Source organism: Paenibacillus puerhi, assembly GCF_009846885.1.
Taxonomy (GTDB): Bacteria; Bacillota; Bacilli; order Paenibacillales; family NBRC-103111; genus Paenibacillus_G; species Paenibacillus_G puerhi.
The window spans coordinates 1-57,671 of record NZ_WUWM01000018.1; the positions used below are offsets into that span (position 1 = coordinate 1).

Below are 57,671 nucleotides of genomic sequence, written 5' to 3' on the forward strand. Positions count from 1 at the left end.
CCCGCGGAGCTCAAACGAGTTTAACCGTAATCGCCATCCAATTCTTAGTCATGAATCTGGAGAAGCGACTTCGGAGTCTCTTTTTCGTTTTTTTCACCCTTTTTCGATTTAACACATTGCGCTTTATAAATTGAGTTGTTCAGCAAGCCCTAAATAGCTGGGCGATTGTCATTGGAATTAATAAATACCAACATGTTGGACCTCTGGGTTTTGCTTGCAATGATGCGCAGGCGGTAGCAAGTTTATTGGTCGAAGAATTTGATTTTCCCGCTGACAATGTAGTTCTTTTACTTGATGAAAATGCTACTAAGGCAAACATTCTGAGAGAATTCATGAAGCATGCAAACGGTTATACAGCCGCCGATGATAGAATTTTTGTGTTCTATGCTGGACACGGTCACACAATTCCAGGGAAACGAGGCGAGATTGGTTATTTAATACCTGTGGATGGGAAGATTGACGACATATCAAGTTTCATTAGATGGGATGAACTAACCAGAAATTCCGAATTGTTTCAAGCAAAACATGTTTTATTTATAATGGATGCGTGCTATGGTGGTCTTGCAATAACGAGATCACTGCAACCAGGAAGTACGAGGTTTCTAAAAGATATGTTAAAAAGGTATACGCGGCAGGTACTGACGCCTGGAAAGGCTGATGAGGTTGTCGCAGATGCTGGAGGGCCCATTCCTGGACATTCGATTTTTACAGGACATTTAATTGAAGCCCTTAGAGGTAAGGCGGCCCAGCATGATGAGACAATTACAGCCAACGGTGTCATGTCGTACGTTTACGAGAAAGTATCGAAAGATCAGTATTCTAGTCAAACTCCACACTTTGGTTATTTTGACGGCGACGGTGATTTTATCTTTAAAGCGCCCATTCTTACGGCAGTTGAAGCTGGAGGTGCAGAAGCTGACCAAATGATTATCGTGCAGCCGGTTTATAGTGGCCGACAGCATGATGAAGATAAAATAATTGATGAAGTGAAAGAGTACTTGTCCGAAGACCGATATTATATTAAATTGGATGATCTGATTAACCGAGAATTAAGACATGCTGTTGGGTTATACGGCAACGAATTTGAAATGCAGAGTAAGTTTAATAATGAAGAGTTTGTTGAACGACTGAAAAAATATGAAAATATCACCGAGAATATTATTGAAATGGTAGCAGCGGTGTCCTATTGGGGAACTTCAAGATATGTGCCTTGTTTGAGGAAAACAATTTCTCGACTGGCTGATCTAAATGGGGTTAGCGATGGTCTTGTTGTATGGTTAAAGTTGCGCTGGTATCCAATCTTGATTTCAATGTATGCTGGAGGAATTGGGGCCATTGCTAGTCAAAATTACGAAATGTTAGCTACCTTGTTTTTGACAAAAGTAGCAAATGAACGACGAGGTCGGGATCAGGCAGCTTTATTTGCAACGATTTCTGAATTAAATGAAGTACATGATGCATTCAAAACTATACCTGATTATGAACGGAACTATGTTCCGAGAAGTGAATATCTTTTTAAAATGCTGCAGCCCCAAATGGATGATTTATTTTTTTTGGGTAAAAGCTATGAGGATATTTTCGACAAATATGAAATTTTGCAAGCACTTGTGTATGCCGACCTATACGATACTCAAGGGTACGGTATCTGGGGGCCACCTGGAAGGTTTGCATGGAAACATAGAAGCATTGATGATAGTCCGTTTAAGCTTCTTTTAGCAGAAGCAGAAGCATTAAAAGAGGAATGGCCTCCTTTAAAGTCAGGTTTATTTCGTGGCTCGTACGATAGGTTTAAGCAAATTTCAGATGAGTATCTATCCCTTGTTGCTAAGTTAAGTTGGTATTAAAACGAAGATGAAAAACGTTGAACCATTTAGTCTCATTGGATGACTTTGAAGTCTTATGATGGAATCCTTTTCATAAAGATAATGCAAAGGGTAAAGCGCTTATCGTTTTGAGAAAAGGGAGTTTATGTTATATGAAGAAATTGCAAGTTTATTTGTATATTGGAATATTTCGGGTAAAAAAAGGGGGGCACTGGGTAGGTACTTTACCCCCTTTACCATTGTAAACCTTATGACAGTAATCTTTTTTCGCAGTACTTCAGGGAGCAGCTGTTTTGTTTACCTCCCCTAGATCGAATTGTATAGAAAGGAAAAAATAATGCAGAATTAATTGCAAACAAAAGGGGTGGGCATTATTGGAAAATTTTATTTCTACAATTGTGTTTCTCTTACCGGGGTTAATGATGTATTTTTGGGTCCAATCATTCGGTATTAATCCAGTAGTGAAGCATTCACCTACTGAAATGGGGGCATTAGCGGCGTTACTATGGCTTCCTGTTTCTCTTGCTGTATTAATGGCATATAACGGAATTGGTTTTGTATATGGGGCTAAACAAATTTGGACACTCGTCGCTTTGAAAGAAGCATCTGGAAGTCTTCAATTTCTAACCTGGTTTTCTTTTTTAAGCTTACCTATCAGCTATTGTATGAGTTATGTTTACGCTAAGTTTGTTTACCCCTATCAAAGGAAAAGGGTGAACGGCATAAGAACAAATTTAGGTTTAGCTCCTTTGTCAGAAGCCGCGACCGTTTGGGAAGAGTTTTTTATTAATATAGACAAAGAACGAACTGAGGGAGCTATTCCTGTTAAAATCTATAAAATGGATAAACCTTTAGAGCCTGCAGTAGTTGGTCTAGTAGGCAGAGCGTCCCGTCCTTTTGAGACGGAACGCGCTCTTGTTCTAGTTCGTTGTCATGAGCTTAAAGAATCTCATGATTATTATGAATACCAAGTTGATCGAAAGTATGTAGATATTAAGTCCGGTCTTGTTGTCGAGGAGTTAAATCTCCAAAAGCCAACGAAAAATAATGATGACAATAAAGATAACAATGGGAAAAATTAAGATTTTTTCGGTGGTCTAATTTCAATTGAAGTATTCGGGGTTACCGATCTTCGTTCGATTGGAGGCAGTCCATCGTTCGTAAATCTTCCGGGTCTTTGACCTGGCTTTTGATTAGGCGTACTATTCGGAGCAGGCTTTCTACTATTATCCTTCATTTCGTTACTCCTTTCTGTGATATATTTTGTAAACAGCTTCCAAGATACTCATATTCGACGGGGAGTAGAAAACTCCTACAAAAGATTGCCCATTTGGTAGCGAGAAAGCAAAAGAGCGAGGACTTTTATCTTCGTTGCACAATTGGTCAAGGATTTAATGCAAATAGAGCTGACTAACTACAATGAAAAAGTCTAATCAAACATATAAATTCTGCCAATAATAAGATTGTAAAAATCTGAATTTGCGAAGAAATTTGCAAAGGTAGAGTTGCTTGCTCCAAGAGTTCACGGTACGCAAGTTATGGGTGTTATCTATATATGTCCCCCTCTGTATATAGAGCGAACAATGAGTATGTAAAGGTCCTCAGTGGAGAAGTTGATCGGAGATAGCCATTGTTCGCTTAGCATACAAAGGTTGTGGATTCCTTATTTTTTAGGTCTGTGTTATTATTTTCGGACAAATTATCCATCGGCAATAACGTGGTAAAGAGGTGTTTTTGAACATTGTTGTGATAAAAATAATATAAAATGATTAGAAGTAAACTGGGGGAGTTTTAAGGAATGGAAGACTTTTTGAAGGAAATTATTAACCCTTCAATTGCATTTTCAGGAACAGTAGGAGCAATTCTCGTAGCTCTATTATCAAATATTTCCAAAACGAGACACAATCCGTTAAGGTTGTTTGTTACTCTTGAAGAAACACAGTTTATGAGTAGCTGGACAAAATTACTTCGGTCCATATGTATTTTTATTTTCTTTGTTATTGGCGGGTCCATATACTGGATATTCGCAACATCAATAGACCGAGATTATACTAATTCATATCTACATAAAACAATAAATTTCATCTTTAGTCCCGTTTCTTTGTGGATGACAGGACTTGTACTTGTATTAATAATTGTGTTCATTTGTTTTGAGGGTATTCAAAATAAAATAACTAGTCTGTTGTATGGCAAAACAAGTATAAAACGAAGAAGGTCATTATTCATTCTTTTTACTATGATATTTTTACTCTTTTACTACCTGTTTTTTTCAATAGTTTACGGCGTTATTATTAATGAATTACTATTAAACGAAAATAGTACTAATATTGAATTCATGAATTCTATTGAATTGTTGTTTAAGATTGATTTGTTTGATGGCTTAATTTTCTGGATAATAATTTTTTTAACCATTCTCTACTCAATAATTATATTTCCTATTACAAAAGTATCAAAATTTCTAGGCACTTCAAAAATAATGGTTGATGTTTTTCTTGTATCAGGAAAACGTTTCAGTGGGAAATGTTTGCTTAACTCAGATATGGACAATGGGATATTAATTTGTGATTCTTTTGACAAATCCAACCCCAATAAGCATTTAATACCTAAGAATAATATTGAATATATTAGTTTCAACACCATATATTATAGCTTAGGAAAGCAAGTTATTATCGAAACTACATCAAAATTAGTCACCCCAAAAAACTTCAATTGGGACGAACGAGCATTAGCAAAGTCGATAATGAGAAAAAAATAAGTCATAGATGAAACAAGTCGAGACATATTATGTAAGGATAGAACTGTAATATTGTTTGTGTTTTAATTTTAAGAACCCGAGAGGATTGAGCCACATTACTGTAAGTGCTGGCCGACGCGATCTGGGAAGAAGACATATATTGTAAGCCTATACTATCCAAAAATCGCAACAACACGCGTCGACGAATTGTGGATTTACCAAGCCACGATACAGAAGGGTAGGCGAATCCCCCAGGGGGTTCAGACCGCGCGGAGCGTAATGAAGTGGAGTGAGCACGGCATGGACATGTACCGCTAAAGTGAGTTGGCATCTATGTAAGTGGGATTGGACATGTCCATACTCCCCTCGTCTCCATTTAAGTACGGAAAATGTAAGAGGAAGAATCAGACGGTCACCATATCGATGATATGTAGTTTTTTCAAAGATTACAATCTTCTCACTAATTTCATACACTAGAGAATACTTCTTTTAAGACACCCCCTTAAGGCGGTCAGCCAGCACCCGCAATATACTTTTGAGCACATTCTTATTTTGCTCGTAGAAGGCTGTCACCAGATCGCGATGCAGTTCAAGCACGATCACATCGTGTACCGCTGTGCAGTCTGCAGACCGGGGACCGCTGTCAATCACGGCCATCTCGCCAAAGTATTCGCCTTCCTTCAGCTCGGCGATGGTTTTTTCTCCGCGATGTACACGTACATGCCCGCTAACGATCGCATACATCGTATCTCCGAATTCTCCTGCACGGCATATGCGTTGTCCGGGCGAATACTCCACCTCTTCCATAGATTGAGCCAGCCAAATGAAATCGTCTTGCGTAAGATGGGCGAATAAATCAATCTTCTGCAGGGTCAAAATACGACGTAAGATCACCTCATGCCGCGATAGGTCCATGCCTGGATCAAGCGAAGTCTGACGGTCGATGCCGACGGAAGCGGAAGCGATCTCGGATAAACCTGAGACTTCCGGTTGCCTCTCGACGCCTCCTTGCTCCAACACGGATCTCAGCCTGCGGGATAGCAGCTTCACCATCTCCACAGCGATGCTGGTATGGTTAAACAAAATATCGTAGAAAGTGGACGAGTCGAGACGCCACAAGACGAGATCCGTTTCTGCGCGAATGGTGGCTGCTCGCAAGCCTTGGCTGAATAAAGCCATTTCTCCGAAACAATCTTCGGGGTGCAAGTCGCCAAGCTTCTGCTCGTTGCGATAAACCCCGGCGCGGCCGGTTACCAGCACATACATGCAATCCCCCGGCTCGCCCTCTTGGATGATGAGCTGACCGGAGCTCACAGTGAGTTGCTCCAGCCTGGTTGCTATGCCAGATAATTGTTTGCTGGTCAGCCCTTGAAACACCGGGACATGGTGAAGCAAGTTGACGCGATGCAGTTGCTCCGCTGTACGGCTGTCCGTGGCAGCGAGGTCCCTGCTTGGCAGTGTGGCAAAGCAGGCGACTTCCTTCAGCCATTCATCCCCTTGCTCGCGGAACCAATGGAAATGCGCTTCCGTGTCAGCTTGCCGAGAGGCGCTTGCCGTCATATTCCGAGGAGCGGACATCAATGCGGCGAGTGGCATTCGTAACGAGCCTTGCACCGTTTGATCGATAATTTCGGCAGCGTTGGCCTGCTGTCTGGCGTCGCCCTCCGACCAATTTTTGAAAACGGCCTGCATCGTAAGCGGATCATACAGAAGGGCCAACAACTGAAACACGCGCCGGCTGGCGGCTGAACGTAGTTGTTCAACGACAAGCACCAGTTCCGTGCAATGGGGCATACCTGCGAGCGGCGCTCCGTGCTCGGTGAATTGATGAAATAACTGAATTTCCCCAGCTATGAGGCTTTCGATCTCCTTTTGAGGCACGGCAAACGATTTTTTGTGCATCCGCGTGAGTGATTCCAGAATTTTATCGCGCATGTCGAATGCCGCTTGACGGTAGCCGGACAAAAGCAGGTCAAAGGAATGCTGCGTGCCGATTTTTTCAAACACAGCGGGCACATGCAAGGAGCTGCCGGTTCCGTTCAGAGCGTCCATGAACAGCGGAACCAGGTCGGCTTCCTGGTAGGAAGCGAGTGCATCGATGGCATGGCGCCGGGTCTCAAAGCTCTGTAACGATGGCATAATAGCCGGGATCAGCGCAGGCACGCCAAGTATAGCTGCGGATTGTAGTGCCCGGATTCTGACCTGGGAAGAGCTGTCCTGCAATAAAGCGGCTAAAGGTTTATAGAAGCTTTGAACCCCGATCTGCCCGAACAGAGAGGCGACGGCCATCCGGTGGTTCTCCTGGTCGCTTTCAATGAGCTGCTTGAGCTTGGCTACGGATCGGAACATGCCTTCAATGCCGTAATGTTTAATTAATGCTGCAATCGCGGCCGTTTGGATCTCTGCCTCCTGTTCGTCGAGAAGGACCGATAGCTCGTCGAGATATTCCTCTTTGGCGTAGGCCGCCAGCGCAAGGATCGCTTTTGCTTTCAGCTGAGTATGGTCTGATGCAAGAAAGGCTTGCACCGTCTTTTCTAAGCCGGCAGGAACCGTCTGTTCAACAAATGCGAGCGCCTCCATGCAAACGATCGGATCGCGATGCTGGAGAAGCGGTTTGATGTAAGGGTCGAAATCAAAGGCTTCTAAGCCGCGCAAAATCCGGAAAGCATATAAGGCCTGCTGTTTATCTGAGCTTGCCAAAGCGTCTGTCAATAAACGGAGGCTGGCGGGGTCCATGATGTTCAGTTCGGCTCGCTGCAGGTCGTAGTTGCCCGTTTGCAGCGTGGATACGAGGGTTTGCAGGTAGGCCTTCTTGAGCTTGATCGCGGCTATGATTCCGATGGCAAGCAGCGCGAGTATCAGGTAACTGAGCTGCTCGGGGGCTAGAAGCTGCGAGGAAACAAGCAAGCATACAGCGGCCAGCCCTTTGGCGCCGTTACGTACAATGCCATCCAGAAAGCTTTTTGCTTTACCACGCCATTCCGGAGGGATGGGAAACATGATAAGCTGACTGACCGAGGAGTAGATAGTGTCGCCGATCACCTTGTCGCTGCCTTTAACCATGACGGCCATAGCCAGGACAGGCACCATCAGAATGCCTAGACTTCCCGCGAATAAAACGATCGGAAAGACTAGCAAGGCCACCATGACGCCGAAACGCCTGATCACCCAGCCCGAAACCAGTAATTGAACAAGCAAGGCGATGATGCCGGAAAAACCGTAGAAGCTGCCCATGAATTCGGCTAACGCTTCGTTTTGCAGGCTGCCTCGGATAATGACCTTAAATTGGTAGTCGATCAGCGTTAGCGAGAATACAAGTGCCGCCGCCAGCACCGCGACATATTTCAGATGGGGGACATGCTTGAAGAGACCTGCTTTTTTCTCCAGGCTTTGCTTGGTGTGCGGTTGGGACTTTTGGGGCCTTGCTTCGGCCTGTAATGGAAACTTACTCAGGATCAGAAGCACAACGGCTAGTCCTGCAAGCTGAAAACCGGCATAAACGTAGATCAGATTCGCTGTTCCTAGTAGGGGAACGAGCGCTTTTAACCCAAAGCCGCTTACGATCCCTCCGGCAATTCCTCCGCTCCCGACGATCCCGATCATCCGTTTCGCTTTCCTCTGATCCATGACGGATGTGGCAAACTGCCAGAAGCAAACAATCATCAAGAAGTTGAACACATCGTAGCCGATGTACATGGTCGGAAAGACCCACCGTACGTCTAGCCCTACGCCTATTCTGGAGAGAAGAACGAGCAGAGCGATAACCGGGATCAACGTGGTAATGAGGCGCTCTAACCGGATTTGAGGCGAATAACGCTGAAAAATAACGCCCATCATGATCATCGCGACGGCTTGGGGCAAGTACATGAAAGATAAAGCGGAGTTGTCAAACCTGCTTAAAAATAAGGTGTCGGCTGCGGTTCTCCCTATGGTGGAGGCGGAAACCACGCAAAACAAATAGCTGAACAGCAGCAGCGCCTTCATATATTCATCGCGGTCGGACTGAAATGTCGGGAAAAGCTTATGTATCGTCCTCTCAGCAAGCATACTCAGAATGACAGCTCCTTTAGATCGTATTAGTAGATTATACCTAAAGATGTCACTTGCTGTCACAATAAATTTCATCGCCTGTCGCTTGCGTGCGGCGGCTGGTGGGGAGCGTCTTGTCAACTTGTGGATAAGCAATCGGCATGGACATCAGTTGACGCCCCCATCCTTACCAGTTATCGTATAAATGAATATAGGGTGTAAGATTGTCCTTGGAGGCGCTCATTGTGAAACTGATCAAAAATCCTTGGAAGAAGACCGCGCTCAATCGGTTAATTCTATCCTTCATCTGTATTTTATTGCCGCTATATACGCTTGCCATTGTCATCTATAGCTGGGGAATTCGAACCTTGCAGACCGAAATATCCAACTCTATGGCCTCTCAAGTATCGCAATATTTCGTCGGATTGGAGAATGAGTTTAGCCGCATCCAAGCTCTCCAGCTCGATTATTTGAACGATATGAATTTGAATGCGCTTGCAGCTATGCCTGAGTCCTTGGACTCTATTGAGAAGATGCAAAAAATATTAAGCCTGCAGCAGCGGCTCAACGCCATTCGCAACAGCAGCGCTTACATCAAGGAAGTCTATACCTATATACCGGCCCTTCAGAAAACGATATCCGCATTAAGCGTATCCGATTTTAACCGTGACAGGTTCGCCGAGCTCATACAGCTTCCCGTTTTGGAGGAGGTTCAGGTGGTTAATCTCAATGGGGGCATGTATATGGTTGCAGCTTTTCCTTACCTGCTGCCGACAAGCAATCGTGAGCCGATCTTCATCGTCTCCATCGAGTTGTCCCTGGACAAGCTGCGGCAGGCGCTGCACGGCATGCGCAATTCGCCGGAGGAAGGGCTGATCTTCAGCAGCTCGCAATTTACGCAGGTTACGAATCCGGATTATGAACTGAACGACCAGATTGTACAGCAGTTGCTCCAAGGGCGCGGCACGGGGCAGGATGACGTAGCCCGGATCCTCAGCATCGACAGCCAGCGTTATTTGACAGTTCACACGTCATCCCGATTTTTCGGCGCCTTATTGATCAAGTTTGTCCCCGAAAGCGCCGTATTCCAGCCGCTCGAGAGGTATAGGGACTGGTTTCTGTTGTTTGCGGCCGTCTCTTTAATCATCATGCTTCTCTATTCCTTATATTTATACCAATATATCCACAAACCGCTTAACCGGCTGGTCAAGGCATTCCGCAAGGTAGAATCGGGAGATGTCAGCGTGCAGATCCATCATGAAAGCCGGGATGAATTCCAGTATATTTATACAAGGTTCAATGTGATGCTCGACAACTTGAAATCGTTGATCGATCAAGTGTACAAGCAGCAGATATTGACTCAGAAGGCGGAGCTTAAGCAGCTGCAATCGCAGATTAATCCTCATTTCTTGTACAACAGCTTTTTTATTCTAAATACGATGGCCCGTCTTCGCGATTACGATCAGGTCGAGCGATTCGCGAATCAGCTCGGCGAATATTTTCAGTTCGTGACGCGCAATCAATTGGACGAGGTGCCGCTGGCCAGAGAAGTGCAGCATGCGAAGGTCTATGCGGAGATCCAGGAGATGCGCTTCGGCAACCGCGTGTCCGTCTCGTTCGACGACACGCCGGGAGACTGGGGATATGTGATGGTGCCGAGGCTGATTTTGCAGCCGCTCATTGAGAATGCCTTCGAGCACGGGCTGGAGAGGAAATCCAAGGACGGCCGTCTGGACGTTCGAATCGAGCGGGAGGGACGAATGGTTCGTCTGATTGTAGAAGATAACGGCGAGCAGATTGACAATGAAGGGATTGCTAGAATGAATCAGAGCTTGGAGACGCTGGAAGACGGCGAGAAGACCGCATTGATTAACATTCACCAGCGTATACGCCTGAAATTCGGCACAGGCAGCGGGTTGGCCGTGACGCTCAGCGAGTCGGGCGGCGTGAAGGCGACGATTACAATCGAACTACCTGAAGGAGGATGAAGGATGTATCGGCTGCTGGTTGTCGATGACGAAGCGATTATTGCCGACGGATTGGCGGAAGTGATGCAGAACGTTCAGGAGTTAGAGCTGGACGTGTATAAAACTTATTCGGGGATTGATGCGCTCAAGCTGTTCGATAAGACGAGATTTGACATTGTGCTCACCGATATTCGGATGCCGGACTTGGACGGCTTGCAATTGTTAGAGAAAATCCGGGCGATGTGGCCCAGATGCCGTGTGATCTTCCTAACGGGTTATAACGAGTTCTCTTACGTCTATACCGCGATTCAGCACGAGTACGTCAACTACCTGCTGAAAACCGAAGGCTACGATAAAGTAATCCAGGCTGTCGCACAGGCTGTTGCCGATATCGAGGCGGAATGGCACGCAGAGGCGCTGCTGGAGCAAGCCCGGGAACAGTCCGAGAAAGCGAAAGAGCTGCTGCGAAAGGAGTTTTTGTACGGGGTGCTGAAAGGGCGCATCGATGCCGGGGAGGTCAACCGTGAACAGTTCTTGGCGTTAGACGTCCCGCTTCATGCGGAAGAACCTATACTGCTCCTGATCGGCCGAGTGAATCGGTCAACCGACTATGCGGCCTATTCGGACAAGGTCAGACAGCTCATCCGCGTTCGAACGGTTGTCCGTTCCTACTTGGACGCCCACGCGGAGATCGCAGATTTTGCTCATGAACAAGATGAGTTAGTCTGGCTGCTTCAACCGCTGAAGACCGGTGAAGACCGACCGGAGGCCGAGCAGCAAGCCTGGTCCAGGCTGTTGAAGTTCCTCAAAGGCAGTCTGGAGCTGGTCCAGGCGGCGTGCAAGGAATCGGCGGGCGCAGAGCTGTCGCTGGTGCTTGATGACAGCCCGATGGCATGGCCGGACGTGGCGGAAAGATTCGCCCAGACCCATATGTTGATGAACTATCGGATCGGACGATCGCACGGGCTGCTCTTGGACAAGCAGGCGGCAAGGAGAGAGCAGGATACGGAGAACCCGAAGATGAACCGGCTGCGGGTTCGGCCGGCTGTGCTCGACTTGCTTGCCGAACGGCTGGAGCATGGCCGAAAGGACGAATTTTTCAAGACGTTGAACGAGGCGACGGCTCCGCTCCGGGAGCTGGATTCGATGCATCATGTGCAGGCGCAGGAGCTGTATTATGCCATTGCGCTCATGCTGTTCTCTTATACGAACAGGTGGCAGCTTTCGGAGGAGGCGAACGCCGCCATCGGGCTGCATAAGCTGATGCGCCCGGATGAACATGAATCGTGGCCGGAAGCAGTCGCTTATCTCAGCAAAGTCGGCAACGTGCTGTTTCAACTGCAGGACCAGGAGGAAGAACGGAAAGCGAGCGGGGTCGTCTCGATGATTCAGAAGCACATTCACATCCACTTGCATGATCCCGATGAAATTACGCTGGTCAGGCTAGCGAATCTGGCTTACTTCAATCCTTCTTACTTGTCGAGGCTGTTCAAGCAGGTGGCCGGCATGAACTTGTCCGAGTACATTGCGGAAGCCCGGTTAACTAGAGCAAAGCGATTGCTGGAGGATCCGAATCTGAAAATTCAGGAGGTCGCCGATCATCTCGGGTACGGCACGGCGACGAATTTTACGCGCTCGTTCCGTAAGGCGGTCAATATGACACCGCAGGAGTATCGGCTGTCGCTTGCCAGTCGGCAAAGCCTTGATCGGAACGACTAAGTGAAGGCATTTGCAATCATCGAGTCAACTCGTGATCGGAATGTCAAGCATTGAATATTGAAACTCCCTATGATGAAGCGCTATCATTTTAAGTACAGAACATCTTCATCATATTAGGGGAGGGTCAATAAACATGAAGAGAAAAATAAAGGGGACGGCTTTGCTGACCATAGCAGGCATGCTCGCGTTATCGGCTTGCAGCTCAAACAATGCCGGAAACGGCAGTTTACAAGCACCTGAAGGCCAGCCAAGCGGTGGCGCATCTCAGGCAGATCTGATGGCTAAGTACGAGCAGCCTGTCGACATCACGGCTTGGCGCTACACGGAGTCTTCGTACAAGTACGAGAACGGGGACACCATCGAGGACAATATTTACACCAAGGCTTACTTGAACGATCTGGGCATCAAGCTGAAATATAACTGGACGGTTCCGATCGAGCAGTTCGAGCAGAAGATGAACGTGTCGATCGCTTCCGGCGATTTGCCGGATGTGATGTGGTTGACGAATAAGCAATTAACCGACCTGACCGACAACGACATGCTATATGACTTGACAGACTTGTTCGAGAAACACGCTAGCCCAGTGGCCAAGGAAATTCTGCAGCAGGATAAGAAGGCGTTCGATACGGCGAAAATCGGCGGCCGCCTGATGGCTATTCCGAAGACGGCATCGGCGGTAGACGGTCTCCAGATCTTGCATGTCCGCACAGATTGGCTGAAGAAGCTGAATCTGCCCGAACCAAAGACGATGCAAGACGTGGTGAACATCGCCAAAGCTTTTGTCACCCAAGATCCGGACGGCAATAACAAAGCCGACACGATTGGTATCGGCTTCACGAAATCGTTCCTGACAGACAATCACTTCGGTGCGGCGGGCTTCTTCGCAGGCTTCCACGCTTATCCGCAGAAGTGGGTGAAGGATGCTTCCGGCAAGCTCGTATACGGCAGCGTTCAACCGGAAACCAAGAAAGGGTTGCAGTTGCTGCAAGAGATGTATAAGGAGGGTCTGATAGATCAGGAGTTTGGCGTCAAGGACCGCGCTAAAGTGACCGAATCGGTTGTCGGCGGCAAGCTCGGCATGTTCTATGGCGGCATGTCCTCGCCAGGGGCCGTCATCCAGGACAACGTGACGAACGATCCGAACGCGGAATGGAAGGCATTCTCTATCGTATCCGCCGATGAAGTGAAGGCGGCGCCGATGGGTAAAGTTCCGGTACAGCTGTATTACGCGGTTAGCAAGAAGAGCAAACATCCGGAAGCGATCATTAAAATGCTTAATTTCAGCATGCAAGGCTTTGCTCCGGGCGCCGGTGCGGACACGGGCTTCGGCTTCAGCCCGAGCGGCATTCCGGTCTACCTGTACAATTTCATCGGACCGGAGCCTGCGATGAAAAATCTGAACGCTCACCGTAACTTGTTGAAAGCGCTGAAGGCAAACGATCCAGCCGGCTTGACCTCGGAAGAGAAGTCCTACTACGACAAAATTGTCGATTACCGCTCCGGCAACCGGGCGAACTGGGGACAAGACCGCATCTTCGGCACGCCGAGCAGCTTCGACGTCATCGATCAGTATGTGAAAGACGACAATTACTTGCTCGATAGCTTCTATGGCGGATCGACGCCGACGATGGTCGAGAAGATGGCTTCGCTCAAGCAGATGGAGGAAGTCGCATTCACCAAAATTATTATGGGACAATCGCTCGACACGTTTGATAAGTTCGTCGATGACTGGAAGAAGCTTGGCGGACAACAGATTACGAAAGAAGTCAACGAATGGGCTGCTAAGCAGTAAGAGTGCTGCAAAGAGTACGCATGGAACATACGAGGGGGAAAGCGCTCAGCGGCTTTCCCCATCTTCATTCTGGATAGGAGGTGCCATGATGTCTTGGAACAAGAGACTGCAAGAGATTCCCTTTCACCTTATGCTAATTCCCGGGGTCATCCTCACGCTGATCTTCAGTTATGTGCCGATCGCCGGCATCGTTATTGCTTTTCAGAAATTTCAGCCGGCTAAAGGCATATTCAACTCGAAGTGGGTCGGGCTCGACAACTTCACGTACATGCTGAACATGCCGAATTTCACAAGCGTATTGTGGAATACGGTGTTCATCGCGATTATGAAAATCATAGCCGGTCTGATTGTGCCGATTCTTACGGCGCTTCTGCTGAACGAAGTGGCGAGTGCCTTCTTCAAGCGGACGGTGCAGACGATCGTCTATTTTCCGCACTTCTTGTCCTGGGTCATTCTCGGGGGCATTGTCGTTGATATTTTGTCGCCTTCGACCGGTATCGTGAATCAATTCCTAGGTCTGTTCGGCGCTAAGCCGATCTTCTTCCTTGGTAATGAGAATTGGTTCCCGTATACGCTCGTCATCTCGGATACATGGAAAAACTTCGGTTACGGCACGATCGTCTATCTGGCGGCCCTGACCGGCATTAACCAGCAATTGTACGAAGCAGCCGTCGTCGACGGAGCCAATCGTTGGCAGCAGACGTGGCATGTTACACTGCCTGGGATGATGCCTATCATTACGCTGATGACCGTACTCAGCTTGGGCGATGTACTGAATGCGGGATTCGAGCAAGTGTTCAATTTGTATAGTCCGATGGTCTACAGCACCGGCGATATCATCGATACTCTTGTGTACCGAATCGGTCTTATCGAAGCGCAGTACGGAGTTGCGACAGCGGTCGGCCTGTTTAAATCGGTCATCGCCCTCGTTTTAATCGTATGGTCGAATAAACTCGCGGGCAAATTCGCCGGCTATCGGGTTTTCTAGAGGGGGGGACTATCATGCATAAACTTTCAACGGGACGCAAGGTGTTCCTCATCGTAAACTATGTCATATTGACACTAGCCGCTTTGCTCTGCATCTTGCCGCTGATTAACGTGCTGGCAATCTCGTTCAGTTCGAAAGCGGCGGCGGCGGGCGGTTACGTGAAATTGTGGCCGGTTGATTTTACGTTCTCTTCCTATCGATACGCGCTCTCTAAGCCCGAATTTATAGACGGGTTTCTCGTCTCGCTCAAACGGGTTGCGCTTGGGTATAGCATAAACATTGCGCTGACTATCTTGACGGCTTACCCGCTTGCCAAGGAAAGATCGATGTTCCGACACCGGCATATTTATGCGTGGTTCTTTATTGTGACCATGTTGTTCAGCGGAGGCTTGATTCCGACTTATATGACGATCAAGGAAATTGGGCTGCTCGATTCGATCTGGGCGCTTGTGCTTCCGGGCGCAGTTCCGGTGTTCAGTGTTATTCTTCTGATGAACTTCTTCCGGAACTTGCCGAAGGAGATCGAGGAAGCCGCCTTGATTGACGGAGCGGGACATTGGCGCATCCTCTGGGGAATCTTCTGTCCGCTTTCGCTGCCGGCCATCGCCACGATCTCGTTGTTCTCGGTGGTCGGTCATTGGAACGCCTGGTTCGACGGCTTGATCTATATGAATTCGCCGGCGAATTATCCGCTGCAAAGTTATTTGCAGACCATTATTATTACGCCGGAGCTTAACGCGGTTTCGAGCAATGAATTGCTGGATATGAACGCAGTGTCCGACCGTACGTTCAAGGCCGCGCAAGTTTTCTTGGCTTCGCTGCCGGTTCTGATCATCTATCCTTTCCTGCAGAAGTATTTCATGAAAGGTCTTGTCATGGGCAGCGTCAAAGGCTGATCGTTCACCATCGTAGAAAAAGGGGGCCGGAGGCCATGAATAGGAAGCTCGGTTATGAACAAGTTCCGTCAGCAAGAAGCAACGGAGCGGAAATTCCGTCACTGCACGAAGCTTATGCGAATGATTTTCCGATAGGGGCCGCGGTGAGTCCGGCTGTCTTGGAATCGGCGGGTCCGCTTATCGCCCGTCATTACAACAGCTTGACCGCCGAGAATCATATGAAGCCGATAGAGCTTCAGCCGGAGGAGGGCGTCTACACGTTCGAAATGGCCGATCGTATCGCAAACTTCGCGAAAGAGCATGGGATGCGCCTGCGCGGACATACGCTCGTGTGGCATAATCAAACGCCGGACTGGATGTTTGAAGGGAAAGACGGTCGTCCCGCCGATCGGGAACTGCTGTTGTCCCGAATGAAATCGCATATTGATACCGTCGTCGGACGCTATCGCGGCGACATCTACTGCTGGGACGTCGTGAACGAGGCGATCCAGGACAAAGAAGGGGGACTGCTGCGTCAAAGCCGCTGGCTCGAATTGGCCGGTGAAGACTATATTCAGAAGGCTTTCGAGTACGCGCATGCGGCCGACCCTGATGCTTTGTTGTTCTACAACGACTATCATGAGACGGTTCCGGCCAAGCGGGAGAAAATGTACAAGCTCGTGAAGGAGCTGCTGGATCGAGGAACGCCGATTCACGGGATCGGCCTGCAGGCGCATTGGAATATATACGAGCCGTCAATCGAGGATATCCGAATAACCATTGAAAGGTTTGCTTCCTTGGGTCTCCAGCTGCACATTACAGAGCTTGATCTTCCCATGTTCAGCAATGACGACAAGCGTACCGATCTGAAGAAGCCGTCCGAGGAGATGATCGACCAGCAGAAAGTACGGTATGAAGAAATCTTCAAGCTGTTCCGTTCGTACAAGGACGTCCTTACAAACGTGACGTTCTGGGGAGCCGCGGATGATTATACTTGGCTGGATTATTTTCCGGGGAAGGAACGCAAAACTTGGCCATTCCTGTTCAATGATCAGCATGAGCCGAAGCCGTGCTTCTGGGGTGTAGTTTAATAGGAGCTTTGCCACTAACCAAGTGGTAAAGCTTCTTTTTTTTGCCTTACATTTTAGCGATCATTCGCCATCGCCCTGTTGAAATGGACGAAGGTAAACATATTGCACAAACAGGTAAAAATATTGGTCGGATTTATGAGCGAAATTTTTTTATATTTAAAGCACAAACACATTTCATATTTGAGGTGAGCGATTTGGCTAATGATAGAGGGGGCATCACAGGACCGGGGGGAGCTGTACGCCCCAAGAAGTTTTGGACCAACAAGCGAAAGGACGCTTTAATAGGCTGGTTATTTCTGGCGCCGGAGTTTATGGGCATCCTGGTGCTAAGCTTATTTCCGCTTGTATTTTCGTTGTATTTGAGCTTTACGGATTGGAATCTGGTCGGAGGATTATCCTCCATCAACTTCGTTGGACTGGACAACTTCAAAGATTTGTTTTCCGACGAGAAGTTCTATATGGCGCTTAAGAATAATCTGATCTTCACTATCGTTACAGTGCCGATTGGCATGATTCTGGCGCTGATTCTGGCCGTCCTTATTCACTCTAAAGTGTATGGGAAGGAATACTTTAAAGTGGCGTTCTTTATTCCCTACATCTCATCGATCGTTGCGCTCGGAGCGGTATGGAGTGCCTTGTATCACCCTTCGCAAGGGCCCATTAACCGGTTTCTGATCAGTATGGGTATTGCGGAGCCGCCAAAGTGGCTTGCCGATACCGACTTTTCCTTAATATCGATCATGATCATTACGATTTGGGCCGGAATTGGCTACCAGATCATTATTTATATCGCCGGCTTATCGAATATTCCTGATGATATGTACGAAGCGGCCGATATCGATGGAGCGTCCCGGGTTCAGCAGTTTTTCAAAATCACCATGCCTTTGCTCGGACCGACCATATCGTTTCTATTTATTACCCTGCTGATGTCGTCGTTCAAGGTATTCGACTTGATTGCGTTCTTGACCAATGGCGGACCGAATGATTCTTCTACCGTTCTTGTTTACTTAATATTTGATGAAGGCTTCCGTAATTTCAGAATGGGTTACGCCTCGGCCATCTCCTGGGTGCTCTTCCTTATCGTCGGAGTGATTACGATGATTACATGGAAAATCCAGAATAAATCTCATACCTAGAAACAATATAGAAGAGGGTGATATGATGCTTCCCCAAAAAATAGATGCGCCTAAGCTGCTTATAACGGCGATCCTTGCCGTGGTTTCCGTCGTGTTTCTGGTTCCCTTAATCTGGATGATATCGGCTGCTTCCAAATTCGAGCAGGATGTGATGTCCTATCCGATCCAATGGATTCCGACTTCATGGAATTTTATCGGCAACTTTAAGGAAGTTTGGTTTGGTAAAGTGCCGTTTTCCTTGTTTTATTTTAACTCGTTCAAGCTTGCGATCACTATGACGTTATGTACGCTTGTCTTTTCTTCGATGGCAGCATTCGCTTTCACCAAGATTGAATTCAAGGGCCGACATGTGGCATTCGGTATCCTGTTATCCTTTATGATTATCCCTTCGGAAGCTACCTTGGTGCCGCGGTATATGCTGCTTAAGTGGCTCCGCCTGTACAACACGCATGAGGGACTCATTCTGATGAACGCCTTCTCGATTTACTTTACGTTTTTATTGCGTCAGTTCATGTTGTCTATTCACAGTGAATTTATCGAAGCGGCCAAAATTGACGGCGCAGGATATTTTAAAATTTTTTGGAAAATTGTCCTTCCGTTGTCAAAGCCCATTCTGGCTACGGTAGGGATCATTAAGTTCATCTGGTCGTGGAACGATTATCAGAACCCGCTCATCTTCCTGATCAAACAAGAGCTTTACCCGATTCCGCTCGGATTGCAGCTGTTCCGGAATGATTATGCAGATAACTATTCCGTGATTATGATGGCTTCTCTCGCTGCAATTATTCCGTTAGTCCTTATCTTTATTATTTTGCAAAAGCAAGTCATCAAGGGCATCTCGCTCGGCGGAGTCAAAGGCTAGGTCGTTATATGGCACAAAATACTCAAGAAAATGCACATCTTTTGAAAATCGAACCATGTACAATTTACTTATTATCTTTTGGAAAAGGGGAGTTCCTATGAAAAAGAAAAGCATGCTACTGTTAAGCGGCGTTATTGCGACAACGGCGGTATTGAGCGGTTGCGGGGCGCAAGATTCCGGAAGCGCGGATCAAGGAAATGCAACCGTCACTCTAAAATATTATAACTATGATACCGATGTGCTCGCTGAGTCTACAAAGAAGCAGATCGCGAAGTACGAAAGCATGAACCCTAACGTAAAAATTGAACCTATCACCCTTGTGCCGGGAAATGCGATAGATACGCTGAGAAAACTGGATATCACCATGTCGTCCGGCGAGCAGGTCGATATCGTGAAGATGCCGAGCATTGAGGAAGTCATGGCAAGATCGGCTTTAGGCGTGCTTGCTCCACTTGATGAGCACTATGCGAAGGATAATGTGAAGCCTGAAGAGGAATATTACGTAAACCCTCAATACAAAGGCCATTATTATGCAACGATGATTACCTCGAATAACTGGTTTGTGCTGCTGAACGAAGATGCATTGAAAGAAGCGAATCTGCCGGTTCCGAGCTTTGATTGGACATGGGAGGATTATCGCGAATATGCGAAGAAGCTGACCAAAGGCGATCGTTACGGCACGTATTTCCACAGCTGGGGCGAGTATACGAATCCGATTGCCTATACCGACAAGCCCAATCCTTATGTGAAAGAAGATCTGAGCCCGGGCTTTGACGATGCCTCCTTCAAGTACTTTTTCGAGCTTCGCAGAGCCATGGAAAAGGAAGATAAGTCGGCCAAGCCTCTGGCAGACGTGATCGGCGCGAAGCTGAACTACCGCAATGAGTTCTTCACCGGAAAAGCGGCGATGGTCATGAGTGCAAACTTTATGTTGAGCGATGTAAGCAACGTGGAAAAATATCCGCATACGTTCAAAACCGTGTTTGCTCCACTTCCGCGTTCTTCTGAACAAGCTGAAGCCGGCTTCACGAACATTGGCGGCGACTATCTTGCGATCGCTAACGGCTCTAAGCATAAGGATGAAGCTTATAAATTTATCCGCTTTATGACGACGAATCAAAGTGAAAGAATTGATATGTCAGGATGGAAAAAAGGCGACGCCAAAGCATTGATCGAAACTTTGTACGGCAGCAATAAAGAGTTAGTGGACCTCGAAAGCTTGACTACGGTCCTAAGCGACGAACGGATCAAAACAGCAATCTCCGGCGACATCGCTATCCCTTATGGGTCTCAATTGAAAAAAGTGATGGAAGACGGCTTCAGTAAATATATGCTCGACAATACCACGGCTGAAGAAGCCCAAACCTGGATGGTCCAGCAAGCGGAAAAAATCATTCAACAAAATAAGAAATAAGGGAATACTTCGTATAGGACGCTGCAAAGGGTCCTATATGCTTGTTGTCGGAAAAGCATTCAGAATTACGATAGAGGCAGTGCATGGGATGGGGAGTGAGCAGCGGGTATGAGCAATATCATTCGCTTTACTTATTATCGGAGAATTCAAATCTCGTTTCTTCTATTGATCCTGCTGCCTACTATCGTGGTTTCTTACATTAACTTTACGGTAACTCAGAGCAATGTTAAGGAAAAAATCAGGCTGAGCAACGAAGCGCTGGTTGGGCTTGTGGCCAAGGATATCACCAAGATGATCGATGGTTTAACGTATGCTTCCAACCATTTTGTACAAGATATAACGGTCCAGGATGAACTGCGCCGGTTCATGAATATGAAACGGATCGAAACTTCAGCTGATTATTTTACTTATCAGAAGATTAAATCCATTCTTAGCGTCTCTGTTGCGAACAGCATGAATACCGATATGTTGATGTATGTAGTTAATAATGAGGGGTTCATCGTCATATCGACGGAGAGCGTTGCTCTCAACTATGCGGATATTCTGCGGCAATGGGAGGACATTAAGCCTAGAATTCACCCGGAGAAGCCGAATATGATCCAATGGCTCGGAACGGTTAAGACGGGGTCCGATCAACAACAGGAATACATGGTGTCCAGGGTGCTTACAGCCGACCATGAGACATTGGGGACGCTCGTTATGGTCATTCCGGATAAATATTTCAACAAATTATTCCAACAAATTCAGTCTGGCATGCTGGCGCTTTACGATATACAGGGAGACAAGATTGCCGGACATGCAGGAGTCTCCTTGGATGCCGAAGACAATCTGAATGGCAATATCCGCAACGAAATCAGGATTGAGAAGTCGGGGTGGAAGCTTGTCTATGAGACGCCTAAGCAGGAGGTTGTCGGGGAGATTTCCCGAAGCTTTTATATTTCGCTCCTGCTCATCATTCCATGCTTCATCATCTTTATTCTCATCTCGATCTTCGTTGCAGGCAGGCTCTATCGACCTATTCGCGAGCTGAAGAAGGGTGTCAAGGAATTCGGCAACGGCAACCGGAGCATTCGATTCCAAACCAAAGGGCAGGATGAAATCAGTCATTTGGCGGAAACGCTCAACACGATGCTCGATCAAATCAATCAATTAATAGCCGATATTGAGCAGGAACAAGAGCAGAACAAAGTGATGGAGCTGCAGGCTTTATTCTCGCAAATACGACCGCATTTTCTATTGAATACATTAAACTCCATCAAGTGCAACCTAGTCTTGGATAACGATATCGTTCATAGCCAAAAGATTGATTCCCTGATGAGCTTATTAAGGGCCTATATGAAATTCAACGAGCCTTCCACCTTGAAGAGCGAATGCAAGCTGCTCGCCCATTATGCGGATATTATGAAAATGAGAAATGATATTCCGTTGGAATTTAGTGTGGATATACCCAAAGAAACAGAAGATTTCCAGATACCGAAGCTGTTGCTTCAGCCGTTGGTGGAGAATGCATTTGTTCATGGCTTCGAAGAGGACATCGAGCAGCCATGGATCAAGGTCTCTGCGGAAAGGAAGGATCAAGAGCTGCTCATAAGCATCTCGGATAATGGAGTGGGGCTTGAGGATGAACGTATGCAAGACATGAACGAGTGGCTGCAGCAGCCGAAGCAAGAACCGTCCAGCTCTTACAAAAGTATCGGCCTGAACAATGTTCTTCAGCGGCTTCGAATGACTTATGGACCCTACGCCTCCATGAGTTTGAACGCCAACGCATACGGAGGGCTTACCGTTTGGTTGAGAATTCCTATACAGACCGAGTCCGGTTCGGAAGCTCCGAAAAATCCGCTAGTCGATGAGGGAAAGCTATGTTAAAAGTGATGCTTGTCGATGATGATGTCCCCATGATGAAGTACCTCAAGAAGCTCGTTTCGTGGGGCGACTTGGATATGGAGATTGTCGCTATGGCCCACTCGGGCAAAAAAGCGCTTCAGCTATTCCGCAAGACGAATCCTGATCTCGTGGTAACGGATATCGGGATGCCGCAAATGGATGGATTGGAGCTTGCCGCCGAGTTGAAACGGATCAAGCCGGAGATCAGGCTCTTATTTCTGACCTGTCACGAGGAATTTCATTATGCACGAAAAGCGGTTCAGCTGGACGCCGATGACTACTTGATTAAGGACGAGCTGACTCGGGAGCAATTAGAGGCGTCTTTAAGTAAAGCCGCATTGGAAATGAAAGAAGTGCTGGGGCATCTCGGGGAGCAGTTCTATAAGCAGGACTTGATCAAAAATCAAGACATACTGAAGGAGCGATTTTTTCAGCAGGTGATGTCGGTATCGTCTGCAGAGGAAACCCTCCAATTCGGCAAGAGGATCGGCCTTGATTGGACGGGATCCCACTTTATGGTGTCTCTGGGACATCTGAATTATGCGTCTTTTCCAGAGAATTACCGGTATACCGATGTGCCTATACTGCTGTACGCCATAAGCAACATCGCACAGGAGCTATCCGTGGACTGGATCGAAGCCACTACGTTTACAGACGCGGAATCGTACTTCGTATGCATCGCCAACTATCAACCGAATCTAAGCTTGAATACCGAAGAGAAGTTTCTTCAGTACCTGGCTTTATTAAACGATAAAATTAAGCAGTTTCTGAATATTGATGCCTGGTTGGGCTATGATCAGCCGGTTAAAGGTGTGGAAAGCATCAAAGGGCAAGTTAAAAAATTAAAGCAGATGGACCATAACGCTTATTATGAAGATCTAAACTTAGGGAGGCTGCCCGCTTCAGGCGATAACATGTGGTCGGTAGATGTAACGAACGCCATCGGAAATGAGTGGAATCAGATCGTTCAGGCTTTCAAGGACAAAGATAAGTCCGTTATCCATCCAAGCTTGAATGCGATCGAGGAGAGGGCGCGTAAGCTGCAATTGGAGCCTGGAGAATTGGCGGCCAAATGCTCTCAGTGGGTCAGGGTGTTGGAGCTTGAGGGCAACCATAAAAGCGACGATAGCTTTCATCACTTTCTCCTGAATGGCAAGCGATTTGATGAGGCTGTGCTTTTATTAAAGCGAAAAATCATTCAGCTATATGAAGCTAGCGAGAACGCAACCCTAGATCGAAAGCCTAAGCTGCAGCAAATCGATCAGTATATAGCCGAGCACATCGCGGATAACATATCGTTGGTTGATATCGCCGATTACCTGTTTTTGAACCCAAGCTATTTATCGCGCTACTTCAAGAACGAAACCGGAATGAATCTAACGGATTATGTACACCGCTACAAAATGAAAATTGCCTGCCACATGCTTAAAAATAATCATGAAAATATCGAAATGGTTGCGTTCAAGCTGGGATATTTGGAGCGAACGTACTTTTCCAAAATATTCAAAAAATATGTAGGCGTAAGTCCCAAGGACTATAGGTAAGAACACCAAGCAGGCTTGGGAAGAAGCCATTCAAGCAGGGGGAATTCAGATGCTTTATCCACAAATAACGCCAACGAGGACGCTTATTTCTTTAGACGGGTTCTGGCAATTTGCCGCCGATCCTGACAATAATGGGGAACAGCAAGGATGGCATTCCGGCTTGCCGAGCGACCGGGAAATAGCGGTCCCAGCGAGCTGGAATGAGCAGTACCAAGACCTGATGTACTTCTTTGGAACGGGCTGGTACGAGAAGGAGATTGAACTTCCCAGAAGTGTCCGCTCCGATAAAATATGGCTGAGGGTTGGCGCCGCTAACTATTTGTCTACGTTATGGGTGAATGGGATTGAGGTAGGTCAGCATGAAGGGGGACATCTTCCCTTTGTGTTTGAAATCACGGATTTTATTACATGGGGCGGTCCCAACCGGATTACGATTCGTGTCGATGCCAGAATTATGCCGGATCGTCTTCCTCCCGGCGCTGTTGCAGAGGATGAGATGATCATAGGCTTTAAAGGACAGTATCCGAGCAATTATTATGATTTTTTCCCCTATGGCGGCATTAATCGGCCGGTTGTTTTGTTTACGACTCCAGATTCCTATATCGAGAATATTCACACGTCTACGAAGGTATCCAGCCGTGATGGAGAGGTCAACGTTCGTATTGCGATGAAGAATAGGATCGGCGGAGCATGCCGGATTAGCATCAAAGGGACGGACTCCAGTTGGAGCCGAAAGCTTGAAGCAAGTGAAGCCGAAGTAGAGATCGAGGGCAGCCTCACCGTCGCAGAAGCTCGATTGTGGTGCCCGGAGGATCCTTTCTTATATGAATTGGAGGTTCAATTGCTGGATGAACAAAGCGTAGTCGTAGACCAGTATGTGCAAGGGTTTGGTATCCGAACTGTTGTGATTGAAGGGACCAAGCTGCTGCTGAACGGGAAGCCTATATTTCTCACCGGGTTCGGAATGCATGAGGATTTTGCGGTACTTGGCAAGGGGATGCATCCTGCCGTTCTCGCTAAGGACTTTAATCTGCTAGATTGGATCGGAGCGAATTCGATCCGTACCTCGCATTATCCTTACAGCGATGAGTTTCTGCATTATGCAGATCGAAAAGGATTGCTTGTCATCGGAGAAACCCCATTCGTAGGCTTCGTACGCAGTCATTATCAAGGGAATACGATACGGGACAAAGCCCAAAGGGTGATTACGGAAATGGTGGACCGTGATATCAACCACCCGTGCATTATCGCTTGGAGCTTGGCCAATGAAGGGGATACGTTCGTTCCGGAGGCGGATGCTTTCTATAAGTCGCTTTATGATCATGCGAAGTCCCTGGATGATTCGCGTCCGATTACGATTGTGAATTGCCTGGATGTGGAGGGCGATGTGGCGCTCAAGCATTACGACTTCGTGAGCCTCAACCGCTATCACGGCTGGTACGAGCAGGCTGGCCGCTTGGACGAGGGCTGCCGCGTATTGGATGAGAAGCTCGATCGCTGCTTTGAAGTGTTGGGCAAGCCCGTCATGATTACGGAATTCGGCGCGGATGCGGTAGCTGGCGTGCATGTGGACCCCCCGGAGCTGTTCTCTGAGGAGTATCAGGCGGAGATGACGACTCGCCAATATGAGATTATTAAAAGCAAGCCTTATACCATCGGAGCTCATGTATGGTCATTCGCCGATTTCAAGACGAGTCAGACGCCATCAAGGGTCGTTGTGAATCGGAAGGGAGTCTTTACCCGTGACCGCCAGCCGAAGCTTGCAGCGCATAAGCTGAAAGAACTATGGAAGCGATGAAAAGGCCGAACATCTTGTTTTTGATGAGCGATGAGCATCGAGCCGATGTAACCGGATATGGAGGCAACGAAGTGATTCGGACCCCCAATCTGGATAGACTAGCGGAGACAGGAACGGTATTTCGTAATGCGTACACCCCTGCCCCCATCTGCATTCCAGCGAGACAAAGCATGATGGCCGGACAATTTCCAAGAACCACAGGCTGTGAGGTATATGGACAAGACTTGGCTCCCGGGCATATGACGTTCTCCCGCCGACTTGCGCAATATGGATACAAGACCGTCGTCAGCGGGAAGCTGCATCATATGGGAACCGATCAAATGCAAGGCTGGACGAATCGGCTTTATGGGGATATGGATATTTCACCGACGTTTATAGAAGACAAAGTATCGTCCGAATATGACCGATATGTGCTGCCGGGCTTCAAGTGGTCGGATGCTAAAGAAATATACCGCTCTGGCATAGGGCGCGGCCCTTGCGTCACTCATGATGAAATGACCGTGCAGTGTGCGGTACAATTCATCGAAAACTACTTCTGCAGCTCCTACTACGACCGTGAGCAAATCATGCCGCTTCTGCTGAAGGTTAGCCTGCTGCAGCCTCATTACCCGTACTTTACGAGCGAGGAGAAGTTTACCTATTATTTAAATAGAGTGAGGCCCTATGCCGATGAAGAGGTATTCCCGCATCCTTTCTTAAGTCAGCGTGCGGTTAAACCTGGGAAGGACGTGTCTGAGCGCGAACTGCGAAGGGCGACGGCTGCGTATTACGGGATGATCGAAACGATCGATGACCAGTATGGTCGGGTACTGCGAGCGCTTGAGCATGCCGGCCAGCAGCTGGATGACTGGATTATCATCTATACCTCAGATCACGGGGAAATGCTCGGCCAACATGGTATATGGGAAAAGCAAAAGTTCTTCGAAGCGAGCGTAAAAGTGCCGCTCATCATTCGCTACCCGAAATCGTTCGGCGGCGGCCGGATTGTAGAGGAAAACGTCAACTTGTGCGATTTATTCGCGACGCTATGCGAGCTTGCCGGTGTTCCTGAGCCCGAAGGGCTGGATAGCCGCAGTCTAGTTCCGCTGATGTCAGGGGACGCGCAGAATTGGGATAATGAAACGATCTCGCAATTTAACGGCACTAACCTGATGATTAAACGCGATCATTTGAAATATCAGTTCTATGGGCCGGATATGCCGGAAGTGTTGTTCGATATGCAGCGTAATCCGGAGGAAACCGTCAATTATTTGGAGGATGCCGAGTACACCGCACAAGTTGAGCAGTTTCGTTTGCGGGCGCAAGAATTGAAGTTCGGTTCGTTTGGTGGAAGGTAGTTACATCTTCGCGCCCACTTGTGGATTTGCCAAGCCAGCTCTTTTTTACAGGGGCTGGCTTGTTTTTGTTATGTTCTACCATTACGATCGCCAGCCTTCTGCTTCAGCATGCAGGTGTAACCCGAAAAATCTTATTTCGTATTATGAAGCATAGCGTTCATACTGCGGAAATTGAGGGATACATCTATGATCGAGCCATACATCGTTAATGAAGACACCTGTTATCGGCAAGCTGAGCAGAAGGCCGCTCGCTACTTTGCATCGTTATATGAGCAGGTCAAGGGAAAAACGTATGTACCTATCCTGACCGAAGACATCGGACTGTGGAAACGAAGCCATGTGCCTCGACGGTCATGGTTATCCTTTTTATCGCGAGGAAAGAGAAAGCCTGACAGTGGGGACTATTATCGATATATCCAATGGCTGAACCGTACAGACAAGCTGGGTGACTACCTGGATCGAAGCGTTACTTATATGTACCTGAGAGATCTGGGCCAAGCTATGGATTCGCCGGATACGCAGGCCAGGATTCAGCGCGCGGCTGCCGACTTCAAGCATCGCCTGGTTCATTCCACAGCAACTGACCGGGAGGAGCAGCCGGAATTTATCAGTGTGGTGGAGCTGTATCGATGGGCACAGAAGGAAGGCGTGGAGTCCGCCGTGATCTGGGTGATCGACAAGCTGAGGGCTGTATCGGCCCACCTTCCCGAGGAAATGAACCGCGAGCATGCTCAGCGCAAGCTTATCAAAATCATAGTAGGCGTGGTCCTGCATGCGATGGAAGAGATGAACGATCAATCGTCTGTAGAACGTGTCCGGACACTGGATAAAGCCATAAGGCTCGGTTATTCCTACGGTCTGACCTACCCGTTCATTGACGATCTTCTGGATGCTCAGATCTTAACGGATCCAGAGAAAGCGCAATACTCCCGTATGATACGGACGGCACTTCTCACGCGAGCCGTGCCGGAGCCGGGTGAGTGGGCAGGAGACAAGCGGGCCATGCTTCAGTACGTACATGCCGAGCTGAAGGAGGCTTTTGAGTACATCGAGCGTCATCAGCAACCGGAGACGCGACATCTGTTTTTTGAGCAGGCTTATGTTTTTTTTCAGTCTCAGGAATTGGATCGTGCTAAGGTTCTGTCCCATGCGGCGTACACGAACGAAGAGCTTTATATCCCGGTCATTCTAAAGTCGGCATCCTCCCGGCTGATCGCCCGTTCCGTCCTTGATGCTGCCTTGGACGAGGATTTTGAGGAGCGAACCTTCTATTTTGGCATCTACAATCAACTGGCTGACGACTTTGCGGATGTGTTCGATGATAGGCAAGCCGGCGCCGTAACCCCGTATACCTATTATTTAACTTACCGAGATCAGCGCTCCGATCTAATGAATCCCTTTGAGTTGTACTGGTCGGTCATTTGTCATCTGATCCATAACGTGTATCATTCCGATGACAAGGCCCGCGAGGTGATTCTGAATCGTGCCATCAATGGTCTGAAACGCTGCAAAGCTCGTATCGGCACGGAAGAATATCACCGTCTGATGGAGATTTTTGCTTTCGGAAGCCCGGAGTTCCAGCGACTTGTCCAGCAAATGGTTCAAAAAGCGGACGACGTGGATTTTTTCGATAAGCTGCTTCGGGACCAACTGGTCACCATGCTGAAAAACGAGCGGATGGTCAAGGGGCAATTTCTCGAGACTATCCAAGCGGCGCGCGAGCAGATCGACAGCAGCTTGCAGATAGCGAAGCCCGAGGGAGCTCCGGCAATGAAGGAGACGCTGATCGATGCGGCCAATTACAGCCTCACAGGAGATGGGAAGCGTCTGCGGCCGATACTGACCAGAGTTATGGGCGTCCAAGCATATGGGCTGCAGCCGTCATCCATTACTCCTCTATTGAGGTCCTTGGAGTATATGCATACCGCCTCTCTGATCTTCGACGATTTACCTTCCCAGGATAATGCGTCTACCCGGAGAGGCCGTTCCACGCTTCACCAGATGCATAATAGCGCGACTGCGGAATTAACCGGTCTTCTGCTGATTCAAAGGGCGACCCAGGAACAAGCGCCCCTGGATCAGTTCGACCCCCAAACCGTGCTTGCTTTAATGAGATATTCGGCCCAAACGGCAGAAGATCTGTGTGTGGGGCAGGCGATGGATTTGAGCTGCAAAGGGGAGACGTTAACCCTGGAGCAGTTGAATACGATCTGCTTTTACAAAACAGGACTGGCGTTTGAGGCCGCTTTGGTTATGCCTGCCATCCTCGCTCGGGTTAGCGAGCAGGAAATCTCGACTTTGAAAGCATTCGCTTATCATGCGGGTATAGCTTTTCAGATCAAGGATGACTTGCTTGATGTGGAGGGGGATGATCGCCTGCTCGGGAAGCCCGCTGGCCAAGATGCCGCCAACGGTACTTCGACATTCGTGACCGTCCTGGGGCCGGAAGGGGCCAAGAAAGAAATGTGGGAGCACTACTGCCGCGCCATGGAAGTATTGAAAGAAATGCCGCGCCGCGCTACTTTTCTGAAGCTTGTCTTGAATTACATGATTACGAGGGAGCGTTAGGGGCAGATTCGTACACGGCACCAACATGGAAACCGGCCAATGTGTCGGTTTTTTTGTGTATTTTAGAAGACATCGTTGCCTATGTCCGGTTAGGCAGAAAACGACGTGGCTGTAGGGTATAAAGTACGCCTGTCATCCGTAAGGATGCTTTCCTTATTTTCTAAATATTTATCTAATTAGGAAGGAGAAGGAAACATCATGGCGAAGTAAGTAACGGAGTTAGTTCTAAAGTCTTAGGAGGAACCAGGAATGGTACAAAATGAACGATCAAATATAGTCCCATTATCAGATGCGTATAAGGACTTGCTCCAAATCGTAAAAGGGGCAGCCAGCAAAGAGATGAAAGAAAAAGTTTTCCATATACAAGCCGAGGTAAGCTACATTCATAATAAGATTTACGGAGGCAACCAGTATATTAAAGCATACGGTGACAATGAAAACCCTCTACAGCTTATTGTACCAGTAGATATTGCGAAGACGTTGCAAACTAAGAACTATTATAAATTCAGCGGATCATTCGAAACGTCCAATTCGCCTGATTATGGACTTTTTCAGTTCAGGGTATCTTCGGCTATATGGCTTGGCAAGGATATGCGCCTGGAGGCTAAAAAGCAAGCGGCTAATGAAATCATTGAATTAGGTTACCTAGATAAGTATAAAGATGATTTCGCTGCTCTCCGTGGTAAAAGTCATTGTCATGTAGCCCTGGTCACTTCTCCACAATCACAAGTTATTAGAGACGTGATTGAGGTTTTCAAAGCGCGCAAGGGCATTAAGCATGAGATTGTGCCTGTCAAACTAAGTGATGCCAATGGTATTGCTCAAGGGATTACGGATGCTTCTGTCGGAAAGTACGATGTAATTATGATCATCCGCGGCGGTGGTAATGAGAGTGACTTTGTTGTGTTTAATGATCCCAGTGTGGTGAAGGCTATCCATGACTCGAGGATTCCAGTAATTGTTGGCATTGGACATACGGATAATAACACATTTGCTGATAAGGCAGCTGATCGTTCGGAAACGACGCCATCTAAAGCAGCACGATTCTTAGTTGACATGTTAGGCCAGTCGGTTCAGAGCACCCAACAAACTGCTTCATTTAATAAGCAGACTTATCGAAGGCCGTACGAGGCGGTAAACAAGCGGACGAGAGAGTTTCGAAAATCTAACTCTGGCTCTATTGCTGTGAAGCTTGGCTTAACCATTCTCTTTATAGCGGTTGCCGGTGCAATTTTCTTTACTGTTCTACCAAAAGTATTTGAAAATATATTGAAGGGCATGTAGGTGTGCGGATGGCTAGAACATATTATGCGGAAGGCAGGCAGCTCGCTTACTTCCTTAGAGGCATTTTCATTATAGGCGGTCTTGCTCTGTACTTTTATATTCCAGGCTTACACTGGGGATTTTTCTTCGGGATATTATTCGGCTCGATTATCGTGGCCGATATCATTGGTGCAATCTGGACGAGAAAAAAGCGTAGCAAGAAGAAGCTGACCAAGCGACAGTCCTCTCAAAATAAACCAGTGCAGACTGGCTCGAGACGTTCTTCGAAAGGCTGCAGAGCAGACGAACTTATTCTAACCAGCAGACTGGATGACTTGTCTGGAGCTGAGTTTGAGCGGTTGCTTGCTCTATACTTCCGAGATCAGGGATACACAGTGAAAGAAGTAGGTGTTGGAGGTAACGATGGAGGGGTTGACCTTGTTATCGTAGATGGCCGAGGTGAGAAGACTGCTGTTCAGGCTAAATGTTACGCGGATCACAACTTGGTTCCAGTTATGACGGTAAGAGAGCTTGTTGGGGCTAAGAGGAACCATGATTGTATCTTGTCGTTGCTAGTTACTACCTCCGATCTCACTCAGCCTGCTAAGAAAGAGGCGGAACAGTTTAAGGTGGACTACTGGCATGGAGCCTTAGTTGAGCAGAAGTTAAGAGCTTGGGGAAAATGGCAGCCGAGTAAAAAGACACGTCCTATTGAGAAGAGTGGGTCTGTTGCGAAGTCCGTGATATCTAAAGCTAAGAAGGAGATGGCAGCGACTAGCAGTGTGTCATGTAAGTGCGGTGCGCCTATGGTGCGGCGCAAGAGTAAGCAAGGTGATGATTTTCTTGGGTGCACTAATTTTCCTAAATGCAGAAACACAAGAGCGATCTAAGAATGTGATGCTGCAGCCCCCAATAATAAAAATGCAAGAGTCCAATTAGAGCAAAAGGGACACGAGCAGGCGAGAAATTCACGAAACGGATCTCAGGGGATATTTGGGGGCTTCGTCCAGGGAGTAACCGAATATTATTCTTCGGTTGGAATGGGGAGTATTTTGTTTTATTACACCATTTTTCGAAAACAACACAAAAGACGTCACCCAGGGAAATTGCGATAGCCAAAAGAAGAATAGACAATTGGCTCTCAAGAAAGAAGAAGGAGTGAAATGGATTATGAGAAGCTGGAGTGAGAAGAAGAAGGAACTCAAGTCCATAGATCCAACGCGTATGAATGAGCTTGAAGCTGTCGCGCAATTAGTGAATGCCATTCATCAAAGGCGGGTTGAACTAGGCGGGACCCAAAAAGAGCTAGCCGACAAGGTGGGGCTCCACCAAGAGTCTATTGCACGTATCGAGAATGGCGGGTCCATACCTTGCTTACATACAGTATTTCGATTAGCGACCGTTCTAGGAATGAATCTAAGTTTGCACGGTATTGAAGCGGCTGCAACGATCCTGATTTAACAAAGCTGGGACTCATAAATTACGAAGTAAAGCATGGGGTATACGCTCTCACTAAGGTTGATTTTTTTCCTTATAGAGAAGAAACATGGAAATGTGCTCTGCAGTCAGAGCCAAGCGGTTAAGTAATGTTCCTTTTTAAAGGACTGGTTGCAAAATCGAGAACGGTTTAGCTCTGTTAAGGAAATGGCCGATGCCTTTCACAGTATGAAGCCTGAGTAACTATCGGAGTGGCAAGAGAAGAGTGTCTTACATCGTTGTTTCAGCAGGGCCATTTCTAATATCTACTTAGATTCTATAATTTCTTGCGTCAGGTTGTAATCAACCACTAGTATATTATTACGGGAAAAAGAGGTGACAGGTATGAGTATTTCATTTTTTACTCAAGATCAAGGTATTAAGTATATTACACAATTATTTCTTGATAAGAATCTAATTCCAATTTTCGGTTCCGGTTTCACTAGATCTTGTAAGTCTTTTAGTTCAATTGTGCCTGATGGGAATGAGGCTACAAGTATAATGAAGCAACTTATACTAGAAAATTGCGATAAAATCACATTGAATGATATAGAGGACTCTGATTTTAATGAAACTTCCAAATATTTCTATAAGCTAGTGCCATCAGAAAAAAGATTGGAGTTTTTTAGAGACCATTTTACACATGTAGAAGTTAATGATTATCGAAAAGACTTTCTAAAATTAGAGTGGCCGTATGCATATACATTAAATATTGATGATGGTATTGAAAGAACAAAACTATTCCAAACTGTATTACCGTACAAAAAACTAAATAGACCAGACACTTCAATAAGGCTATTGTATAAACTACATGGTGATGCATTAACCGAAGTTACGTATAAAGACTATGAAAATATAATATTTAGTGACGAGCAATATCTTCAATCTATCACAAATGAACTAAATAAGGACTTTTCGAATAATTTAATTGGTGATTATTCGCAAAAGAATTTAATATTTATCGGTTGTAGTTTGAAGAATGAACCTGATTTGAAATATATATATAAGAAGATAGAGGATACCAAGAGCACCCTACGTATTTATGTTACGAGCAAAGAACCTACTTTTTTGGAGGCATCAAATTTAGAGGAATACGGAATAAACCAAGTGTTGATTGTTTCAGACTATGAATTGTTTTATCGGGAGTTTATTAAGGAAACAAAGTCGCTACAAATGGAGGCTGAAGCCACTATTTATAGTTATACGAATCCAAAGGTGATTGATAAGAGTGAAAGGGAAGAAGCAATTGAATTAATATCGGGGACGAATATATTTAAAAATAAGATAAATGCCTTTTATAAAGGTGGGCTTCATGTCCATAGATCAATTATTAAAAACCTTGAAAATAAAATTGATCAAAATGAATGTGTGGTAGTGAGGGGGAGAAGGTTTAGCGGGAAAACGTATCTTTTATGCTCATTATTAGAACGCCAGAAGAAATACACTACCTACTTTTTTCCGTCAACATCTCAGGTTGATGAAGAACTAATTTTTAATCTGTTCACAAAGTGTCAAAGGTCGCTATTCGTTTTTGATAGTAACTCTCTTTCTTCGAGTGCATATAAATTTGTGGCTAATAGCCAACACTTGTTGGAAGATAGAGAAAATAAAATTGTTATTTCAGTGAATTCGAATGATAATTATATTTTAGATAGTATGAGCGCTGAGATGGTCGAAATACCCAGTTTTTTTGATGAGGCTGAGTTAAATATAAGTCGGCAGTTATCTAATACATACGGTTTAATAAATCGGAGAAGAAATAATACCAACATTGATTACTTAGTAAGACTATCAGAAGAGCAAAAAGTAAGCATAACATTCTTTGATTTTCATAAGAAACTAACAGATAAAGAAAGAATTTTAATATTATTACTTTGCGTTTTAGATAAAGTTTACCTGACAGATGCGTATGCCCTAGGAGTTTCACCAAGAGAAGTTCAAAGTTTTATAGAAAGGTTACCAACTTTAATAGAGGAAATTCCGGTAGATCGGAATGAAACCAACACTCATTCTTCTTATAAAATTGTGCACAATAGTAAAATTGCGTTGCTTACTATATTAAACAACCTATCTAAAAACGAAATAATTGAAAGTATTAACCAGATTGTTCTAAAACTAAAAAACGACAGACAGAGATATAGAATGTATATCGAAGTAATTTTATTTGATACATTAAATCAATTATTTGGGGGTAAGCACGGAGCCGGGCATTTAATTTTTCAGGTTTACGAATCATTAGAAAGAAAGCTAAGTTTCGATATGCACTATTGGTTGCAGAGAGCTAAAACCATTTATCGTTTATTTCCCACTGACAAACAAAAATTAGATGAGGCATATAACTGGGCCAAGAAGTCTTATGTTGATGGAAGTAAACCAATTAGATATAAAGCCGCTTTAACTACCTCATTGATTTGTTGTTTGTTATATAATTTAGAGAAAGACGGTAAGGCAAGGTTTTTTAATCAACGAGAGGCTATCATGCTTGGGTACGAGGCATTGTTTTTAGACTTGCATTTTAACTATAAATATATTAATAACGAGCTTTTAGAGAGTAAGAAAAGGGACTACAGTGCCTCACTTTTACTGAATACTTGCAAAGATTATATAACTGAATATCCCAGCCATGAATTATGTGATAAAGCTAAGAAGATATGTGAAAAATTGCAGGAAATATCTGAGGGGTATGAATATGCTAAGGTTTAAACTATTTAAGTAATGTCGCTCCACGTTAAATCCACAACCGTTTCCGGTTGTGGATTTTCGCCATGGTTGGGATATTTCCGTACTAGACGTAATCAGGAGCATACTGCCAGGTTTAAGCGGTGCTTACATTCATGCTATAATCTAATGAAGCGCATCGTTTCTTTCAGAAAAATCAAATTTGCTAGTATAAATCAATTAGACAAAGGGGTGCATCGACCAATCATGAACGATCATCAGGCATCCATGCACCACCAGTTGATTATTATCGGTGCAGGCGCATCAGGACTCATGGCCGCCGTTACTGCGCGAGACTTGGGTATCGATACCGCCATATTGGAGAGTAACGGCCGCATTGGGAAGAAGATCGGAATGACAGGCGACGGCCGCTGCAATATTACAAATGATTCCACTGTGACAGGTGCGGACGACGAAGCCGCGGCTCTATTGCGCAAGTATTACGGCAGCCAGGCTGAATTCCCGCTGCCCGTGCTGAAGCAGTTCGGCATCCGTCAAACGATTGATACCTTCAATGTACTCGGACTTCCACTTACAAGATTGAAAGAAGGCTTACTGTATCCGATGTCGCTGCAGGCTGCATCCGTGCTGGATATTTTCGAGCTTGCTCTCGAGGAACGGAACGTTTCGGTATACCTCAACAATAAAGTGCTGGATGTTACCGTATCGACGGAGCATCCGCGATTCAAGATTACATGCCGAACCGAGACGGAGGAGCAGGTTGTCTATACCAGCGAATACTTGTTTCTATGTACGGGCGGTCTTACCGGTCAAAATGCGGGAACGGACGGATCCGGGTACGCGCTTGCCCAACGTATGGGGCACACCTTGGTTAAGCCTGTGCCGGCCATCGTGCAATTGCAGGTGCAATATCCGCATCTGAAGGCGCTGTCCGGCATCAAACTTCAGGGACGAGCCCACATCCTCGTGAACGGCGAAGTCGTCCGCAGCGAAACCGGCGAAATTCATTTCGCCGAATACGGCCTCTCCGGCCCGCCAATTCTCCAGCTCGGCCGGACCGCTGCCGTTCATCTCGCGAGAGGGGATTCCGTGACTGTGTCCGTCGATCTAATGCCGAGCCGCACACAGGAAGAGGTTAAACAATTTCTGGAGATGAACTGGGGGACGTTCGCACACCGGTCGGTCGCGGAATCTTTCACCGGTTTTTTACACAAGAAGCTGATCCCCGTCCTGCTGAAGGAAGCGAAAATTGACCCGAACCTGCTTTGCCAGGATTTCTCGTGGAAAACCAAAGGGATCTTTAATAAAATATTGAAGCGTTGGGACTTTAAAGTGACCGATACCCGTAGCTTCGAGAACGCGCAAGCGACAGCCGGCGGCATCGCTACGAAAGAACTTGTCGCGGACACGTTGGAATCCAAGCTCGTGCCTGGGCTCTACTTGGCCGGCGAGGTGATGGACGTGGACGGAGACTTCGGCGGCTACAATCTGCAATGGGCCTGGAGCTCCGGTTATGTGGCCGCGATGGCGCTTGGGAAGCGCATATTCAGATGAAACCATTGAAAAAAGGAATGCATCCACCACCTATGTCTAAATCCAAATCTAAATCCTCAAAACACCACAAGCTGTTCATTATCGGTGCGGGGGCTTCGGGCCTTATGGCTGCCGTTACTGCACGGGATCTGGGGATCGATACCGCGATTATTGAAAGCAATGACCGGGTCGGAAAGAAGGTACTAACAACCGGCAATGGGCGTTGCAACATTACGAACGAATCAACGGCGACGGGTACGGACGAAGCAGTCTCTTTATCGCGCAAATATCACAGCAATCAAGCGGAATTTCCACTGCCTGTGCTGCAGCAATTCGGCGTCCGGCAAACCGTCGATTTCTTCAACACACTCGGTCTTCCGTTGATCGCCGTGGAGAATGGCCGGATGTATCCGATGTCGCTGCAGGCTGCATCGGTGTTGGATATTTTCCGAATTGCGTTGGAGGATCGGAATGTTCCGATATACTTCAAGACCAAAGTATTAGATGTTACCGTGTCGAAGGAACATCCGCGATTCACGATTTTGTGCCAGACGGAGACAGAGAGTAATGTCGTGTATACCAGCGATTATCTCTTCCTCTGTACGGGCGGTCTTACTGCCCCAAAAACAGGAACGGATGGGTCCGGTTACACGCTTGCCCAGCGGCTAGGACACACCCTGATCAATCCTGTGCCCGGTATCGTTCAATTGAAGCTGGAATATCCATATCTGAAGGAGATGTCCGGCGTCAAATTTGAGGGACTGAGCCATATCATCGTAAACGGCGAGTTCATCCGCAGCGAATATGGAGAAATTCTATTTACGGACTACGGCGTCTCCGGCCCGCCGATTCTCCAGTTAAGCCGGAAGGCTGCGTTTCAACTCGCAAGAGGGGAAAAGGTGATCTTATCGCTTGATTTGATGCCAGATCGCACGGAGGAAGAAGTCGTCGATTTTCTTGATACGCACTGGGGAATGTTCGGACACCGGACGGTTGCGGCTTCCCTGATTGGCATCTTAAACAAGAAACTGATCCCCGTCCTGCTGAAAGAGGCAGGTATCGATCAAGAGCTGAACCTGCTATGTCAAGATTTATCGTGGAAAACCAAGGAAATCTTGTACCGGCTTATGAAGCGTTGGGAGTTTATTGTGACCGATACCAATGGCTTCACGAATGCACAAACGACGGCCGGCGGCATCGATACGTCGGAGCTAAAAGAAGGAACGCTGGAATCGAAGCTAGTGCCGGGGCTTTATTTGGCCGGCGAGGTCATGGATGTGGATGGGGATTGCGGCGGCTATAATCTGCAATGGGCCTGGAGCTCAGGCTATGCCGCCGCGACGGCGCTTGCCGCTTCCTTACCGGCGCGACGTAAGAAGATTGGTGGTATTCACTCCTAGCTAGCCTGTACGTTCTTATTCCCTCCAGAAACAACAGCTATCGTTTATCACAACGACAGCTGTTGTTTTTGTTTTCGCCGGTTCTTGACAAGTGAGGTTTATTACAATAAACTTATCGATATAAGGTTTACTGAAATAAACCCATTAAGGGGCGATCCGAATGGAACCGTACAAATTATTCGATGCCGAGTATAAATTTGCCTGTCTGATCTGGGACAATGAACCCATTAATTCTACAGACCTTGTAAAGCTAAGCCAGACCAAGTTAGGCTGGAAGAAGTCCACGACCTATACGGTTCTTAGAAAGCTCTGCGAGCGGGGAATCCTTAAGAACGAGCAAGCGATGGTCACTGCCATTATTAAGAAAACAGATGCACAGAAATACGAAAGCCAGACGGTGGTTGAAAAAGCCTTCAATGGGTCGCTGCCGCAGTTTTTAACCGCGTTTCTAGGGGAAAAGAAGCTTTCCGAAGAAGAAGCAGAAGAGCTGAAGCGGATTATTGAGGAGGCAACCAGATGACGAACCTGTTTCTTAGTATCCTTAGTATGAGCATTACGGCAAGCTATGTCGCATTTGCGGTTATGATTGCGAGATGCTTGCTGAGGCGCGCTCCTAAACTATTCTCCTATATATTATGGTCGGCCGTTATCATCAGACTGGTTATTCCCACCAGTTTCGCTTCAAGCTTTAGTATCTTACGATTGCTGCAGCCCGAGGCCCAAGCTGGCACAAGTTTCATGGAGTTTATGCCGCAGGGTATGGGGATGCAGAAAAGTCCGGTTGTGGAAGCTGGAATTAGCCGGATCAGCACTTTTGTATATTCATCTCTTCCAGGTGCTGCCTCCATGGCAAGCGTAAATCCCCTGCAGATCCTTATAGAGATCGGAAGTATAATCTGGATAACGGGCGCAGCCCTTCTTTTCCTTTACAGTGTGAGTTCATACTTGAAGATACGGGCCAAAGTCCGAACCGCAACTCTTGTCAAAGATAATATCTATGAGACTGACCAGATTGCTACACCCTTCGTTTGCGGGTTTCTGAAGCCGACTATTTACCTTCCGACCGGCATGGGCGAGCATGAGCTGTCTTATATTTTACTGCACGAGCAAACTCATATCAGGAGACGGGACTATCTGATAAAACCTTTTGCATTTATGCTGCTGATCGTTCATTGGTTTAACCCGCTTATGTGGCTGTCCTATGCGCATATGAGTAAAGATATGGAGATGTCTTGCGATGAGAGTGTCATCAATAAGATGGGGCAGCAGATTAAAGGAAGCTACTCGACCTCCTTGCTTTCTCTTTCTATGGGCAGAAGTGGGCTGCTGACCGGTAGTCCGCTTGCTTTTGGAGAGAGGAATGTGAAGGCAAGAATTCAACATATTCTCGCTTATCGCCAGCCGTCTTCTAGGATGATGGCAGTTTATATGCTTGTTATCGCAGCCTTGGTTGTGGGATGTACAGCCAATCCTAAGCCACCGCTCCCCATATCGCAGCCAACCTACTTCGGCTATCATTTAGACAAGCTTATAAAAAACAAAACCCTTTATGTGGGCAATCATGTCAAGGTAGGTGGTCTCATCGGAGGAATGCCCAAGCCGGCAGGCTTGGAGGTTACCGGATTGGAGCTTCAAACGAAAGCTCAGCCTTATGGAGTGACCATTAATTACGTTAGGAGTGACTCCACTGAAGCGGCAAAGGAAGGAGCAATAAGCGGAGAAGCTTTTTACCGCAATTCCCTTCTGCTCTTAAGCCTGATTGATAACGTCGATAGCATAACCCATTCGATGGTGGACAACACGGACCTGAGTGATGGGGCTGCCTACAGCTATACGTTTACAAGAGAACAGGTCAATCAACGGTTCGGAGAGGATGTCCGCAATCATGCCGCAGACGAAGCAAGCTTGCGGCAACTGATTGATCGCTTAAACGGATTGTCCATAAAGGAGGCTAGTAATCCCGGCTAAGGCTGATTCGCTGTCTCTATCACTGCCGGCGGTTCGAGAATCCAGGTCTAGCCGTTAGGCAAAAAGCATCGGCCTTTTGGGTCGATGCTTTTTGCTGGTCAGCGGAGGCGGCTTGAAGCGGAGCTAGCGGCCGCTTTGGTCAGCCTAGGGACACGGGGCGGTTATACAAATGATCCATAAATTGAGAGAAACTGTGGTCCTCCCCCAAGGCCCCCTCTTCCTAACTCCAATTGATCTATCCAGACGCAGGATATATAATTCAAACTAATACCCGTCAGGTAATTTTTACCTAAGTTTATTGTCTTTATCCAAAAGCGGGTCTAGGAAAGGAGCATAGCCCATGAGGCTGGAAACGGATCGTTTGATCATCAGGGAATACGCACCAAGCGATGCGGCAGACGTCCATCAATACGCGTCGAATGCGGAAGTGGCCGCCTACATGATCTGGGGGCCGAATACAGAGGAAGAGACAGCTGCGTTTATAGACCGGACTATCGAGATGCAGCGGCAGCAGCCGCGCGTAGACTACGAGCTAGCGGTAGTTTTGAAGGCGAGCCATCAGCTCATAGGCGGTTGCGGCATTCACATTTCCGAGCCTGGGCAGGGAGAGATCGGCTATTGCTTCCATCCTCTGTACTGGAGACAGGGATATGCCTCAGAATCGGCCAGGGCGCTGCTGCGATTGGGCTTCCAGGAGCTTGGCCTGCATCGGATCTATGCGACTTGTCGGCCAGACAACCGAGGCTCAGCTAAAGTCATGGAGAGTATCGGTATGAGATACGAGGGACATTTGCGCGAGCATATGCGTCATAAAGGGAAATGGCATGATTCCTTTCAATATTCTATCCTGGAACACGAATTTAAAGGAGATCAATCATGAACATAAGACGGGCGAAGGAAGAAGATATACCGGCACTTATCCTTATGCGCTGGGAATTTACTTTGGAGCATCAGCCGGAAATCCAGGATGAATTCGAGCTGTTTGCCGTGGAATGCCGGGTATTTCTTGAGCAGGCGATACGGGGCGAGCGGTGGCATATCTGGGTGGCGGAGACGGATGGAGTCCTTGTGTCGCATCTGTACATTCAATTGATCGACAAGGTGCCACGGCCGGGGCGAATTACATATCCGTTTGCCTACATGACGAACGTCTACACGGATCCGGACTATCGGTCACGGGGAATAGGAAGTCAGCTGTTCCGAACTGTACAGGAATGGGCAACGGACAATAAAATGGAGTTCATCATCGTATGGCCCAGTGATGAAGCCGTGCCCTTCTATTCGAGACTTGGCTACAAACGATGTACAGAGCCGATGGAGCTGACCCTGGAGTAAAAGCAACAGGTCTACATGTCGAAGAGTCCAGAGGAGGGCTTGCGGTTGAGTTCGAACGATGTTAATTGGGGCAAATATAAAATACCGCCTACCCTGCAAATTCTTATCGACTTGGATCGGGAATTAACGGCGGAAGGAAAGAGCATGATGGATGGGCTTAAATTCAATCTGACTGGGGAGGGTTATCGGTACTTCAGTACGCCCTGCGATGTGGTGGTATTTGGCAGCATCGGTGTCGATGGCATTCATTATGGATTCCTAACGGATTTTGGTTCGGTCAGCGATCTGGAGCAGGCGCCTATTGTTTGTGTCAGCCCCATGGACTTTGATCAGCCTACACAGCTTATAGCTGCAAACCTTCGTGATTTTTTGCGTGTGAATTTGACAGACGATGCGTTGTTTTATAATAGATTTGCCGACGAACAGACGTACTTAGTCCAAAAGAAAGAGTGGGAGAAAGAAGCAAATCATTCTCCCTATGTGCAGGCGGATGAGAACAAACGAATCACGGAAGAGGTGATAAGCCGACTAAGGGAGCGAATCGTTCTCCCCGATATCGAGAATCCGTTCATGTATATGAGGAGCGTCCGTGAAGCTCGACAAGAAAGTATCGCCATACCTACTCAAGACGGACTGGGCGTGGTAACTTCCGAACCACTATCGGAGGCTGTGACATTCATTCGATTTCCCATCCCAAGAGACCGGTTCGTTACTATCTCCGAGCTTGAATCCTTCTTACAAACCGCGAATAACCTCTCCAAGCTCGCCGTGGTCCGCGATATTCAGCTGCAGGCCGAAACGGAATTAAGGGAAAGGATCGCAGTCGAATTGGAAGGAATGGGCCTCAAGGAGGAGGCCACCAGAATCATGTGGGGATAAGCTCCCTTACCGTGCCCTCATTCGGTTATTCCTTGGCTTATGCTCGACTTCGGCAAGGCCTAATGCCTCCATCAGTGGGGGGATGTACATGCCGAATCTTCCGCGGAACCCTTTCTTCAAGCCATACCAACCGCCAATCGGGTTGTCAGGAGAACGACCCCATGCCTCGACGGTACCTTCCTTGGCCGGCTTCTGCTCATCCGCGCTGCCCAGCTCTATCCAATCCCCATGCTGCTTGAGCATAGCGTATAAGTCGTCAATGCAGCGGTAATCGTAATGCAGGATGGTTTTGCCTACCGTGCAGACGAGAATGGCTTTGCCATCTTTTTCATCTTTATACATCTCATATTCGGAAGTAAGAGGAGGCGTTTTTAATTTCCATGGATGCTCTTTGGTGCCTATCGCTGTCGACATATCCTGGCTCCTTTGCTTGTTCTGTTACCATATAAACTAGTTACACCATACCATAATCCGTGTCGGAAATCTCCGGTCGGGGAGGCATTATGAATTCATTGAAAGCGGCTTACCGTTCCATGTCAAACCATATGGTTCTGATTGTTATTGTTGTCATACTGATGATGATTCCCGCTTATGCGACCTGGGGAGAATACATCCATTCCGGCTACTGGAAAGAAACGCTTCCTGTACCTGTGTGGTTTTGGCCTGGAGCGGAGGGGAAATGGTCTGTACAGTCACCCGCCTGGATCGTGCTTGGGCTATTCACGTCGGTCTATTTACTCGGTATAGGGAGAATGGCCAAGGCGCGCACATTGGGGCATATCACACTTGTCTATGCGGCTTCCATCCTGCTGGCCCAGTTATCCGCAGGGCTCATCAACGGATTAGCCGGCTGGCAGGATAGCCAGCAAATGGTGGCAAGCCAGATGCAAGGGAACATGCACCGGATGAACCTCCCGATCTACGCGAAGATGAGCACATAGGCTGGTTCGACAAACCAGTCGTTCTATGATATGGTGGGAGTATCTCATAGGCATTCCACTCTTCGGAGTGGGGTGCCTTCCTGCATATGTGGGGGGATTTTACATTTAATGTCTTGTAACGGTTCATGGAGAATGAAGTGGAGGTGGTGATGCTATGTTTCTCTCTGTAGCCCCGATCAGGGGAGAAGTTATGAGTAAGGAAAGAAAACAAAGATTATTTCATGATGAGGAGCGAGCATAGCATGACAACCTTATTTCAAGCCGAAAATCGTACACGTTTGAATACATCCGGACTTCGTAATCTGCGCAGAACGGGTCGGTTGCCCGGGATTGTTTTTGGAAAAAACACGGAGAATAGAATGATTCATATCTCGGCGACCGACTTTCAGAAATGGTTAAAGCAAGGAGCTTCCGGCTTTATCGAGCTGCAGCTGGGAGAAAAGGACTCCGTGTCCGTTCTGCTGGAGGATCTCCAGCGCGATCCGGTTACACGCGATCTGCTGCATGTGGATTTCCAGCAGGTGCAGGCCAACGAGATCGTGCGCACGAAGATCCCGGTCAAGTTCACCGGCACGCCTATCGGTACGAAGCAAGGCGGAGTCGTACAGGTTCAGTGCGCTTGGATCGAGGTCGAAGCTCTTCCAAAGCATTTGCCTGACGTGATGGAATACGATATCGGCGGCATGAATGTAGGGGAATCGGTTCATGTGCAGGATATAGCGTTTTCGGAAAATGTAACGGTCATTTCGGAGAAGAACGAATTTCTATTGTCGGTCGTTAAGCCTTAACTTGACCGGCTCTATTCCTAAGTTGAAGCCGTGCTGGCAGCTTGTCTGCAGCACGGCTTTTTGATGTAGGCGGACTGCGCTCTCGCCCCTGGAAGACAGGTGCACTTTCTTGACAGGCTAGAAGTATTGGTATAGCCTAAAATAGGAATGAATATTCATTCCCTATTGATTGCTGCGCGAAACGATTGGAATAACCGAGTATATTTAAACCCATACTAGCCTTTATTTGGAGGAGACGGCATATGACAACTATTCCCCAACCCCGAACATTTGGCCCACTCGGCAATCTTCCGTTAATGGATCTGAAAGGCCCCGTCCAATCGCTTGTTAGGCTGGCGGACGAATTCGGCCCTATTTACCGTATGGATTTGCCGGGACGATCAGATTTGATTATTTCCGGCTACGAGCTGGTTGCCGATGCTTGTGATGAATCCCGATTCGATAAAAGGGTGTGGGCACCGCTGCAGAAGGTCCGGGCTTTTGCCGGAGACGGCTTGTTCACAAGCGAGACGACCGAGCCTAACTGGCAAAAAGCGCATCATATTTTGCTGCCGAGCTTCAGTCAGACAGCGATGCGCGGTTACCACGGCATGATGGTCGATATCGCGGTTCAGCTTATCCAGAAATGGGCGAGATTGAACCCGGATGAGAGCGTGGACGTTCCTGAAGACATGACGCGCCTGACTTTGGATACGATCGGGCTATGCGGCTTCAACTATCGCTTTAACAGCTTTTACCGGGAGCAGCCTCATCCTTTCATTACAAGCATGGTTCGGGCGCTAAGCGAAGCGATGAGCCAGCTCCAGCGGCTCGGCATCCAGGACAAGTTGATGGTCATTACCAAGAAACAATTCAGGCATGATATCCAGACGATGTTTGCCTTGGTCGATCAAATTATCGCGGAGCGCAAGGCCCATGGCGAGAACGGGGACGATCTGCTCTCTCACATGCTGAGCGGCAAAGACCCCGATACGGGAGAATCGCTGGATGACGAGAACATCAGGTACCAGATCATTACGTTCCTGATCGCGGGACATGAAACGACAAGCGGCCTGCTATCCTTCGCGGTCTATTATCTCTTGAAAAATCCGGATAAGCTTCAGAAGGCTTATGAAGAGGTGGATCGCGTCTTTACGGACCCCGTCCCGAGCTATGCACAGGTTCGTGAGCTGAAGTACATCCGAATGATACTGAATGAAGCTCTCCGTCTTTGGCCTACAGCGCCGGCCTTCTCCTTGTATGCGAAGGAGGATACGATGCTGGCGGGCAAGTATCCTTTGAAGAAGGGCGATAGCGTGAACGTTCTGATCCCCAAGCTTCATCGGGATATCGGGGTGTGGGGAGACGATGTAGAGGAATTTCGCCCCGAGCGGTTCGAGGATCCGAGCAAGATTCCGCACCATGCTTTCAAACCGTTCGGAAACGGCCAGCGGGCATGTATCGGCCAGCAGTTTGCGCTTCAGGAAGCTACGCTCGTGCTGGGCATGGTGCTTCGGCATTTTGAACTGATAGACCATACCAATTATCAGCTTAAAGTGAAGGAATCCCTAACGCTAAAGCCTGACGAATTCACGATACGGGTTCGCCCCCGGAGGGGCCAGAACGCTGCGTTCGCTTATACCGCCGGGGAACCGGCTGCACCCGCAGCGAGGCCGGCCGAAGAGGCGAAGACGCCGGTCGTCGAAGCCCATAACACCCCGCTGCTCGTTCTCTACGGATCCAACATGGGCACAGCGGAAGGCATCGCCCGCGAACTCGCGGAGACGGCGCGCTATCAGGGCTTCCGAAGCGAGGTCGCGTCATTGAATGACCGTTTGGGCAAGCTGCCCAAAGAAGGGGCCGTCTTCATCGTATCGGCCTCTTATAACGGGAAGCCGCCAAGCAATGCCCGGGAATTTGTCCAATGGCTGGAGGGAGCCGGTCCTGCCGAGCTGGAGGGCGTGCGCTATGCGGTATTCGGCTGCGGCGACCATAACTGGGCCAGCACCTATCAGCATGTTCCGAGGCATATCGACGAACAGTTAGTGGCGAAAGGGGCGACCCGGCTTGTTGTTCGCGGAGAGGCCGATGCAAGCGGAGACTTTGAGAAGCAGGTCGATGAATGGGGCGAGCAGCTGTGGCCGGGTGTGCTCGGTGCGCTCGGGCTGGAGGGCAGCGGCCTGAAGCAGCAGGAGCGCAGCACGCTGAGCGTTCAGTTCGTCAGCGGATTGGCGGCGACACCGCTCGCAGACGCCTACGATGCGCTCCCCGCTTCCGTAGTGGAGAACCGGGAGCTGCAAGGCGAAGGCAGCGAACGGAGCACGCGGCATATCGAGATTGCGCTGCCCGAAGGCGTCAGCTACCGGGAGGGAGACCATCTGGGTGTCCTCCCCCGGAACGATCTGAAGCAGGTGGAGCGAGTCCTTCGCCGATACGGGCTGCAGCGGAGCGAGCATCTGATCATAAGCGCAACTGGCCGCAGTGTCGCCCATCTGCCGCTAGATCGGCCGATCAGCGTGCTGGATTTGCTTAGCGATAGCGTGGAGCTTCAAGAAGCCGCCACCCGCGCCCAGCTTCGCGAGTTGGCCGCCTTTACGATATGCCCGCCGCATAAGAAGGAGCTGGAGGCACTTCTGCAGGAGGATACGTATCGGGAAAAGGTGCTGGGTCAACGACTGACCATGCTGGACCTGCTGGAGCGCTACCCGGCTTGCGAGCTTCCGTTCGAACGGTTCGTCGAGCTGCTTCCGCCGCTTCGGCCCCGGTATTACTCCATTTCCAGCTCTCCGAAGGTGCAGCCGGAACAGGCCAGTATAACGGTCGGCGTCGTCCGAGGACCGGCCTGGAGCGGGCAAGGCGAATACCGCGGCGTTGCTTCGAGTTATTTGGCCGGCCGCAAGCCCGGAGATTCCATCGTCATGTTTATCAGCACGCCGGACTCGGGCTTCCAGCTGCCCGAAAGTCCCGAAACGCCGATGATCATGGTCGGGCCTGGCACAGGAATTGCACCGTTCCGAGGCTTCCTGCAAGCCCGCTCTGCATTGAAGCTCGAAGGCGCAAAGCTGGGCGAGTCCCACTTATATTTCGGCTGCCGCAATGAAGCGGATCAGCTCTATCGGGAGGAACTGGAGCAATTCGAGCAGCAGGGCATCGTCACCGTACACACAGCGTTTTCCCGAAAGGAAGACGTGGCCAAGACTTACGTTCAGCATCTGATGAGGAAAAATGCCGAGGAGATCATCCGTCTCCTGGATCAGGGAGCCAAGCTCTACGTATGCGGGGATGGCAGCCGGATGGCTCCGCAGGTAGAAGCTGCCTTGCAGGAAGCTTATCAGGACGTTCATGGGGCGACCGGGCAAGAGGCTGCCCAATGGTTGAGCAGCCTTCTAGACGAGGGCCGCTATGCCAAGGACGTATGGGCTGGTGTTTGTTAGGTTATCTTGTTAGCATGAACTAGGATTAGTTCACCTAACCATGCTATACTACAAGATAACTATAGAAAACACGAGCTAGGTTGGTGGCGGAATGTCCAAGAAAGTTACGATGCAGCATATTGCCGATCATATGGGAGTTTCGAAGTTTGTCGTGTCCAAGGCGCTTTCGGGTAAAGGAGGCGTGAGCGAGACGACGCGGGAGAAAGTCATTCAGACTGCCGCCCAATTGGGCTATTTCTCTCCGAGCAAGCCTGTTCTCGCAGGCCAGGCACAGGACTCTCCCGCTTGGTTTGGCGATCCGGCCAAGCAGTCCGTGCTTGTGTTGATGCCGAATATCCGTTTTCAGACGAGGGAATCGTTATATTGGGGACGGATCCTGGAGGGGATATCGACTAGGCTTGAGGAATACGGGCTTGGCTATATGCTGATTGCGGAGCAAAGCAACGAGCATTTTCTGCAGATCCTCAATCCCAAAGGAATTCGGGGACTGATCGGCGTAGGGGAGATTTCCAGCCCTATCCTGCTGGACGTGCATCGAGCGGGCCTTCCTTTCGTGCTCGTGGACCATGAGGATTCGCTGATTCCCTCCGATACGGTGTTTGTCAATAATTACGATTGTATACATCGGCTCACCAAGCATTTGATCGCGATCGGACACAAGCGCCTCGTATTTGTCGGCAATATCCGGTATTCGCGCAGCTTTTATGACCGCTGGCTAGGCTTTCGCAGCGCTTTGGAGGAGCAGGGGCTGGATACCGGCGCTGGATCGGAGAAGGCCAACCTGCTTCATCTGGAAGGCTCCGGATCGTTCGTAGGGCAGATGACGACGGCCCTCACCGGCCTAAGGAAGAAGGGAGAGCTGCCCAGCGCATTCGTATGCGCCAACGATATCATAGCGGTACAGCTGCTAGATGCTTTGGCAGGGCTGGACATTCGCGTTCCCGATGACGTCTCCGTAAGCGGCTTCGACAATATCGAGAAGGCCTACGAGGCGCTCCCCCCTCTGACCACGGTTCACGTACCTAAGGAAGCCTTGGGGCGCAGGGCGGTAGAGCGGCTGGAGGCCCGGATCCGGCATAGACAGGAGCCGGCGGAGAAGCTGCTTCTGGGGGGCGAGGTCATCTACAGGGAATCAACGGCACCGCCGCGGGAAGGCGGCAGTAAGAAGGACACTTCACTCTAAGCGTGGCTTAGGGAAGTGTCTTTTTTGCGTGATTATGCGCAGCAGGAATACTCTATTCGGTGGCGTACATCACCATAAGGGGTACCGCCAGCAAAACGCGGATTTACAACGCTAAGGAGCTCAGGACATAAAAACAGCCGGTTTTCACCACGCTTAGGATGTTACCGGCTTTTCTTTCGCCCGTTCCGGCGGATCGTCTCCAGGATATTTCGATCATCTGATTTCAATTCAAAAGATACGTTCACATTGCCCAGATGAATGCCGCCAACGTTGACGCTAGGACGCATATCGGACGGTCTCAGTGTTCTCAAGGATAGGCGATTCCATACGAGTTAACGGGCTTCCTACGATCGTTATCTCCTGTGTGGCGCTCCAACACCCGGAGGGTTCAATTCTTTCACGGTATAATATCGCCTGAATCCATTGATACACAGGCAATTGAACACTTTTTTTAAGATTTATCGTTTTGTTCAATTGCTCTAATAAAAAACTACTCCCTTCCGGTTCATTGTTTAACGTGTGGACTGATAATCGTTAACAGCACAAAACCGCATTGTATCAAGATTTTCAGTATATCAAGGCATACTCGTAACGGTTTTTAACGAGGTGTTATAACGTCTTGTCGAATTACGAAGATAAGAACTGGCTGGCTTACGGAGAATCACATCGAAAACAGCGGCATGGAGGGCTTTTTGAATTGAATCGCCGTTTTCAGAAAATGTTCTAATCCCTTGTGCGACTCAGGTTTTTAAAAAATCTGTCTCGGTCTGTCTCGCCCAACCTCACCTCAACTCGGCATATCCCATATCAACTTTTTATAGCCCACCTTTTTTATTATCCAGTGTAGAGTTTATTACAAAGTAACAAAAGCAGCCGGGCGACCGGCTGCTTTCTTTGCGTAATACTCAATCACTCTTAGTTGGCAGGCATTTCGTTAAAGAAAGTGATGTCCTCAATAGGCAGCCGAGTTGTCGGATGGCCAGGCTTGGCTGCTTTGCCCAGTGCAATCAGCATGATCGGAACGTATCGGTCGCTGACGCCGAAAGCTTGCTTAAACTCGGTCTCGTCGTATCCAGCCATCGGTACGGTATCATAGCCATGAGCGCGCGCGACCAGCATAAGCTGCTGGGAGACAATACCACCGTCAATGTGGAGAACTTTATGCATTCTCTCCTCCGGTAGTGAAGCGTACATATTAACCACTCTTTCCACATATGATTTAGCCGTATCTTCCGCCATATAGCCGCGTTTTACGGATTCGCCGATAATATCACCAAGTTGCTTGTATCCCTCCATATCACCAAGTACCGCGATCACCGCAGCAGCCTCAGTAACCTGGGATTGATTGTAAGCGATCGGCAGCAGCTTCGCTTTCAGTTCTTCCGTCTCGATCACCAGGAAACGCCAAGGCTGAGCGTTAGTGGAGGAAGGGGCAAGCGTCGCTTCCTTCAGCAGCTCCTTAATTTCCTCGTGAGACAGGCGAACAGACTTGTCATAAACACGCACAGAACGGCGTTCACGGATGACATCGGCGAATAAAGCGGAACTTTGACCAATTTGAGTTGAAGTTGACATGATAAATCCTCCCTTGGATTAATACTGGTATAACTGTGTTATTTTCTACACAGTATACCTCAAAAAAATAACACCGTTTGCGGCTTGCCTTAAACTGTTTCATATATTACACAGTATAAAATCTACACAAGCCGCTGTCAACTGTTCTTTTTTCCAGGTTTATCTAAATCTTTGCTTCCAGTTGTTTGGCGATATCTGCAATCGTATATTTGCTTAATACTCCGCGCATGCTGTCTTCCATTTCTTGCGTAATATCCTTAAATGCAGATTTCATGCTTTTACCAAGCGGGTGTGTGCCTGCTGTCTCGATAATACCGCAGGAGATGCTGCTGTCTGCACGAAATACATCATACACATCAATCAGTCGAATGGACTCTGCCGGTTTTCTGAGACAGTACCCGCCGTCACGGCCTTCCCGGGTCCCGATTAACCCTTCCTTGGCGAGAACGGAGAGTATACGGCGCAGCAGAGAAGGCTCTGACTGAAGATATTTAGCAAGTTCAATGCTCGGACAAGTTCCTACGTTCTCCTGCGACAATATAGCCAGCGCTTGAACAGCCAGTCCGAACCATTTTGGATGCTGAGTCGGCGTACAATATTCATGCTTCATTCTTTACTCCCCCCTTCAGCTTACTCCTGGCTAGTATGAGTAAATTGTACCGAATTCCCTTGTACGCCGCAATAGATGAGCTTTTAACCTATTTTAGACAGGTCGCTCAATCGTGAAAATTTCTCCAATTTTCGCATAATCATGTCCGGCTGATGGTATGCGTGTACAAGTCGGTGTTTCCTCTCTTAGTGCAGATCATAATCCGCATTACGGATCAGGCAGAGGCGCTACAATTTATCGATTTGTCAGCGATCAGTTTTCAACATTCTATACGAAAGTTATCAACACGAACGCCCGGGACGCGGTGCATGTCATCGACGGACTCCTGCATCATGAGTCGGATTTATCAATTGAGGAGCATTATACAGATACCACAGGTTATACGGACCGGGTCTTTGGCTTAACTCATTTGCTTGGCTTCCGATTCGCCCCTCGTCTCCGTGATTTGTCTGATGCAAAACTTTATACAATCGGAAAACCCAGTGACTTCCCAAAACTTGAGAATCTTCTCCGCGGTCAAATAGATATGAAGGTCATACGTGAAAATTACGATGATGTTTTACGCCTGGCGCATTCCATCCGGGAGGGTAAAGTATCCGGTGCGCTCATTATGGGTAAGCTCGGCTCCTATGCCCGCCCAAATAAGGCTGCCAAAGCCCTTCGAGAGATGGGACGGATTGAAAAGACAATCTTTATCCTGGACTATATCTCAAGCGAATCGATGCGCCGCCGTATTCAACGAGGCTTAAACAAAGGAGAAGCAATGAACGCTCTAGCACGCGCCATCTTCTTCGGGAAACATGGAGAACTGAGAGAACGCGCTTTGCAGGATCAGTTACAGCGTGCTAGTGCGTTGAACATCCTAATTAATGCGATCAGTGTTTGGAATACGGTTTATCTCAGCAAAGCTACGGATCTACTCCGTAGTAAAGGGGCATTACGAGAGGACTTATTAAAGTATGTCTCCATTGGGATGGGAGCATATCAACTTCCTTGGCGAATATCGTTTTGATCCAAAAGGTGTTACCACTTTAGAAACCTTGCGGCCGTTGAACCAAGAATAGCAAAATAGCGGGTTACACCCTTAACGTGGTGAAAACCGGCTATTTCTTTGGCCAAAACTCCTTAGCGTTGTAAATCCGCGTTTTGCTGGCGGTACCCCCATAATGCAAGAGGAGGAGCGGTTGCAATCAACCTCCAATAAAATATCTCATAACTTGTTATTGATTTTATCGTGTTTAGATGATAATTTTATGCTAACAATATTAATGGCCCTTTTTCTTCGTGCAACCAAGTTTATGATTCGATGACGAAGGCCACATGGAGGCTGGTTAAGGATGAGTCGAACGCTTGTTTTTTATGATCCCGGGTTCCCTTATGCAGGTGAGCGGCCGTCTGCGGGCGCGCTGGAAAGCTTGCGTGCGCGCTATGCCGTGTCGGATGCCGGGGGACTGATCGAAGCGCTGGAAGCTGCGGACACGCTCGTACATTTGCACGGTCCCTATTTTCCGAAGGAGGCTTGGCCGGCTGTGCTGGCCCATCTGCGCCGCGGCAAGGGTCTGCTTGCGGTGGGCGGAGCCCCTTTCCGGATTCCCGTGTATGCGGAAGGCGGGAGCTGGATAAGCGAGCCCCAGCAGACAGCCTACCACCAGCAGCTGCAGATTCATGAGGCTTTGCCGATTGAGCCGTCGCCTATCCAGTCTTTGGTCTGTAATCCGGACATTCCTTTATTCCGCGGCCGGGAGGATCTATTCTCCGTAGAGCTGACCTACGGCCTCGTGCTGCATGTCACCCGCCACGACGATCAGCCGGGCCAGCTCGGCTCCGGCGGTCCGATGGATGCGCACTTCTATCCGCTGCTGAAGGGGCTCGGCCGGGAGCCGCTGCAGCGCGAGATAGCTGCGCCTGCCGTTCTGCTGGAGAATACGAAGGGGGACTTTGCCGGGGGACGCTGGATCTTTATTAATCAGCAGGTCGGGAGCCAGTTCTGGCAGCGCGGCGGCGTGGATGCGTTAGGAGAGTGGGCGGACTACACGAGCCGTGGCGTCACCGAGCTGTGGTTCAAGCCGAATTACGCTTCGTATGACCCCGGGGATAAAGCGACTCTTTCGATTCAAGCACAGCGGCTGGGGCCTCAGCGCCAGGAGAAGGCGGAATGGAGCTTCCGCATTCGCGTACGGAAGGCTGCATCGTCAGCCTGCGTCAAACCGGATCCCACGTTTGCTTATGAGGGAGGCGCTTTCATCCCGGTCTTCGACTCTGAGCTCGCCATGAACGTCGGCCAGGAGCTGCAGTTTGCGAAGGTACAGGTACCGACTGCGCTGGAAGCCGGATTTTACGTCGCCGAGTGTGAAGCCGTTTCTTCGGGGGGCGAGACCCGGGTGCTTCGCCAGGGCTTCTGGGGAATGGACCGCGAGCTGCTGCAGCAGGGCGAGATGATCTCATGCGATCGGGATTATTTCTGGAAGGACGGCAAGCCTCTCCCGATCGTGGGCATGACTTATATGACGAGCGATGTGGCCCGCAAATATTTATTTATGCCGAACACCGCGGTCTGGGACCGGGATATGGCGCAGATGAAGCGGGCCGGTATCAATCTGATCCGTACCGGGATCTGGACAGCCTGGCGGCATGTGATGTTTGTGGACGGCCATGCGTACGAAGAGGTGCTGCGGGCGATCGATGCCTTCCTGCTGACGGCCAAGCGCTACGAGCTTGAGGTCACCTTCAATTTCTTCTCCTTCGCGCCGGAGACGTGGGAGGGCGCCAACCCGTACCTGGACCCTAGAAGCATAGAAGCGCAGAAGCGCTTTATCGCGGCGATCGTATCCCGTCATGCGGAGACGAAGCATGTACATTGGGACTTGATCAACGAGCCTTCGATGTTCGATCCGAAGCGTGTCTTCGGGCAGGGGCCGCGTTCCAGCCATGACCGCTTTGAGCATCAAGCCTTTATCGCTTTCCTGAGGGAGCGCCATGGCTCCATCCGCACGCTTCAAGAACGCTGGAATATGACCCCGGACGAGCTGCCGGGCTTCGAGGCGGCCAAGCTGCCCGAACCGGATGACATCGGCTTCATGACGACGGAATCACAGGCCAAGAAAAGCGGTCCCTGGCTTGACTATACGCTGTTCTCCATGGCCATGCATAATCGCTGGGCTTCGCAGCTGATCGATACGATCCGCGACATCCAGCCCGCTCAGCTCGTGACGGTCGGTCAGGATGAAGGACTCGGCGCGCAGCGGCCTTCCCCGTTCTTCTACGCCGAGGCGGTGGACTATACGACTGTGCATTCCTGGTGGAAGATGGACGACCTCGTATGGGATAGCGTCTTCGCGAAGGACCCGCATAAACCCAATGTCGTCCAGGAAACGGGCATGATGTATGTGGAAACGGCGGACGGAAAGGCGAAGCGAAGCGAGCTTGAGCTGCGCAATATGCTGGAGCGCAAGTATGCGTATGCGTTCTCGACCGGAGGCGCGGGAGCGATCCAGTGGATATGGAATACGAATTTCTATATGAACAACGTCAATGAGTCCAATATCGGGGCGCTGCGGGCGGACGGGACGGAGAAGCCGGAGGCTGAGGTGTCGTACGACTTCGGTTCGTTCATGGCAAGCATCCGGGAGCTGTTCGTAGGCCGAGAGCTGGAGGAGACGGCAGTCGTCTACCCGTACTCCAATGATTTCTCCAGCCGCCCGCTTGCAGGCGAGGCAACCACCCGGGCCATACGGACGCTGGCCCATGAGATGAACGTGCATCCCCGCGGACTGGGGGAGTATCATCTGGACTCGCTGGCAGCCGACAAGCCGCGCCTGATCCTCGTGCCCAGCGCGCACAGCTTTAGCGAGGCGGCGCTGCTGAAGCTGCTGGCCCATATCGAGGCCCACGGAGGTACGCTTCTCTTCACAGGCCCGATCGGGCTGGATGAATATTGGCGTCCGGTCGGGCGGCTGGAAGGGGAGCTGCAGGCGGGGCCGGTTACGAATCTGCTGCGCGAGGAACTCCTGGCCGTGGGAGAGAAGCTGTGGCCGGTGTCCTTCGGCGGACCAAGGATTGCCGATTCGGCCAAGCAGCTGACCAGAGGGGCCGGGAATGAACCATCCGGGACCGGACCCAGCGAGCTTCGGGAAGCCGCCATCGGACAAGGGCGCCTGCTCTGGTGCCCGCTGCCGGTAGAGCTGAACCACAGAACGGATACCCTCCGAGCGGTTTATGAGTACGCCTTGCAGACGGCGGGAGTAAGCCGCGAGCTGGAGTGGCTGAACGGCGGAGAATTGCCTGGCGTCTACGGCAGGAAGCTGACCTTCGCTCAAGGCAGCTTGTTCATCTTCGTATCGGAGTACGGCTGCCCGGCGGAATTGTCTATCCGCGATCCGAAGACCGGCGTATCGTACACGTTCCGGCTGGAGAGCGAGCGTACGGTGATGTTTGCAGCGGATGCGAAGGGGAATCTGCTCGCAGTCTACCGACCGGATGAAGTGGAGATCACGGTTCAAGCGTAGACGACTTAACGCCTCAGGATACCGGCCGATGCCGCGTACCTGAGGCTTCCCGCCGTTCGTCAAGCTATGGCTGCTTGGCAGAGCTTGGATTGTAGCCGAGGCGGGCATAGTTGACGTCGCTGTTCATAAAGCCTCCAACGGTCATTTCATGATATAATAGACCTCTATTTTCCGAAGCGGAGGTACAGGTTATGTCTGTCATGGAGTGGACGATGCAGCTGGCGGAGCGGATCAGATGGACCGATATCGCAATCTCCGCAGGAATTATGCTTCTTTTTCTCGTGTTCCGGAAGCTGTTTACGAAGTACTTGTTTTCCTTCCTGGTGAAGAAGCTTCAGGGCGAGGGAGAGAAGGGAGTGTGGATGGAGGGGCTGGAGAAGCCGATCCGCCTGCTCTTCGTGGTCGTAGGTGCTTACCTTGCGGTGTCCAATCTTGTTCCTCTGCAAGCGGAATATCGGCCAAGTATGGACAAGCTGTTTCGCAGCGCGGGGATTGGCCTGGTCGGCTGGGGAATCTTCAATATTTCGGCCGTCTCGTCTCTTGTGCTGCTTGAGGGCGTCAGCAAAAGGGTCGGTCTGGATGACTCCAGTATGCTGATCCCGTTTTTATCGAGGGTGCTGAGGTTTGTGATTGTCCTGATCAGCGTTACGCTCATCGCCTCGGAGTGGGGCTTTAGCATCAACGGCCTGGTGGCCGGGATGGGACTCGGCAGTCTGGCTATCGCCCTGGCCGCCAAGGACACGCTGGGCAATATATTCGGGGGCATTGTCATTATTCTGGAGAAGCCCTTCGCCAAGAACGACTGGATTTTGACGCCCAGCGTAGAAGGATTTGTCGAGGATATTACCTTTCGCAGCACGCAGATCCGAACCTTTGCCGACTCGGTCGTTACCGTACCGAATGCGACGCTGGCCGCGCAGCCTATCACGAACTGGAGCCGGATGGGAAAGCGGCGCATATCCTTTACGCTGGGCGTCTCGCTGGATACCGACCGGGATCGGCTGGCGATCGCCATAGCACGGATGGAGAACCTGCTCAGGCAGAGCGAGGATGTCGACCCGAAGACCATTATGGTCAAGTTTACCGAATTCAATGAAAGCAGCCTGGGTATTTTCTTTTACTATTTCACCAAAACGACCGTCTGGGCGGAATACTTGACCGTGCGCCAGGAGATGAATCTCGCGATCATGAAAATCTTGGAGGAAGAGGGCGTCAGATTGGCTTATCCATCCCAGCGCGTATTCCTGGAGGAGGCGGCTTATAGCGGGCAGCGGCTTCATGCTTAGCGTTCCGCTATAGGGGAGGGCCGGCACGCTGCATAATAGCTTCGACCCCCGTTCTATGCTACCATTAAGCGTATGGATGACCAACACCATGCGGGACGGAGTCTGCTATCTATGAAAACATTCAAGAAATTTTATATCGAAATTACAAGCGTCTGCAATCTGGCCTGTTCGTTCTGCCCCCAGACCAAGCGGCAGGCGAACTTTATCAAGATCGACGCGTTCACGAAAATATTGGATGAGATCAAGCCTCATACGGATTCGATCTATCTTCATGTCAAAGGCGAGCCGCTGCTTCATCCCAAAATCGACCAATTGCTGGACCTGGCCCACGAACGCGGGTTCAAGGTCAACATCACGAGCAACGGCACCTTGCTGAACAAGGTTAAGCATAAGCTGCTCGGCAAGCCCGCACTGAGGCAGATGAACTTCTCTCTTCACAGCTTCGACGGACACGAAGGCTCTGTCGATAAGGAGGGGTACGTCTCCATGGTGCTGTCGTTTGCCAAGGAAGCGGTGGCTACCTCCAATATGCTGATCTCCTTCCGTCTGTGGAATCTGACCGAGGATAACGTGCTCAATGAGGAGCGCCAGCGCAACCGTGAGATTCTGGAGATGATCGAGCGTGACTTCGAGCTGGACTTTAAGATTGAGGAAAAGTTCAAGCGCGGCGGGGGGATCAAGCTAACCAAGCAGATTTACCTAAATCAGGATCATGAATTCAAATGGCCGGATTTGAAGGAAGAAGAGGATGAGGGCAAAGGCTTCTGCCACGGCCTGCGCAATCAGGCGGGCATTCTGGTGGACGGCACCGTCATCCCCTGCTGTCTGGATGGGGAAGGCGTGATCAACCTGGGCAATATTCATGAGCAGCCGTTCTCGGAAATCATCGAAGGCGAGCGGGCCACGCGTATGTATGACGGCTTCTCCCGTCGGGAGGTTGTCGAAGAGCTGTGCCGGAAGTGCGGTTATCGAAGAAGGTTCGGTACTTAAAGCCGTGCAGCGTGTTAGAGAACAAAGAAGCAGACGCCTTAGGGGCATCTGCTTCTTTGTTTACTTTGGCTCTGGCTCTGGTTGGAACAAAGCCAGGCGTCTTAAAACTGCGTCGTATTAGCCTTTCCTGCCGCAGACTTGCGGCCCCATGGCGTTCCAAGGATCGGCAGCGCCCAGCGGTCCAGTCCGTACCAGCCCGCATTTTTCCATGCCAGCACCAGCCACGTCGCCAGAATGAACAGAATCGGGTTGGTGCTTAAGGTTCCCGCGAACAGGAAGCTGA

General features: G+C 48.9%; 42 protein-coding genes and 1 pseudogene (1 of these 43 running past the window's edge). 37 read left to right on the forward strand and 6 right to left on the reverse strand.

What is annotated here, in order from left to right; translation table 11 throughout:
* Nucleotides 1-170: 170 nt before the first annotated feature.
* The 3 genes from GSF01_RS16820 to GSF01_RS16830 all read left to right on the forward strand — a co-directional run bounded on the left by GSF01_RS16820 (nt 171) and on the right by GSF01_RS16830 (nt 4,578).
* Entirely contained in the window at nt 171-1,844 is a 1,674-nt protein-coding gene (locus tag GSF01_RS16820; protein ID WP_328803694.1) for a caspase family protein, read from the forward strand.
* Nucleotides 1,845-2,197: 353 nt separating this feature from the next.
* Complete coding sequence (locus GSF01_RS16825; protein ID WP_159886029.1) at nt 2,198-2,905, forward strand: hypothetical protein; 708 nt, start codon at nt 2,198-2,200, stop codon at nt 2,903-2,905.
* 716 nt (nt 2,906-3,621) lie between these two features.
* Nucleotides 3,622-4,578: a hypothetical protein gene (locus GSF01_RS16830; RefSeq protein WP_159886031.1), complete on the forward strand. Its 957-nt coding sequence runs from the start codon at nt 3,622-3,624 to the stop codon at nt 4,576-4,578.
* A gap of 468 nt (nt 4,579-5,046) precedes the next feature.
* Here the strand turns inward: GSF01_RS16830 and GSF01_RS16835 are convergent, their stop codons facing one another.
* Nucleotides 5,047-8,604, reverse strand: a complete 3,558-nt coding sequence (locus tag GSF01_RS16835; RefSeq protein WP_159886033.1) for an Npt1/Npt2 family nucleotide transporter — start codon at nt 8,602-8,604, stop codon at nt 5,047-5,049.
* A gap of 227 nt (nt 8,605-8,831) precedes the next feature.
* On the opposite strand from GSF01_RS16835, the gene GSF01_RS16840 reads away from it, so the two are divergent.
* The 26 genes from GSF01_RS16840 (at nt 8,832) to GSF01_RS16965 (ending at nt 42,097) form a co-directional block, all read left to right on the forward strand.
* Nucleotides 8,832-10,574, forward strand: a complete 1,743-nt coding sequence (locus GSF01_RS16840) for a sensor histidine kinase (RefSeq protein WP_159886035.1) — start codon at nt 8,832-8,834, stop codon at nt 10,572-10,574.
* Nucleotides 10,575-10,577: 3 nt separating this feature from the next.
* Nucleotides 10,578-12,272, forward strand: coding sequence for a response regulator (locus GSF01_RS16845; protein WP_159886037.1), 1,695 nt, complete (start codon nt 10,578-10,580; stop codon nt 12,270-12,272).
* A 133-nt stretch (nt 12,273-12,405) separates the two neighbouring features.
* Entirely contained in the window at nt 12,406-14,064 is a 1,659-nt protein-coding gene (locus tag GSF01_RS16850) for an extracellular solute-binding protein (RefSeq protein WP_159886039.1), read from the forward strand.
* A gap of 88 nt (nt 14,065-14,152) precedes the next feature.
* On the forward strand, nt 14,153-15,052 hold the full coding sequence (locus GSF01_RS16855) for an ABC transporter permease (protein WP_159886041.1): 900 nt from the start codon (nt 14,153-14,155) through the stop codon (nt 15,050-15,052).
* Between the two features lie 14 nt (nt 15,053-15,066).
* Nucleotides 15,067-15,948: a carbohydrate ABC transporter permease gene (locus GSF01_RS16860; RefSeq protein ID WP_159886043.1), complete on the forward strand. Its 882-nt coding sequence runs from the start codon at nt 15,067-15,069 to the stop codon at nt 15,946-15,948.
* 35 nt (nt 15,949-15,983) lie between these two features.
* On the forward strand, nt 15,984-17,018 hold the full coding sequence (locus GSF01_RS16865) for an endo-1,4-beta-xylanase (RefSeq protein WP_159886045.1): 1,035 nt from the start codon (nt 15,984-15,986) through the stop codon (nt 17,016-17,018).
* 194 nt (nt 17,019-17,212) lie between these two features.
* On the forward strand, nt 17,213-18,154 hold the full coding sequence (locus GSF01_RS16870; RefSeq protein WP_235941560.1) for a carbohydrate ABC transporter permease: 942 nt from the start codon (nt 17,213-17,215) through the stop codon (nt 18,152-18,154).
* A 25-nt stretch (nt 18,155-18,179) separates the two neighbouring features.
* Nucleotides 18,180-19,016, forward strand: coding sequence for a carbohydrate ABC transporter permease (locus GSF01_RS16875; RefSeq protein ID WP_159886241.1), 837 nt, complete (start codon nt 18,180-18,182; stop codon nt 19,014-19,016).
* A gap of 97 nt (nt 19,017-19,113) precedes the next feature.
* The gene (locus GSF01_RS16880; protein ID WP_159886047.1) at nt 19,114-20,430 is read left to right on the forward strand and encodes an ABC transporter substrate-binding protein; all 1,317 of its coding nucleotides are present in this window, start codon (nt 19,114-19,116) and stop codon (nt 20,428-20,430) included.
* 108 nt (nt 20,431-20,538) lie between these two features.
* The gene (locus tag GSF01_RS16885; RefSeq protein WP_159886049.1) at nt 20,539-22,299 is read left to right on the forward strand and encodes a cache domain-containing sensor histidine kinase; all 1,761 of its coding nucleotides are present in this window, start codon (nt 20,539-20,541) and stop codon (nt 22,297-22,299) included.
* Nucleotides 22,293-23,861 carry a response regulator transcription factor gene (locus GSF01_RS16890; protein ID WP_159886051.1) on the forward strand — a complete coding sequence of 523 codons (1,569 nt, stop codon included), beginning with the start codon at nt 22,293-22,295 and terminating at the stop codon, nt 23,859-23,861. Before GSF01_RS16885 ends, GSF01_RS16890 begins: the two co-directional genes overlap by 7 nt.
* Before the next feature lie 49 nt (nt 23,862-23,910).
* The gene (gene uidA, locus GSF01_RS16895; protein ID WP_159886053.1) at nt 23,911-25,659 is read left to right on the forward strand and encodes a beta-glucuronidase; all 1,749 of its coding nucleotides are present in this window, start codon (nt 23,911-23,913) and stop codon (nt 25,657-25,659) included.
* Nucleotides 25,647-26,996 carry a sulfatase-like hydrolase/transferase gene (locus tag GSF01_RS16900; RefSeq protein WP_159886055.1) on the forward strand — a complete coding sequence of 450 codons (1,350 nt, stop codon included), beginning with the start codon at nt 25,647-25,649 and terminating at the stop codon, nt 26,994-26,996. Before uidA ends, GSF01_RS16900 begins: the two co-directional genes overlap by 13 nt.
* Nucleotides 26,997-27,182: 186 nt before the next feature.
* Nucleotides 27,183-29,564: a polyprenyl synthetase family protein gene (locus GSF01_RS16905; protein ID WP_159886057.1), complete on the forward strand. Its 2,382-nt coding sequence runs from the start codon at nt 27,183-27,185 to the stop codon at nt 29,562-29,564.
* Between the two features lie 249 nt (nt 29,565-29,813).
* The gene (locus GSF01_RS16910) at nt 29,814-30,848 is read left to right on the forward strand and encodes an exodeoxyribonuclease VII large subunit (protein ID WP_159886059.1); all 1,035 of its coding nucleotides are present in this window, start codon (nt 29,814-29,816) and stop codon (nt 30,846-30,848) included.
* 8 nt (nt 30,849-30,856) lie between these two features.
* Nucleotides 30,857-31,717, forward strand: a complete 861-nt coding sequence (locus GSF01_RS16915) for a restriction endonuclease (RefSeq protein WP_159886061.1) — start codon at nt 30,857-30,859, stop codon at nt 31,715-31,717.
* Between the two features lie 101 nt (nt 31,718-31,818).
* Nucleotides 31,819-31,989 carry a type II toxin-antitoxin system RelE/ParE family toxin gene (locus tag GSF01_RS30385; protein WP_407945774.1) on the forward strand — a complete coding sequence of 57 codons (171 nt, stop codon included), beginning with the start codon at nt 31,819-31,821 and terminating at the stop codon, nt 31,987-31,989.
* Between the two features lie 62 nt (nt 31,990-32,051).
* Nucleotides 32,052-32,288, forward strand: a complete 237-nt coding sequence (locus GSF01_RS30390; protein WP_407945775.1) for a helix-turn-helix transcriptional regulator — start codon at nt 32,052-32,054, stop codon at nt 32,286-32,288.
* A gap of 360 nt (nt 32,289-32,648) precedes the next feature.
* Nucleotides 32,649-35,006, forward strand: a complete 2,358-nt coding sequence (locus GSF01_RS16930) for an SIR2 family protein (RefSeq protein ID WP_159886065.1) — start codon at nt 32,649-32,651, stop codon at nt 35,004-35,006.
* Nucleotides 35,007-35,228: 222 nt separating this feature from the next.
* On the forward strand, nt 35,229-36,536 hold the full coding sequence (locus GSF01_RS16935; RefSeq protein WP_159886067.1) for a BaiN/RdsA family NAD(P)/FAD-dependent oxidoreductase: 1,308 nt from the start codon (nt 35,229-35,231) through the stop codon (nt 36,534-36,536).
* A 32-nt stretch (nt 36,537-36,568) separates the two neighbouring features.
* Nucleotides 36,569-37,915: a BaiN/RdsA family NAD(P)/FAD-dependent oxidoreductase gene (locus tag GSF01_RS16940; protein WP_159886069.1), complete on the forward strand. Its 1,347-nt coding sequence runs from the start codon at nt 36,569-36,571 to the stop codon at nt 37,913-37,915.
* Nucleotides 37,916-38,075: 160 nt separating this feature from the next.
* Complete coding sequence (locus tag GSF01_RS16945) at nt 38,076-38,435, forward strand: BlaI/MecI/CopY family transcriptional regulator (protein WP_159886071.1); 360 nt, start codon at nt 38,076-38,078, stop codon at nt 38,433-38,435.
* Nucleotides 38,432-39,883, forward strand: coding sequence for a M56 family metallopeptidase (locus tag GSF01_RS16950; protein ID WP_159886073.1), 1,452 nt, complete (start codon nt 38,432-38,434; stop codon nt 39,881-39,883). The genes GSF01_RS16945 and GSF01_RS16950 overlap by 4 nt, the downstream gene beginning before the upstream one ends.
* A gap of 340 nt (nt 39,884-40,223) precedes the next feature.
* Nucleotides 40,224-40,763: a GNAT family N-acetyltransferase gene (locus GSF01_RS16955; RefSeq protein ID WP_159886075.1), complete on the forward strand. Its 540-nt coding sequence runs from the start codon at nt 40,224-40,226 to the stop codon at nt 40,761-40,763.
* Entirely contained in the window at nt 40,760-41,218 is a 459-nt protein-coding gene (locus GSF01_RS16960) for a GNAT family N-acetyltransferase (RefSeq protein WP_159886077.1), read from the forward strand. Before GSF01_RS16955 ends, GSF01_RS16960 begins: the two co-directional genes overlap by 4 nt.
* A 45-nt stretch (nt 41,219-41,263) precedes the next feature.
* Nucleotides 41,264-42,097 carry a hypothetical protein gene (locus GSF01_RS16965; RefSeq protein ID WP_159886079.1) on the forward strand — a complete coding sequence of 278 codons (834 nt, stop codon included), beginning with the start codon at nt 41,264-41,266 and terminating at the stop codon, nt 42,095-42,097.
* Nucleotides 42,098-42,103: 6 nt separating this feature from the next.
* Here GSF01_RS16965 and GSF01_RS16970 read toward each other — a convergent pair whose 3' ends face one another.
* Nucleotides 42,104-42,511 (reverse strand): DUF6855 family protein, encoded by a 408-nt coding sequence (locus GSF01_RS16970; protein WP_159886081.1) that lies wholly within the window; start codon nt 42,509-42,511, stop codon nt 42,104-42,106.
* Nucleotides 42,512-42,600: 89 nt separating this feature from the next.
* On the opposite strand from GSF01_RS16970, the gene GSF01_RS16975 reads away from it, so the two are divergent.
* The 4 genes from GSF01_RS16975 to GSF01_RS16990 all read left to right on the forward strand — a co-directional run bounded on the left by GSF01_RS16975 (nt 42,601) and on the right by GSF01_RS16990 (nt 48,422).
* On the forward strand, nt 42,601-43,038 hold the full coding sequence (locus tag GSF01_RS16975; RefSeq protein WP_159886083.1) for a hypothetical protein: 438 nt from the start codon (nt 42,601-42,603) through the stop codon (nt 43,036-43,038).
* 242 nt (nt 43,039-43,280) lie between these two features.
* On the forward strand, nt 43,281-43,826 hold the full coding sequence (locus GSF01_RS16980; protein WP_159886085.1) for a 50S ribosomal protein L25: 546 nt from the start codon (nt 43,281-43,283) through the stop codon (nt 43,824-43,826).
* Nucleotides 43,827-44,068: 242 nt separating this feature from the next.
* The gene (locus GSF01_RS16985) at nt 44,069-47,239 is read left to right on the forward strand and encodes a bifunctional cytochrome P450/NADPH--P450 reductase (RefSeq protein ID WP_159886087.1); all 3,171 of its coding nucleotides are present in this window, start codon (nt 44,069-44,071) and stop codon (nt 47,237-47,239) included.
* 91 nt (nt 47,240-47,330) lie between these two features.
* Nucleotides 47,331-48,422, forward strand: coding sequence for a LacI family DNA-binding transcriptional regulator (locus GSF01_RS16990; protein ID WP_159886089.1), 1,092 nt, complete (start codon nt 47,331-47,333; stop codon nt 48,420-48,422).
* A 161-nt stretch (nt 48,423-48,583) separates the two neighbouring features.
* Here the strand turns inward: GSF01_RS16990 and GSF01_RS16995 are convergent, their stop codons facing one another.
* The 3 genes from GSF01_RS16995 to GSF01_RS17005 form a co-directional block, all read right to left on the reverse strand.
* The gene (locus GSF01_RS16995) at nt 48,584-48,733 is read right to left on the reverse strand and encodes a hypothetical protein (protein ID WP_159886091.1); all 150 of its coding nucleotides are present in this window, start codon (nt 48,731-48,733) and stop codon (nt 48,584-48,586) included.
* Between the two features lie 604 nt (nt 48,734-49,337).
* Complete coding sequence (locus GSF01_RS17000; protein ID WP_159886093.1) at nt 49,338-49,997, reverse strand: nitroreductase family protein; 660 nt, start codon at nt 49,995-49,997, stop codon at nt 49,338-49,340.
* 163 nt (nt 49,998-50,160) lie between these two features.
* On the reverse strand, nt 50,161-50,607 hold the full coding sequence (locus GSF01_RS17005; RefSeq protein ID WP_159886095.1) for an RrF2 family transcriptional regulator: 447 nt from the start codon (nt 50,605-50,607) through the stop codon (nt 50,161-50,163).
* Nucleotides 50,608-50,755: 148 nt separating this feature from the next.
* On the opposite strand from GSF01_RS17005, the pseudogene GSF01_RS17010 reads away from it, so the two are divergent.
* From GSF01_RS17010 to GSF01_RS17025, 4 genes and pseudogenes are all read left to right on the forward strand, one after another.
* A pseudogene (locus GSF01_RS17010) lies at nt 50,756-51,671 on the forward strand (transposase); the annotation flags it as partial.
* Between the two features lie 273 nt (nt 51,672-51,944).
* The gene (locus tag GSF01_RS17015) at nt 51,945-55,112 is read left to right on the forward strand and encodes a beta-galactosidase (RefSeq protein WP_159886097.1); all 3,168 of its coding nucleotides are present in this window, start codon (nt 51,945-51,947) and stop codon (nt 55,110-55,112) included.
* Between the two features lie 191 nt (nt 55,113-55,303).
* Nucleotides 55,304-56,398, forward strand: a complete 1,095-nt coding sequence (locus GSF01_RS17020) for a mechanosensitive ion channel family protein (RefSeq protein WP_235941562.1) — start codon at nt 55,304-55,306, stop codon at nt 56,396-56,398.
* Between the two features lie 111 nt (nt 56,399-56,509).
* A complete protein-coding gene (locus GSF01_RS17025) occupies nt 56,510-57,388 on the forward strand; it encodes a radical SAM/SPASM domain-containing protein (RefSeq protein ID WP_159886099.1) in 879 nt (292 codons plus the stop codon).
* 101 nt (nt 57,389-57,489) lie between these two features.
* Here GSF01_RS17025 and GSF01_RS17030 read toward each other — a convergent pair whose 3' ends face one another.
* Nucleotides 57,490-57,671: the 3' end of a DoxX family membrane protein gene (locus tag GSF01_RS17030; RefSeq protein WP_159886101.1), read on the reverse strand. The gene runs 385 nt beyond the window's last position; the window shows 182 of its 567 coding nt (coding positions 386-567); its start codon lies off the right edge, out of view — the gene reads right to left on this strand; it ends in the stop codon at nt 57,490-57,492.

Bases quoted from the DNA above. Each gene is read 5' to 3' on its own strand.
- GSF01_RS16830 (WP_159886031.1), top strand. From the start codon at position 3,622: ATGGAAGACTTTTTGAAGGAAATTATTAACCCTTCAATTGCATTTTCA.
- GSF01_RS16835 (WP_159886033.1), bottom strand. From the start codon at position 8,604: ATGCTTGCTGAGAGGACGATACATAAGCTTTTCCCGACATTTCAGTCC.
- GSF01_RS16845 (WP_159886037.1), top strand. From the start codon at position 10,578: ATGTATCGGCTGCTGGTTGTCGATGACGAAGCGATTATTGCCGACGGA.
- GSF01_RS16850 (WP_159886039.1), top strand. From the start codon at position 12,406: ATGAAGAGAAAAATAAAGGGGACGGCTTTGCTGACCATAGCAGGCATG.
- GSF01_RS16855 (WP_159886041.1), top strand. From the start codon at position 14,153: ATGTCTTGGAACAAGAGACTGCAAGAGATTCCCTTTCACCTTATGCTA.
- GSF01_RS16860 (WP_159886043.1), top strand. From the start codon at position 15,067: ATGCATAAACTTTCAACGGGACGCAAGGTGTTCCTCATCGTAAACTAT.
- GSF01_RS16865 (WP_159886045.1), top strand. From the start codon at position 15,984: ATGAATAGGAAGCTCGGTTATGAACAAGTTCCGTCAGCAAGAAGCAAC.
- GSF01_RS16875 (WP_159886241.1), top strand. From the start codon at position 18,180: ATGCTTCCCCAAAAAATAGATGCGCCTAAGCTGCTTATAACGGCGATC.
- GSF01_RS16880 (WP_159886047.1), top strand. From the start codon at position 19,114: ATGAAAAAGAAAAGCATGCTACTGTTAAGCGGCGTTATTGCGACAACG.
- GSF01_RS16885 (WP_159886049.1), top strand. From the start codon at position 20,539: ATGAGCAATATCATTCGCTTTACTTATTATCGGAGAATTCAAATCTCG.
- GSF01_RS16890 (WP_159886051.1), top strand. From the start codon at position 22,293: ATGTTAAAAGTGATGCTTGTCGATGATGATGTCCCCATGATGAAGTAC.
- uidA (WP_159886053.1), top strand. From the start codon at position 23,911: ATGCTTTATCCACAAATAACGCCAACGAGGACGCTTATTTCTTTAGAC.
- GSF01_RS16900 (WP_159886055.1), top strand. From the start codon at position 25,647: ATGGAAGCGATGAAAAGGCCGAACATCTTGTTTTTGATGAGCGATGAG.
- GSF01_RS16905 (WP_159886057.1), top strand. From the start codon at position 27,183: ATGATCGAGCCATACATCGTTAATGAAGACACCTGTTATCGGCAAGCT.
- GSF01_RS16910 (WP_159886059.1), top strand. From the start codon at position 29,814: ATGGTACAAAATGAACGATCAAATATAGTCCCATTATCAGATGCGTAT.
- GSF01_RS16915 (WP_159886061.1), top strand. From the start codon at position 30,857: ATGGCTAGAACATATTATGCGGAAGGCAGGCAGCTCGCTTACTTCCTT.
- GSF01_RS30390 (WP_407945775.1), top strand. From the start codon at position 32,052: ATGAATGAGCTTGAAGCTGTCGCGCAATTAGTGAATGCCATTCATCAA.
- GSF01_RS16930 (WP_159886065.1), top strand. From the start codon at position 32,649: ATGAGTATTTCATTTTTTACTCAAGATCAAGGTATTAAGTATATTACA.
- GSF01_RS16935 (WP_159886067.1), top strand. From the start codon at position 35,229: ATGAACGATCATCAGGCATCCATGCACCACCAGTTGATTATTATCGGT.
- GSF01_RS16940 (WP_159886069.1), top strand. From the start codon at position 36,569: ATGTCTAAATCCAAATCTAAATCCTCAAAACACCACAAGCTGTTCATT.
- GSF01_RS16945 (WP_159886071.1), top strand. From the start codon at position 38,076: ATGGAACCGTACAAATTATTCGATGCCGAGTATAAATTTGCCTGTCTG.
- GSF01_RS16950 (WP_159886073.1), top strand. From the start codon at position 38,432: ATGACGAACCTGTTTCTTAGTATCCTTAGTATGAGCATTACGGCAAGC.
- GSF01_RS16955 (WP_159886075.1), top strand. From the start codon at position 40,224: ATGAGGCTGGAAACGGATCGTTTGATCATCAGGGAATACGCACCAAGC.
- GSF01_RS16960 (WP_159886077.1), top strand. From the start codon at position 40,760: ATGAACATAAGACGGGCGAAGGAAGAAGATATACCGGCACTTATCCTT.
- GSF01_RS16970 (WP_159886081.1), bottom strand. From the start codon at position 42,511: ATGTCGACAGCGATAGGCACCAAAGAGCATCCATGGAAATTAAAAACG.
- GSF01_RS16975 (WP_159886083.1), top strand. From the start codon at position 42,601: ATGAATTCATTGAAAGCGGCTTACCGTTCCATGTCAAACCATATGGTT.
- GSF01_RS16980 (WP_159886085.1), top strand. From the start codon at position 43,281: ATGACAACCTTATTTCAAGCCGAAAATCGTACACGTTTGAATACATCC.
- GSF01_RS16985 (WP_159886087.1), top strand. From the start codon at position 44,069: ATGACAACTATTCCCCAACCCCGAACATTTGGCCCACTCGGCAATCTT.
- GSF01_RS16990 (WP_159886089.1), top strand. From the start codon at position 47,331: ATGTCCAAGAAAGTTACGATGCAGCATATTGCCGATCATATGGGAGTT.
- GSF01_RS17000 (WP_159886093.1), bottom strand. From the start codon at position 49,997: ATGTCAACTTCAACTCAAATTGGTCAAAGTTCCGCTTTATTCGCCGAT.
- GSF01_RS17005 (WP_159886095.1), bottom strand. From the start codon at position 50,607: ATGAAGCATGAATATTGTACGCCGACTCAGCATCCAAAATGGTTCGGA.
- GSF01_RS17015 (WP_159886097.1), top strand. From the start codon at position 51,945: ATGAGTCGAACGCTTGTTTTTTATGATCCCGGGTTCCCTTATGCAGGT.
- GSF01_RS17020 (WP_235941562.1), top strand. From the start codon at position 55,304: ATGTCTGTCATGGAGTGGACGATGCAGCTGGCGGAGCGGATCAGATGG.
- GSF01_RS17025 (WP_159886099.1), top strand. From the start codon at position 56,510: ATGAAAACATTCAAGAAATTTTATATCGAAATTACAAGCGTCTGCAAT.